This is a genomic window from Pseudomonas sp. (assembly GCF_035277045.1).
GTDB lineage: Bacteria > Pseudomonadota > Gammaproteobacteria > Pseudomonadales > Pseudomonadaceae > Aquipseudomonas.
Window position 1 is genome coordinate 113,597 of the sequence record NZ_DATELE010000275.1, and the last position, 56,453, is coordinate 170,049.

Annotated in this window: 51 protein-coding genes, 1 tRNA gene and 1 pseudogene (2 of these 53 running past the window's edge); 27 read left to right on the forward strand and 26 right to left on the reverse strand. The window is 65.5% G+C overall.

The features are described from left to right. Positions 1-8, reverse strand: the 5' end (the start) of a protein-coding gene (locus VJS90_RS15785) for a sensor histidine kinase (protein ID WP_324122581.1). 1,378 nt of this gene lie to the left of the window's left edge; 8 of the gene's 1,386 nt are visible here — the first part of the coding sequence; it begins with the start codon at positions 6-8; the stop codon falls past the left edge of the window. Further along, a complete protein-coding gene (locus tag VJS90_RS15790) occupies positions 1-672 on the reverse strand; it encodes a response regulator (protein ID WP_324122582.1) in 672 nt (223 codons plus the stop codon). The genes VJS90_RS15785 and VJS90_RS15790 overlap by 8 nt, the downstream gene beginning before the upstream one ends. Before the next feature lie 200 nt (positions 673-872). Between VJS90_RS15790 and VJS90_RS15795 the strand changes: the two genes are divergently transcribed. The 5 genes and pseudogenes from VJS90_RS15795 (at position 873) to VJS90_RS15815 (ending at position 6,391) form a co-directional block, all read left to right on the forward strand. Continuing rightward, positions 873-2,162, forward strand: coding sequence for an OprD family porin (locus VJS90_RS15795; RefSeq protein ID WP_324122583.1), 1,290 nt, complete (start codon positions 873-875; stop codon positions 2,160-2,162). Positions 2,163-2,191: 29 nt separating this feature from the next. After that, positions 2,192-3,172, forward strand: a complete 981-nt coding sequence (locus VJS90_RS15800) for a tripartite tricarboxylate transporter substrate binding protein (RefSeq protein ID WP_324122584.1) — start codon at positions 2,192-2,194, stop codon at positions 3,170-3,172. A gap of 208 nt (positions 3,173-3,380) precedes the next feature. Further along, positions 3,381-3,839, forward strand: coding sequence for a tripartite tricarboxylate transporter TctB family protein (locus tag VJS90_RS15805; protein WP_324122585.1), 459 nt, complete (start codon positions 3,381-3,383; stop codon positions 3,837-3,839). Positions 3,840-3,842: 3 nt separating this feature from the next. Continuing rightward, positions 3,843-5,357 (forward strand): tripartite tricarboxylate transporter permease, encoded by a 1,515-nt coding sequence (locus tag VJS90_RS15810; protein ID WP_324122586.1) that lies wholly within the window; start codon positions 3,843-3,845, stop codon positions 5,355-5,357. Further along, positions 5,350-6,391, forward strand: a pseudogene (locus VJS90_RS15815) (AbrB family transcriptional regulator). Before VJS90_RS15810 ends, VJS90_RS15815 begins: the two are co-directional and overlap by 8 nt. 39 nt (positions 6,392-6,430) lie before the next feature. On the opposite strand, the gene ung reads toward VJS90_RS15815, so the two are convergent. Then, positions 6,431-7,126: a uracil-DNA glycosylase gene (gene ung, locus VJS90_RS15820; protein ID WP_324122587.1), complete on the reverse strand. Its 696-nt coding sequence runs from the start codon at positions 7,124-7,126 to the stop codon at positions 6,431-6,433. Between the two features lie 128 nt (positions 7,127-7,254). On the opposite strand from ung, the gene VJS90_RS15825 reads away from it, so the two are divergent. Further along, the gene (locus VJS90_RS15825) at positions 7,255-8,361 is read left to right on the forward strand and encodes an enoyl-CoA hydratase/isomerase family protein (RefSeq protein WP_324122588.1); all 1,107 of its coding nucleotides are present in this window, start codon (positions 7,255-7,257) and stop codon (positions 8,359-8,361) included. A 2-nt stretch (positions 8,362-8,363) separates the two neighbouring features. On the opposite strand, the gene VJS90_RS15830 is transcribed toward VJS90_RS15825, so the two are convergent. Beyond that, positions 8,364-8,819 (reverse strand): hypothetical protein, encoded by a 456-nt coding sequence (locus VJS90_RS15830; protein ID WP_324122589.1) that lies wholly within the window; start codon positions 8,817-8,819, stop codon positions 8,364-8,366. Between the two features lie 211 nt (positions 8,820-9,030). Between VJS90_RS15830 and VJS90_RS15835 the strand changes: the two genes are divergently transcribed. The 5 genes from VJS90_RS15835 to VJS90_RS15855 all read left to right on the forward strand — a co-directional run bounded on the left by VJS90_RS15835 (position 9,031) and on the right by VJS90_RS15855 (position 12,890). Then, complete coding sequence (locus tag VJS90_RS15835; protein ID WP_324122590.1) at positions 9,031-10,521, forward strand: sensor domain-containing diguanylate cyclase; 1,491 nt, start codon at positions 9,031-9,033, stop codon at positions 10,519-10,521. After that, the gene (locus VJS90_RS15840; protein WP_324122591.1) at positions 10,514-10,735 is read left to right on the forward strand and encodes a cysteine-rich CWC family protein; all 222 of its coding nucleotides are present in this window, start codon (positions 10,514-10,516) and stop codon (positions 10,733-10,735) included. Before VJS90_RS15835 ends, VJS90_RS15840 begins: the two co-directional genes overlap by 8 nt. 31 nt (positions 10,736-10,766) lie before the next feature. Then, a complete protein-coding gene (locus VJS90_RS15845) occupies positions 10,767-11,459 on the forward strand; it encodes a pseudouridine synthase (protein WP_324122592.1) in 693 nt (230 codons plus the stop codon). 356 nt (positions 11,460-11,815) lie between these two features. Continuing rightward, on the forward strand, positions 11,816-12,700 hold the full coding sequence (locus VJS90_RS15850; RefSeq protein WP_324122593.1) for an alpha/beta hydrolase: 885 nt from the start codon (positions 11,816-11,818) through the stop codon (positions 12,698-12,700). 116 nt (positions 12,701-12,816) lie between these two features. Then, positions 12,817-12,890: transfer RNA gene (locus VJS90_RS15855), tRNA-Gly, on the forward strand. Positions 12,891-13,258: 368 nt separating this feature from the next. Here VJS90_RS15855 and VJS90_RS15860 read toward each other — a convergent pair. The 5 genes from VJS90_RS15860 to VJS90_RS15880 form a co-directional block, all read right to left on the reverse strand. Next, entirely contained in the window at positions 13,259-14,797 is a 1,539-nt protein-coding gene (locus VJS90_RS15860; RefSeq protein ID WP_324122594.1) for an alpha/beta hydrolase-fold protein, read from the reverse strand. A gap of 71 nt (positions 14,798-14,868) precedes the next feature. Then, a complete protein-coding gene (locus VJS90_RS15865) occupies positions 14,869-17,277 on the reverse strand; it encodes a TonB-dependent receptor (RefSeq protein ID WP_324122595.1) in 2,409 nt (802 codons plus the stop codon). Positions 17,278-17,398: 121 nt separating this feature from the next. Continuing rightward, entirely contained in the window at positions 17,399-18,361 is a 963-nt protein-coding gene (locus VJS90_RS15870) for a FecR family protein (RefSeq protein ID WP_324122596.1), read from the reverse strand. Next, complete coding sequence (locus VJS90_RS15875; RefSeq protein ID WP_324122597.1) at positions 18,354-18,890, reverse strand: RNA polymerase sigma factor; 537 nt, start codon at positions 18,888-18,890, stop codon at positions 18,354-18,356. Before VJS90_RS15875 ends, VJS90_RS15870 begins: the two co-directional genes overlap by 8 nt. Before the next feature lie 74 nt (positions 18,891-18,964). Next, positions 18,965-20,005, reverse strand: coding sequence for a glycerophosphodiester phosphodiesterase (locus VJS90_RS15880; protein WP_324122633.1), 1,041 nt, complete (start codon positions 20,003-20,005; stop codon positions 18,965-18,967). A 117-nt stretch (positions 20,006-20,122) separates the two neighbouring features. Here VJS90_RS15880 and VJS90_RS15885 point away from each other — a divergent pair, with 117 nt between their 5' ends. Further along, positions 20,123-21,145 (forward strand): DUF4917 family protein, encoded by a 1,023-nt coding sequence (locus tag VJS90_RS15885; protein ID WP_324122598.1) that lies wholly within the window; start codon positions 20,123-20,125, stop codon positions 21,143-21,145. A 76-nt stretch (positions 21,146-21,221) separates the two neighbouring features. Here the strand turns inward: VJS90_RS15885 and VJS90_RS15890 are convergent, their stop codons facing one another. The 4 genes from VJS90_RS15890 to VJS90_RS15905 all read right to left on the reverse strand — a co-directional run bounded on the left by VJS90_RS15890 (position 21,222) and on the right by VJS90_RS15905 (position 24,534). Then, positions 21,222-22,439 carry an SAM-dependent methyltransferase gene (locus tag VJS90_RS15890; protein WP_324122599.1) on the reverse strand — a complete coding sequence of 406 codons (1,218 nt, stop codon included), beginning with the start codon at positions 22,437-22,439 and terminating at the stop codon, positions 21,222-21,224. Positions 22,440-22,540: 101 nt separating this feature from the next. Further along, complete coding sequence (locus VJS90_RS15895) at positions 22,541-23,158, reverse strand: TPM domain-containing protein (protein ID WP_324122600.1); 618 nt, start codon at positions 23,156-23,158, stop codon at positions 22,541-22,543. A 27-nt stretch (positions 23,159-23,185) separates the two neighbouring features. Next, positions 23,186-23,932 (reverse strand): TPM domain-containing protein, encoded by a 747-nt coding sequence (locus tag VJS90_RS15900; RefSeq protein ID WP_324122601.1) that lies wholly within the window; start codon positions 23,930-23,932, stop codon positions 23,186-23,188. Next, positions 23,932-24,534: a LemA family protein gene (locus VJS90_RS15905; protein WP_324122602.1), complete on the reverse strand. Its 603-nt coding sequence runs from the start codon at positions 24,532-24,534 to the stop codon at positions 23,932-23,934. Before VJS90_RS15905 ends, VJS90_RS15900 begins: the two co-directional genes overlap by 1 nt. 127 nt (positions 24,535-24,661) lie before the next feature. Here VJS90_RS15905 and bglX point away from each other — a divergent pair, with 127 nt between their 5' ends. From bglX to VJS90_RS15935, 6 genes are all read left to right on the forward strand, one after another. Continuing rightward, entirely contained in the window at positions 24,662-26,953 is a 2,292-nt protein-coding gene (gene bglX / locus VJS90_RS15910) for a beta-glucosidase BglX (protein WP_324122603.1), read from the forward strand. 57 nt (positions 26,954-27,010) lie between these two features. After that, the gene (locus VJS90_RS15915; protein WP_324122604.1) at positions 27,011-28,768 is read left to right on the forward strand and encodes an ATP-binding protein; all 1,758 of its coding nucleotides are present in this window, start codon (positions 27,011-27,013) and stop codon (positions 28,766-28,768) included. Further along, on the forward strand, positions 28,762-30,093 hold the full coding sequence (locus VJS90_RS15920; RefSeq protein ID WP_324122605.1) for a sigma-54 dependent transcriptional regulator: 1,332 nt from the start codon (positions 28,762-28,764) through the stop codon (positions 30,091-30,093). Before VJS90_RS15915 ends, VJS90_RS15920 begins: the two co-directional genes overlap by 7 nt. Before the next feature lie 305 nt (positions 30,094-30,398). Continuing rightward, entirely contained in the window at positions 30,399-31,718 is a 1,320-nt protein-coding gene (locus VJS90_RS15925; protein WP_324122606.1) for an MFS transporter, read from the forward strand. Positions 31,719-31,970: 252 nt separating this feature from the next. Beyond that, positions 31,971-32,219, forward strand: a complete 249-nt coding sequence (locus tag VJS90_RS15930) for a heme utilization protein (protein WP_324122607.1) — start codon at positions 31,971-31,973, stop codon at positions 32,217-32,219. Between the two features lie 114 nt (positions 32,220-32,333). Beyond that, entirely contained in the window at positions 32,334-32,945 is a 612-nt protein-coding gene (locus VJS90_RS15935; protein ID WP_324122634.1) for a flavin reductase family protein, read from the forward strand. On the opposite strand, the gene VJS90_RS15940 is transcribed toward VJS90_RS15935, so the two are convergent. Together VJS90_RS15940 and VJS90_RS15945 are read right to left on the reverse strand one after the other, a co-directional pair. After that, positions 32,946-33,176: a hypothetical protein gene (locus VJS90_RS15940; protein ID WP_324122608.1), complete on the reverse strand. Its 231-nt coding sequence runs from the start codon at positions 33,174-33,176 to the stop codon at positions 32,946-32,948. A 33-nt stretch (positions 33,177-33,209) separates the two neighbouring features. Continuing rightward, positions 33,210-33,509 (reverse strand): antibiotic biosynthesis monooxygenase family protein, encoded by a 300-nt coding sequence (locus tag VJS90_RS15945; protein WP_324122609.1) that lies wholly within the window; start codon positions 33,507-33,509, stop codon positions 33,210-33,212. Positions 33,510-33,707: 198 nt separating this feature from the next. On the opposite strand from VJS90_RS15945, the gene VJS90_RS15950 reads away from it, so the two are divergent. After that, positions 33,708-34,640 carry an AraC family transcriptional regulator gene (locus VJS90_RS15950; protein ID WP_324122610.1) on the forward strand — a complete coding sequence of 311 codons (933 nt, stop codon included), beginning with the start codon at positions 33,708-33,710 and terminating at the stop codon, positions 34,638-34,640. A 5-nt stretch (positions 34,641-34,645) separates the two neighbouring features. Here VJS90_RS15950 and VJS90_RS15955 read toward each other — a convergent pair whose 3' ends face one another. Then, positions 34,646-36,283, reverse strand: coding sequence for a 5-guanidino-2-oxopentanoate decarboxylase (locus VJS90_RS15955; protein ID WP_324122611.1), 1,638 nt, complete (start codon positions 36,281-36,283; stop codon positions 34,646-34,648). A gap of 111 nt (positions 36,284-36,394) precedes the next feature. Between VJS90_RS15955 and VJS90_RS15960 the strand changes: the two genes are divergently transcribed. Together VJS90_RS15960 and VJS90_RS15965 are read left to right on the forward strand one after the other, a co-directional pair. Next, complete coding sequence (locus tag VJS90_RS15960) at positions 36,395-37,273, forward strand: LysR substrate-binding domain-containing protein (RefSeq protein WP_324122612.1); 879 nt, start codon at positions 36,395-36,397, stop codon at positions 37,271-37,273. A 92-nt stretch (positions 37,274-37,365) separates the two neighbouring features. After that, positions 37,366-37,512, forward strand: a complete 147-nt coding sequence (locus tag VJS90_RS15965) for a hypothetical protein (RefSeq protein WP_324122613.1) — start codon at positions 37,366-37,368, stop codon at positions 37,510-37,512. An 18-nt stretch (positions 37,513-37,530) separates the two neighbouring features. Here VJS90_RS15965 and VJS90_RS15970 read toward each other — a convergent pair whose 3' ends face one another. Then, positions 37,531-38,400: an oxaloacetate decarboxylase gene (locus VJS90_RS15970; RefSeq protein ID WP_324122614.1), complete on the reverse strand. Its 870-nt coding sequence runs from the start codon at positions 38,398-38,400 to the stop codon at positions 37,531-37,533. Positions 38,401-38,742: 342 nt separating this feature from the next. On the opposite strand from VJS90_RS15970, the gene VJS90_RS15975 reads away from it, so the two are divergent. Further along, positions 38,743-40,197 (forward strand): MDR family MFS transporter, encoded by a 1,455-nt coding sequence (locus tag VJS90_RS15975; RefSeq protein WP_324122615.1) that lies wholly within the window; start codon positions 38,743-38,745, stop codon positions 40,195-40,197. Between the two features lie 38 nt (positions 40,198-40,235). Here VJS90_RS15975 and VJS90_RS15980 read toward each other — a convergent pair whose 3' ends face one another. Next, complete coding sequence (locus tag VJS90_RS15980; protein WP_324122616.1) at positions 40,236-40,868, reverse strand: TetR family transcriptional regulator; 633 nt, start codon at positions 40,866-40,868, stop codon at positions 40,236-40,238. A 256-nt stretch (positions 40,869-41,124) separates the two neighbouring features. Between VJS90_RS15980 and VJS90_RS15985 the strand changes: the two genes are divergently transcribed. The 5 genes from VJS90_RS15985 to VJS90_RS16005 all read left to right on the forward strand — a co-directional run bounded on the left by VJS90_RS15985 (position 41,125) and on the right by VJS90_RS16005 (position 48,530). Further along, the gene (locus VJS90_RS15985; protein WP_324122617.1) at positions 41,125-42,282 is read left to right on the forward strand and encodes an efflux RND transporter periplasmic adaptor subunit; all 1,158 of its coding nucleotides are present in this window, start codon (positions 41,125-41,127) and stop codon (positions 42,280-42,282) included. A gap of 3 nt (positions 42,283-42,285) precedes the next feature. Further along, positions 42,286-45,438, forward strand: a complete 3,153-nt coding sequence (ttgB, locus tag VJS90_RS15990; RefSeq protein WP_324122618.1) for a multidrug efflux RND transporter permease subunit TtgB — start codon at positions 42,286-42,288, stop codon at positions 45,436-45,438. Then, positions 45,435-46,889: an AdeC/AdeK/OprM family multidrug efflux complex outer membrane factor gene (locus VJS90_RS15995; protein ID WP_324122619.1), complete on the forward strand. Its 1,455-nt coding sequence runs from the start codon at positions 45,435-45,437 to the stop codon at positions 46,887-46,889. The genes ttgB and VJS90_RS15995 overlap by 4 nt, the downstream gene beginning before the upstream one ends. Before the next feature lie 145 nt (positions 46,890-47,034). Next, positions 47,035-47,985 (forward strand): LysR family transcriptional regulator, encoded by a 951-nt coding sequence (locus VJS90_RS16000; protein ID WP_324122620.1) that lies wholly within the window; start codon positions 47,035-47,037, stop codon positions 47,983-47,985. A gap of 20 nt (positions 47,986-48,005) precedes the next feature. Further along, positions 48,006-48,530 carry a DUF962 domain-containing protein gene (locus VJS90_RS16005; RefSeq protein ID WP_324122621.1) on the forward strand — a complete coding sequence of 175 codons (525 nt, stop codon included), beginning with the start codon at positions 48,006-48,008 and terminating at the stop codon, positions 48,528-48,530. Positions 48,531-48,663: 133 nt separating this feature from the next. Here the strand turns inward: VJS90_RS16005 and pcaC are convergent, their stop codons facing one another. From pcaC to VJS90_RS16045, 8 genes are all read right to left on the reverse strand, one after another. Beyond that, on the reverse strand, positions 48,664-49,056 hold the full coding sequence (gene pcaC / locus VJS90_RS16010; RefSeq protein WP_324122622.1) for a 4-carboxymuconolactone decarboxylase: 393 nt from the start codon (positions 49,054-49,056) through the stop codon (positions 48,664-48,666). Positions 49,057-49,066: 10 nt separating this feature from the next. Then, positions 49,067-49,858, reverse strand: a complete 792-nt coding sequence (pcaD, locus tag VJS90_RS16015; protein WP_324122623.1) for a 3-oxoadipate enol-lactonase — start codon at positions 49,856-49,858, stop codon at positions 49,067-49,069. Positions 49,859-49,868: 10 nt separating this feature from the next. Beyond that, a complete protein-coding gene (locus VJS90_RS16020) occupies positions 49,869-51,233 on the reverse strand; it encodes a 3-carboxy-cis,cis-muconate cycloisomerase (RefSeq protein ID WP_324122624.1) in 1,365 nt (454 codons plus the stop codon). Positions 51,234-51,242: 9 nt separating this feature from the next. Further along, entirely contained in the window at positions 51,243-52,532 is a 1,290-nt protein-coding gene (locus VJS90_RS16025) for an MFS family transporter (RefSeq protein WP_324122625.1), read from the reverse strand. Between the two features lie 249 nt (positions 52,533-52,781). Beyond that, on the reverse strand, positions 52,782-53,987 hold the full coding sequence (gene pcaF, locus VJS90_RS16030) for a 3-oxoadipyl-CoA thiolase (protein WP_324122626.1): 1,206 nt from the start codon (positions 53,985-53,987) through the stop codon (positions 52,782-52,784). Next, complete coding sequence (locus tag VJS90_RS16035; protein WP_324122627.1) at positions 53,984-54,763, reverse strand: CoA-transferase subunit beta; 780 nt, start codon at positions 54,761-54,763, stop codon at positions 53,984-53,986. Before VJS90_RS16035 ends, pcaF begins: the two co-directional genes overlap by 4 nt. Then, positions 54,760-55,620: a CoA transferase subunit A gene (locus VJS90_RS16040; RefSeq protein WP_324122628.1), complete on the reverse strand. Its 861-nt coding sequence runs from the start codon at positions 55,618-55,620 to the stop codon at positions 54,760-54,762. Before VJS90_RS16040 ends, VJS90_RS16035 begins: the two co-directional genes overlap by 4 nt. Positions 55,621-55,763: 143 nt before the next feature. After that, positions 55,764-56,453 carry the 3' portion of an MFS transporter gene (locus VJS90_RS16045; protein WP_324122629.1) on the reverse strand. Its footprint extends 657 nt past the window's final position, so the window shows 690 of its 1,347 coding nt (coding positions 658-1,347); the start codon falls outside the window, past its right edge — the gene reads right to left on this strand; it ends in the stop codon at positions 55,764-55,766.

The following is a 56,453-nucleotide window of genomic DNA, read 5'->3' on the forward strand; positions in this document are numbered from 1 at the left end:
TCACGCATCGCGGTGCTCGAGCAGGTAGCCGAGCCCTCGGAAGGTGACGATCGCCACCTGCTGCCCATCGAGCTTCTTGCGCAGGCGGTGGATATAGATCTCGATGGCGTCGGGACTGGCCTCTTCGTCCAGGCCGAATACCTGCGCCGCCAGCTGTTCCTTGCTCATTACCCGGCCGGGCCGGGCGATCAGCGCTTCGAGCACGCTCTGCTCGCGCGAGGTGAGGTTCAGCAGCTCCTCGCCGAGGCTGAAACGCCGGGTATCGAGGTCGTAGACCAGCGGGCCGCAACGCTGCTGGCGTTCGCCGCCCAGCACGCTGCGGCGCAGCAGGGCCTTGACCCGTGCCTCGAGCTCGGTCAGCTCGAAGGGTTTGGCCAGGTAGTCATCGGCGCCCAGGTTCAGGCCATGCACGCGGTCCTTGACGTCGCTGCGCGCGGTCAGCATCAGCACCGGCAGCCTCTTGCCGCGGGCCCGCAGGCGGGCGAGCACTTCAAAGCCATCCATGCGCGGCAGGCCCACGTCGAGCACCGCCACCGCATATTCCTCGCTGGCCAAGGCCAGGTCGGCGGCCACGCCGTCGTGCAGCACGTCCACGGTCAGGCCGGTGCTTTTCAAGGCCTGGGCAACGCTTTCGGCCAGTTGCAGGTGGTCTTCGACCAGCAGCACACGCATCGATTTCTCCCGCTCGGGTCAGGGTCTGTGGCGCGGAGTGTACCCCCGTGGGGCGAGCTGTGAAGCCCTTTGCAACAATCCTTTCACATTGAAAGGTTAGCGAAAGGTTCGTTACCTAGCATTTCGATACGGCCCCATATTGGCCGCATAAGCACCACAAAGGTGCAGACCCATAAAAACAATAACGGAGTCACCCGACGATGCTGTCACCGCAGCCGCAGGCGTTCGCGCCTATCCGACGCTCGCCCACCCGCCCCACTGCCATCGCCAGCGCAGTCGCCCTCGCCGGCGTCGCCCCGCTGAGCCAGGCCGCCTTCATCGAAGACAGCACGGCCACCTTCGAAACCCGCAACATGTACTTCAACCGCGACTTCCGCGACGGCACCAGCAGCCAGCAGTCCAAGCGCGACGAGTGGGCGCAGGGTTTCATGCTGAACCTGGAGTCCGGCTTCACCGACGGCACCGTGGGCTTTGGCCTCGACGCCCTGGGCATGCTCGGCGTCAAGCTCGACTCGAGCCCCGACCGCACGGGCACCGGCCTGCTGCCGACCCACGATGACGGCCGCGCCGCCGACGAGTATTCCAAGCTCGGCCTGACCGGCAAGGTGAAGATTTCCCAGACCGAACTCAAGCTCGGCACCCTGATACCGGAGCTGCCCACCCTGCAGCCCAACGATGGGCGGATCCTGCCGCAGACCTTCGAGGGCGGCCTGCTGACCTCCCGCGAAATCCGCAACCTGACCTTCACCGGCGGACGCCTGGAGAAAGCCAAGGACCGCGACAACACCAACAAGGAAGACATCGCGCTCAACAACAAGAACAGCCGCTTCCTGGGCACCGTGGCCGGCGAGCACTACGACCTGGCAGGCGTGGACTACAAGTTCACGGACAAGATCACTGGCAGCTACCACTTCGCCCAGCTCGACGAAGTCTACCGTCAGCACTTCGTCGGCCTTCTCGCCAGCCAGCCATGGGGCCCAGGCACCTTTGGCGCCGACCTGCGCCTGTCGGTCAGCGACGACCAGGGCCAGGCCCGCGGCGGCAAGATCGACAACACCGCGGCCAACGGCATGTTCAGCTACGCCCTGGGCGGCCACAAGCTGAGCGCCGCCTACCAGCACCTGTCGGGCGACAGCGCCTTTCCCTACATCGATGGCTCCGACCCTTACCTGGTCAACTTCGTGCAGATCAACGACTTCGCCGGCGCCGACGAGCGCTCGTGGCAAGCGCGTTACGACTACAACTTCGCCGCCCTGGGCATCCCCGGCCTGACCTTCATGACCCGCTACCTCAGCGGCGACAACGTCAGCCTGGCCAATGGCGGCGAAGGCAAGGAGTGGGAACGCAACACCGAGTTCAAGTACGTGGTACAAAGCGGCGCCCTGAAAAACGTCGCCGTCCGCCTGCGCAACGCCACCTTCCGCTCGAACTTTGCCCGCGACGCCGACGAAGTGCGGCTGCTGGTGAGCTACAGCGTGGCCCTCTGGTAACCAATAACAACAATGCACGGAGATAGACCATGACGTTTTCACTGCGCCGCCTCGTCCTCGCCACTGGCTGCCTGCTGCTGGCCGGTAATGCCCTCGCCGCCGAACCCAAGCGCCCGGAATGCATCGCCCCCGCCTCCCCCGGCGGCGGCTTCGACCTGACCTGCAAGCTGGTGCAGAGCGCGCTGGTCAACGAAAAGATCCTCAGCAAGCCCATGCGCGTCACCTACATGCCCGGCGGTGTCGGCGCGGTGGCCTACAACGCCGTGGTCGCCCAGCGCCCGGGCGATGCCGGCACCCTCGTGGCCTGGTCGAGCGGTTCGCTGCTGAACCTTGCCCAGGGCAAGTTCGGCCGCTTCGATGAAAACGCCGTGCGCTGGCTGGCCGCGGTCGGCACCAGCTATGGCGCCATCGCGGTGAAGAAGGACTCGCCGTACCAGAACCTGGCCGACCTGGTCGCCGCCCTGAAGAAAGACCCGAGCAAAGTGGTGATCGGCTCCGGCGGCACCGTCGGCAGCCAGGACTGGATGCAGACCGCGCTGATCGCCAAGGCCGCCGGCATCAACCCGCGTGACCTGCGCTACGTGGCGCTTGAAGGCGGCGGCGAGATCGCCACCGCGCTGCTGGGTGGGCACATCCAGGTGGGCAGTACCGACATTTCCGACTCCATGCCACACATCCAGAGCGGTGACATGCGCATTCTCGCGGTGTTTTCCGAGAACCGCCTGGACGAGGCCGGGATGAAAGACATCCCCACCGCCAAGGAGCAGGGCTTCGACATCGTCTGGCCGGTGGTGCGCGGTTTCTACCTGGGGCCGAAGGTCAGCGACGAGGACTACGCCTGGTGGAAAGCCTCGTTCGACAAGCTGCTGACCTCCGAGGAGTTCGCCAAGCTGCGTGATCAGCGCGAGCTGTTCCCCTTCGCCATGACCGGCGAGGAGCTCGACGGCTACGTGAAGAAGCAGGTTGCGGACTACAAGACCCTGGCCAAGGAATTCGGGCTGATTCAGTAAGACTGCCTGGAATCGCCGATCTTATCTGGTCTTTCGAGGATAACGCTGTACCTGTGGGAGCTGGCTTGCCAGCGAATCAATGGCGCGGACACCGCATTCGTGACGGCAGTCCGCAGTGGCCCTTTCGCTGGCAAGCCAGCTCCCACAGTTCCAGCGCCACTTCGAAGAGCAGTGTTCAAGAAGCCCGTGTCATCCCGAGGATTCCACCATGATCCTGCAACGCATCTTCGCCCTGATCCTGCTGGCCGTCTGCGCGGCCCTGGCAGTCATGGCGTGGCCTTACCAGGCCGCCTTTTCCTACGAACCCGTGGGTCCCCGCGCCTACCCGCTGCTGATGCTTGGCCTGATGGGCCTGGCCCTGTTGTACCTGGCGTTTCGCCCGACCCCCATCGTGCACAAGGACGACGAGCCTGAGCTCGACCGCGAAACCCTGACCAAGATCGGCCTCTGCGTGGCCCTGCTGCTGGTGTTCGCCGCGACCTTCGAACCGCTGGGCTTCATCCTCAGCAGCATCCTGGTGGGCATACCCATGGCACGGCTGTACGGGGGTCGCTGGCTGCACAGCGCGATCATCGTGGTCGCCATGAGCCTGTTCCTCTACTGGCTGTTCGACCGCGTGATGGATGTGCCCCTGCCCCTCGGCCTGCTTGACGTTCTGGAGAACTGACACATGGATACCTTGAGCTACCTGGGCCAGGGCTTCGGCGTCGCCCTTACCCCTTACAACCTGGTCACCGCCCTGAGCGGCACGCTGATCGGCACCGTGGTCGGCCTGCTGCCGGGCCTGGGACCGATCAACGGCGTGGCGCTGCTGATCCCGATCGCCTTTGCCCTGGGCCTGCCGCCGGAATCGGCGCTGATCCTGCTGGCCGCGGTCTACCTGGGCTGCGAGTACGGCGGGCGGATCAGCTCGATCCTGCTCAACATCCCGGGCGAAGCCTCCACCGTAATGACCACCCTGGATGGCTACCCGATGGCCCGCCAAGGCCTGGCGGGCGTCGCCCTGTCGCTGTCGGCCTGGAGCTCGTTCATCGGTGCGTTCATCGCCACCTGCGGCATGGTGCTGTTCGCGCCGCTGCTGGCGAAATGGGCGATCGCCTTTGGCCCGGCCGAGTACTTCGTGCTGATGGTCTTCGCGATCATCTGCCTGGGCGGCATGGCTGGCGACAAACCGTTGAAGACGTTCATCGCCGCCTTGATCGGGCTGTTCCTGTCGGCGGTCGGCATCGATGCCAACAGCGGCGTCTATCGCTTTACCGGTGACAGTGTGCACCTGGCCGACGGTATCCAGTTCGTCGTGCTGGTGCTGGGCCTGTTCTCGATCAGCGAGATCCTGCTGCTGCTGGAAAAAACCCACCACGGTCATCAAGCGGTCAAGGCCACCGGGCGGATGCTGTTCAACGTCAAGGAAGCGGCCTCGGTGTTCGCGGTCAACATCCGCTGTGGCCTGCTCGGCTTCATCATGGGCGTGCTGCCCGGCGCGGGCGCGACGCTGGCCAGTGCCGTGGCCTACATGACCGAGAAACGCATCGCGGGCACCTCGGGCACCTTCGGCAAAGGCGACAAGCGTGGCCTGGCCGCGCCGGAAACCGCCATCGGCGCCTCGTGCTGTGGCGCCCTGGTGCCCATGCTGACCCTTGGCGTGCCAGGTTCAGGCACCACCGCGGTGATGATCGGCGCGCTGACCCTGTACAACATCACCCCAGGGCCGATGCTGTTCGAACAGCAGCCCGACATCGTCTGGGGCCTGATCGCCTCGCTGTTCATCGCCAACATCATGCTGGTGATCCTGAACATCCCGATGATCCGCATCTTCACCCGCATCCTGGCCGTGCCGAACTGGGCGCTGGTGCCGGTGATCGCCATCATCACCGGGATCGGCGTGTACGCCGTGCATGCCACCACCTTCGACCTGTTCCTGATGGTCGGCATCGGCATCATGGGCTACATCCTGCGCAAGCTGGACTTCCCGCTGTCGCCGATCCTGCTGGGGTTCATCCTCGGTGGCCTGATGGAGCAGAACCTGCGCCGCGCGCTGTCGATCTCCAACGGCGAGCTGGGCATCCTCTGGGCGAGCCCGATCAGCATGGGCGTCTGGGTGCTGACCCTGTGCATGCTGACCCTGCCGCTGCTGCGCATCTGGCGTCGCCGCGCCCAGCAACGCCGTGCCCTGGCCGATGTCTGAGCGCACGCCCCCGTTGTACTGGGCCACGGGACTGGTCGGCCTGGCGGGCGGTTACCTCGCCAGCCTGGTCGGCTGGCCCCTTCCCTGGATGGTCGGCTCGTTGCTGGCGATCATTCTGGTGCGCTGCCTGACACCCTGGCAGCTCAGCGAAATCCCCGGTGGCCGCAAATGCGGCCAGTGGGTCATCGGCATCGGCATCGGCCTGCACTTCACCCCCTCGGTGATCGAGCAGGTCGGCAGCCAACTTCGGCCTCATCTTCTTTGGCGCGCTGCTGACCAGCGTGTCCAGCGTGTTCGGGGTATGGCTGCTGCGGCGCACGGGCGAGGACCGCGCCACCGCGTTTTTCTCCAGCATGCCGGGTGGCTCGGGCGAGATGGTCAACCTGGGCGCGCGCAATGGCGCGGTGCTTGCGCAGGTGGCCGCCGCCCAGAGCCTGCGGGTGCTGGCGGTGGTGCTGTGCGTGCCGGCGATCTTCAAGTTCCTGCTGGGTGATGGCGTTTCACTGAGCCATGCCGGCAGCGTCAGCTGGGGCTGGCTGGCACTGATCGCGCCGCTGGCCGTGCTCTGCGCATTGCTTTGGCAACGCCTGCGGCAACCCAACCCCTGGCTGTTCGGGCCGTTGCTGGTGGCGGCTGGCATCAGCCTGGCGGGCAACCTGCAGATCGCTCTGCCCGATGGCGCCAGCCAGATCGGCCAATGGCTGATCGGTAGCGGGCTGGCTTGTCATTTCAACCGCGCGTTCTTTCGCCGGGCGCCGTCGTTCCTGGGGCGCACCCTCGTCGCCACAGCCTTGAGCATGCTGATCGCGGCCAGCTCGGCCTGGGTGCTGAGCAGCCTGACCGGCCTGGACCTGCGCTCGCTGACGCTGGGCATGATGCCGGGCGGGATCGCCGAGATGAGCCTTACTGCACAAACCCTGGAATTGTCGGTGCCGCTGGTGACCGCGATGCAGGTGATGCGGCTACTGTTCGTGCTGTTCCTGGCCGAACCGCTATTCAGGTACTGGAACCGCCCCGCGGTCGCCTCTGACTGATCTGCCCCTCAGAGCGCGCGGGGTTGCCGGCGATGGCACTCAGGCCGACTCTGGCAATTCCCAGTGGACCGGCGCCAGCCCGCGCTGCTCGAGAAAGCGATTGGTCTGGCTGAAGTGGCCACACCCGAGGAACCCGCGGTACGCCGACAGCGGCGAAGGATGCACCGACTTGAGGATCAGGTGCTTGGTCCCGTCGATCAGCTTCTGCTTGCTCTGCGCATGCGAGCCCCACAGCAGGAACACCACGTTCGAACACCGCTCGCTGACCACCTGGATGATCCGGTCGGTGAAGAACTGCCAGCCCTTGTTGGCATGCGACGCGGCATTGGCGCGCTCGACGGTCATGGTGGTGTTGAGCAGCAGCACGCCCTGGTCCGCCCAGCTTTGCAAACAGCCGTGGCGGGCGATGGGAATGTTCAGATCGCGCTGCATCTCCTTGTAGATATTGACCAGCGAGGGCGGCGTGGCGATGCCCGGCTGCACCGAGAAGCACAGGCCGTGTGCCTGGCCAGGCCCGTGGTAGGGGTCCTGGCCGAGGATGACCACCTTGACCTTGTCCAGCGGAGTGGAGTTGAGCGCGTTGAAGATCAGCGGCCCGGGCGGGTAGATTTCCTTGCCGGCGGCATGTTCCTGGCGCAGGAAGTCACGCAGTTGCTGCATGTAGGGCTGCTCGAATTCCGCGCGCAGGGCGGTCTTCCAGCTTGGTTCGAGTTTGATGCGATCGTCGTCAGTCATGGGGCCGTCCGTAAACAATGGGCGCGACACTAGGAAAGCTGCCAGAGGTTGTCAATCGATCCGACCGACGACCGGCATGATCGGCATGGCAGGCCATACTTGTGCCGATAACGTCAGTGAGGTTGTCCATGTCTATTGATTGCGAAGTACTGACAGGCGTCGACGGTGCGCGAATCGCCATCGCCACGCTGAATGCACCCAAGACGCTCAACGCCTTGACCCTGCCGATGATCGAAGTGCTCGACGAGCAGCTGCAGGCGTGGGCGAGCGATCCAGGCATTGTCTGCGTGCTGCTGCGCGGCGCTGGCCCCAAGGCGTTCTGCGCCGGCGGCGATGTGCGGGGCCTGGCCCAGGCCTGCCTGGAGCACCGCGGCAGCGTGCCGCCACTGGCGGCCAGTTTCTTCGCCGCCGAATACCGCCTCGACCATCGCCTGCACACCTACCCCAAACCGCTGCTGTGCTGGGCCCACGGCCATGTGCTGGGCGGCGGCATGGGCCTGCTGCAAGGGTCGGGCGTGCGCATCGTCACGCCCTCCAGCCGCCTGGCCATGCCCGAGATCAGCATCGGCCTGTATCCGGACGTCGGCGCCAGCTGGTTCCTCTCGCGCCTGCCGGGCAAGCTGGGCCTGTTCCTTGCGCTCACCGGCTCGCCCATCAACGCCCGGGACGCCCTCGACCTTGGGCTGGCTGACCGGTTTCTGGGCGAGCAGCAGCAGGAAGCGCTGGTCGAGGAACTGCTGCAGCTGAACTGGCAGGAACAGACCCGCCTGCAGCTCAACAGCTTGCTCAAGGCCGAGCAGCACCGGGCCTTCGCCGAACTGCCGCAGGCGCAATGGCTGCCACGCCGGGCGTTGATCGACGAGCTGCTGGATGTCGCGGACCCGGTTGCCGCCTGGCGCGCCCTGTGCGACCTGAGCCAGCATGCCGATCCGCTGCTGGCCGAAGCAGGTGTGCGCCTGCACGAGGGGTGCCCGCTGACCGGCCGGCTGATCTGGGAACAGCTGGACCGCGCCCGCCACCTTTCACTTGCGCAGGTGCTGCAGATGGAATACGCAATGAGCCTGAACTGCTGCCGGCATCCCGAATTCAGCGAGGGTGTGCGAGCGCGCCTGCTGGACAAGGACAACCAGCCGCGCTGGCATTGGCCGGACATCGCCCAGGTGCCCGAGGCGGTGGTCGAGGCGCATTTCAGCAAAGTGTGGGAAGGCCGCCATCCGCTGGCGGACCTTGCCTGAGATCAACGCTGCCAGTTGCGCCCGTCACGCTGGCCGTCGTGCTGGCCGCCACGCATGCCGCGGCCATCATGCTGGCGGCGATCGTCCTGGTAGCGGCGGTCATTGCGGTAGTCGTGGCGCTGGCGGTCACGGTTGTAGTCGTACCGCTGACGATCGGAATTGTAGTGATGATCATGACGCGGATTGCCCTGCCACTGACCCTGCACCCCAGGCGGTGGGTAAGGCCTGTAGTGCGGCACCGGCGCGGGCCGGTAGTAACGGGCTGGCGGGCTGTAGTAATAGCGTGGCTGGGGCGCGACGTAATAGCCACGGTTGTAGTAGCCCGGGCGGTAGTAACGCTGTGAGTCGTAACGATCAGCGGTGTAGTACTCGGTGCGGTAGTAGCTGCTTCCTCCATAGGGGACACAGGCAGTGGTGAGCAAGCCCAGCAGTGCGATCACAAGTATTCGGTGGTACATGGCGGCCTCCCGGACCGCTTGCGTTACTGACCAGCGGCGCTGGCAGGCGTCGATCAGCAAGCGTTCATCGACATGGGTAAGACACTGAACCGGGCGTGCAGTGCGATTCATGCAACAAATTGAAACAAGGATATGCATCCTGGAAAAACCTGGGGTCTTTTCCCTGCCATGTCACTAGAATGGCGACACTGGCAAACATCACGGGAAGATCATGCCGTCACGTTCCGCCCTGTTTTCGCAACGTTCGTTGATCCTGACCTTGCTGATCCTGCTGGCCTGCGGGTTTCTGGCGACCTCCCTGCTGAGCTACTTCGCTTCACGCGGGGCGATCCGCGACGGCATCGTCAACACCGAACTGCCGCTTACCTCCGACACGGTCTACTCCGAGATCCAGAAGGACCTGGTCAGGCCCGTGCTCATCTCCTCGATGATGGCCCAGGACACCTTCGTGCGCGACTGGGCGCTGGGCGGCGAGCAGGATCCGGAGCGCATCACCCGCTACCTCGACGAGGTGATGGGCAAGCAGTCGACCTTCACCACCTTCTTCGTTTCCGACCGCACCCGCATCTATTACCAGGCCAAGGGTGTGCTCAAGCGGGTGGAGCTCAACGAGCCCAGGGACACCTGGTACTTTCGCCTCAAGGCGATGAGCGCGCCCTACGAGATCAACGTCGACATCGACATGGCCAACCAGGACACGCTGACCGTGTTCATCAACCACCGCGTGCTCGACTACCAGGACCGCTTCATCGGCGCGGCCGGGGTGGGGCTGAGCGTGCAGACGGTGGTGCGCCTGATCGATACCTACCAGCAGCGCTACCAGCGCTCGGTGTTCTTCGTCGATCCGCAGGGCAAGGTACTGCTGACGGGCAGTGGCGGTGGCCCCCACGGCCTGCGCGTCGGCCAGCGCCTGGCAGACAGGCCGGAGCTTTCGGACCTGCTGGCGCAGATGCCAACGCCCAGCGGCGGCAGCCATGAATACCAGGACAGCGAAGGCCACAGTCATTTCCTCAACGTGCGCCTGGTTCCCGAGCTGAACTGGTACCTGATGGTCGACAAGCGCGAAAACGGCGCGCTGGACCGCATTCGCCAGTCGTTGTACCTGAACCTTGCGATCTGCGCGATGATCACGCTGGTGGTGCTTTCCTTGCTCAATGCGATGGTCAAGCGCCACCAGGACAACACCGAGGCGATCGCCAGCCTCGACAGCCTCACCGGGCTGCCGAACCGGCGCAGTTTCGACCTGCTGGCCGGCCAGGCGCTGCAGAATGCCGCGCGCGACCACGCGCCGCTGGTCGCCTTGCTGTTCGACCTGGACCACTTCAAGGCGCTCAATGACAACCATGGTCACCTGGCCGGCGACGAAGTGCTGCGCCAGTTCGCCCAGGTGCTGCAGGGCAGCCTGCGCCAGTCGGATATTCTCTGCCGCTGGGGCGGCGAAGAGTTTCTGGTGCTGCTGCGAAATGTCGATGGGCCCCAGGCACTGGCGGTGGCCGAGAAGATTCGCGAGCGGTGTGAACAGCTGGCGTTCAATTTCGCCAGCAAGCCCCTGCGCCTGACCACCAGCATCGGCCTGAGCAGCCTGCAGCCCGACGATACGCTGGACAACCTGATCGCCCGGGCCGACCATGCCCTCTACCGTGCCAAACAGGGCGGACGCAACCGCGTCTGCACAGACATGCCCCTCGCCGACCATGAATAACCCCACGCTTTGCCCCGCCTGTGGCGCCAGCAACCAGTGCGGCCTGGCCGATCCGCGCAGCGCCACGCAGCCCTGCTGGTGCTTTGGCGTGAGCATTGATCCGGCGGTGCTCGACGCCCTGCCGATCGAGTTGCGGGACAAAGCATGCCTGTGCCCACGCTGCGCATCGGTCGATGAGCAACTGCAGGCAGCGAAAAACCGGCCGAACCTGTAGACTGCCCGCCCCGCCTGCCTACCCTGTCGCCATGCGCCTCGACCGTTTTCTTGGCAATCTGCCCTGCTTCAACCGCCAGCAGACCCGCCTGCTCCTGGTGCAACGGCGCGTGCGCGTCGATGGCCAGGTGGTGAGCGACCCGCGCCTGGAGGTTCGGGCGTTCAGCCGTATCGAAGTCGATGAACAGGTGCTGCAGGCCGGCCACCCGGCGCGTTACCTCATGCTGCACAAGCCTGCGGGCTGCGTGAGCGCCACCCATGATCCCCAGCACCCCACCGTGCTCGACCTGCTGCCGGCCGGGCTGCGCGACGACCTGCACATCGCCGGACGCCTGGACTACAACACCACCGGGCTGATGCTGCTGACCAATGACGGGCAGTGGTCCCGTCGCCTGACCCAGCCGCGCACCAAGCTGCCCAAGGTCTACCATGTCGAGACCGAGGACGAGATCGGCGCGCACTACATCGACACGTTCCGCGAAGGGCTCTATTTCGCCTTCGAAGACCTCACCACCCTCCCCGCCGAGCTGACCTTGCTTGGACCGCGCCAGGCACGCCTGTCGATCGTCGAAGGACGTTATCACCAGGTCAAGCGCATGTTCGGGCACTTTGACAACAAGGTGACCCGGCTGCACCGCGAGCGCATGGGTCCGCTGGTGCTGGATCCGGCACTGACGCCCGGCGCCTATCGATTCCTGAGCCCCGACGAAGTCGCCCTGATCTGACGCCCGGGCGGTCCCTCGTCTGCTGGTATACCGCCTGACAACCGCCCAGCGGTTTTTTATTCCATATCGCCCGAACGGCACTTGCGGATTCCCGACCCTGCTGCTTGAATCCAACTCGTCAGTCTGCATGTGACTCGTCAGTCACAACCGCAGTCCAAGACGCCTTTTGCCGGCCATCCGGTGCCTGAAGGCACTGGAGCACGGCAAATCGCCCGCACCATAACAATACTTGTCGACACGCAGTCAGGATCGACGCTGGGCCCCGGTTTTTACTTCAAGGCGTATGCCTACCTGTCATGAAAATCGTGCACCGTGGGTGACACGAATACCCTTTTTTTGCGCCAGGAGTCGACGACATGAGGCCAGAAATTGCAGTACTTGATCTACAAGGTCAGTATCGGGTTTATACGGAGTTCTACCGCGCGCAAGGCGCCGACAAGACCATCATCATGGTCAACGGCTCGCTTGCCACCACCGCATCGTTCGCTCAGACGATGCGCAGCCTCTATCCCCAGTTCAACGTCGTGCTCTACGACCAGCCCTACGCCGGCCAGTCCAAGCCGCACAACCGCCACGAACGCCTGCTGACCAAGGAGACCGAGGCGCACGTCCTGCTGGAACTGATCGATCACTTCTCCGCCGACCATGTGATGTCGTTCTCATGGGGCGGCGCCTGCACCATGCTTGCGCTGGCGCACAAGCCACGGCAGGTGAAGAAGGCGATCGTCAGCTCGTTCTCGCCCGTGGTCAACGAGTCGATGCGCGACTACCTGGAGCGCGGTTCCCGGTACCTGAGCGCCTGCGATCGCTACCAGGTCGGCAACCTGGTCAACGACACCATCGGCAAGCACCTGCCCTCGTTGTACAAGCGCTTCAACTACCGGCATGTCAGCAGCCTGGACAGCCACGAGTACGCGCAGATGCATTTCCACATCAGCGAAGTTCTCAGCCATGAACTGACCCGTGCGCTCAGGAGCGCCGACACCATCGACATCCCTGTGTTGTTCGTCAACGGCGACCGAGACGAGTACACCACTGTCGAAGATGCCCGGCAGTTCAAGAACCAGGTGCGCAACAGCCACTTCAGCGAGATCAGCGGTGCCGGCCATTTCCTTGACCTGGAACACAAGGCCGCCAGCGAAGCCACGCGCAACGTGCTGTTGGGTTTCCTCAAGCCGACTGCCCGTGAAAACCGCCAGCGCAGTCATTACGTACAGGGTCATCATGCATTGGCCATCTGAGCGTTCCGACGGCCTGTAGCGCGATCGCAACTATCGCCTGCAGGCCGTCACGCGGCTTTTTTGCCACACCGGTCTTCTAATCGCCTGCGTGTTCTGGTACAAAGTCGAGCTGCAAAGCGGGTGTCGTATAATGGCATTACTCCAGCTTCCCAAGCTGATAACGAGGGTTCGATTCCCTTCACCCGCTCCACACAATTTCAGTACATGACGTCCCCGTGACGGCGTGGTCAGCAAAAAGGAGCCAATGGCTCCTTTTTTCGTTTCTATTGAAAGCACTTTTCACGGGCTGTGCAGAAGCCGGGTGTGATGGGCAGCACCAGAGCTCCAATGCCCGGCGCTGTAGGAGCTGGCTCGTCCTGCGATGGGCCGCGCGGAGCGGCCCCGCGATATCAGACCCGCCCTGGTTCATACTGACACACCGCAGTGCCTGACCTAGGGGCCGCTCCGCGCGGCCCATCGCAGGACAAGCCAGCTCCTACAGGGCCCATCGCAGGCGGTCCAGCGTCCCGGCGAGCCAGCGCTCGGCGCGCCCGAGCACGGGCTTACTCAGCGGGGGGACTAGCCCTTTGGCACACACGCCTGCGGGACCGCGGCCGTCCCCTTTCCGATCAGGCTGATCAAGCCGCAGGGCAAGCTTGCGCGCCATTGCAGGTAATCATGCCCGGCGGGGTATTCCACTTGCTCGACCGCGTACCCCTTGGCCAGCAGCACATCGCGCAGGTGCCGGTTGGTGTCGAGGATCTTCGGTCCTTCGAACGTTCCTGAATGCAGGTAGAAGCGCAGCGGCTGGCGTGGTGCCTTGACGTATTCGCGGGTGAGCCAGCCGGGCTCGGCACCTTCGGGTGACCACCAGTACGAGCCGGACAGGCTGAGCACGTTGCCGAACAGCTCTGGATGGGTGAGCCCGAGGTAGGCCGATGCCAGGCCGCCGTAGCTGGAGCCGGCCACGACTGTATCGCCGGCGCTGGCATGCAGGCCTTGCTGGCGGGCCCAGGGCATCAGCTCCTCGGCCATGAAGCGCGCAAACAGGGGATTGGGCGGCAGCTCTTGCTGGCGGCTGAGGTCGGTGGGGTTGGCGATGATCAGCGCGGCGGTGGGCGGGATCAGGCCGTCGGCGACGAGGTTGTCGAGAAGGGTCGGGGTCGGTACCTGGCGGGTATAGGCGTGGGCGTCGAACAGGACCAGCAGGTGCTGGCCGCTTGCACCGTCATGCCAGCCGGCCGGGCGATACAGGTAGACGTCGCGTTCGTTACCCAGCAGCTTGCTGCCCAGGCGCTGACGCTCCAGAGTGCCACGGGCAACGTTCGCACGCTCGGCGACCCAGGGTTGCGGCGCTGCGTCTGGCAGCTCCAGGCGCGAGCGAGACAGCCAGGGATCGCCGCTGCCGTCGGCAAAGGTGGCCGGGTTCAGCGGGTCGCGCTGGGTGGTGGCAAGAATCGTCCGGCGATCATCGGAGGCCGGCACGTCCGGGGCCATCTGGTAGCTCAGACGGGCGCCTGAGGGCACTTCGAAGCTGCGGTACCAGACGTCGCTGTCGCCCAGCCGCTGCAACGGATCATGGTTGCCCGACGGGGCGCCGAACACGCGCACATTGTCACGTGCGCCGCGCCAGAGGAAGGTCACCAGGCGCTGGTCGGGCTTGCCCGGGATCACCTCGACCAGGGGCGTGCCCTGGCTGGCGCGGGCTTTCCAGAACGCCTCGGTGCTCTTGCCCGCGGCAAGGTCATCGACCAGCTGGCGCATGACTGGGCTGGCTGGCGCGGGCCGCGAACGGCGTTGCGAGCTCGCGGCCTGGACCAGGTTGAGGCTGAGACTGAAGCGCTCTTGCGCACGGGACTGCAGAGGCTCGGCACGCAGGCGGTACTCGCCCTCGCGCTCGGCCACGAACATGAAGTCGCGGACCTGGTCCATGCCGTCGATCAACAGCCGCAGCGGCTGGCCGCGCGCGTCGAGCAGACGCAGGCTGATATCGCCTTCGATGCGGCCGCGGACGAAGTCCCCGGCCTTGAGCGACAGTTGCCAGACGGATTGCTCAGGCTGTGCGGCCTGACCCTCTACCGTTTGCCCCACCTGCAGGTGTGCGATGCCAGCAGCCATTGCCCCACCGCTGCAGGCAGCCGCCATCAGCAAGGCACATCCCAGTCGTGTCAATTGATGCATTGTGGACCTCAGAAATCGATGCTGGCGGAAAGTTTGACGGTGCGCGGCTCGCTGACGGTGGCGTAACCATCGTTGAACACGCCCGCCCAGTACGAGCGGTTTTCGACGTTTTCCAGGCTGGCGCGCAGCATCACGTCCTTGCTCAACACCTTGGTGCTGTAGCGAGCGCCGAGGTCATAACGGGTCCACTGGGGAATCTTCAGCTGGTTGGCGGCGTCCAGGTACTGCGAGCTGCTGTGGATACCCAGCGCGGTCAGGGTCAGGCCTTCGACCCATGGGGTGTCCCACTCGGCGCCGAGGTTGGCCGACCAGGCCGGCACGCCGCGAGCCGTGTTGCCGTCGTAGGTGCCGCCCGCGGTCTTGGTCAGTTCGGCGCGGGTGTAGGTCACGCCGCCCAGCAGACGCACACTCGGGGTGATCGAGCCGAACATGTTCCACTCCACGCCACGGTTACGTTGCTCGCCGTCGTCGGTGTAGCGGTTGCTGGCGCTGTCGAACATCATGCTCGGCTTCTCGATCTGGAACACCGCCAAGGTATGGGTGAAGTCGCCCAGGTCCCACTTCACCCCCGCCTCCATCTGCTTGGCCTTGTACGGCGCGAACTGCTCGCCATAGTTGTCGGCGGACACATCGCTGACCATGCCGCCCTGGGTCAGGCCCTCGATGTAGTTGGCATACAGCGACACCGGCGCATCCCACGGTTTGAGCACCAGGCCCAGGGCCGGGGTCAGCGCGCGTTCGTCATAGGACGGATTGCTCAGCTTCTGCCGCACACGCTGGGAACGCACACCCAGGGTCAGCAGCACACGTTCATCGATGAACCCCAGGGTGTCGGCCACCGCGAAGCTGGACAGCGTGTTGTCGCCGGTCTTGTCGCTGGAGCCATGGGCGGAGGCAATGGTCGGCTGGATCGGGTGGTAGATGTTGGTGATGTACTTGGCGCCCGTCACGGTGGGCGCGCGACCGATGTCCTGGTGCAGCAGCGTGGTGCTGAGTACCAGCTGGTGGCTCACCGGGCCGGTCATGAAGTTGCCGCGCACGCCGGCCTCGGTGGAGAGACTGTGGGTGTAGCCGGCCTGGTTGTAGGTCTCGCCGCTGGCGTCGCCGCTGTCGTTGGTGACTTTCACCCGGGTGCCATTGAGAAAGCCCGTGTAGCGGGTGCGGGCGCCGCCGACGCTGGCGTAGGCTGTCCAGTTGTCATTGAGGTCGTATTCGCCCCGCACCAGCACCGCCTTGCTGATCTGCTTGGCAGAGATGCCTTCGAGGATGTTGGTATCGGGCTTGGGCGCCTTGAGCACATGCTTCAGGTCGCTGAAGCCGGCCATCATCGGGCTGCCGTTGTCCAGTTTCTCGTGGGTCTCGTAGGCGTCAAGTTCCAGTTTCCAGCCATCACCTTGGTAGTCCATGCCCAAGGACGCCAGGGTACGGTCCTTGGACTGGTCGTCGACGCCGGTGTCGCCACTGCCGTAGACGCCGTTGAAGCGGATGCCGAAACGTTGCTCATCGCCGAGGCGACGGCTCAGGTCGATGTGCTCGGCGAAATAACCATCGGACACATAGCTGGTGGTCAGGCGGGTCAGCGGTGTTGCGCCCGCGCGCTTGGGCACCAGATTGATCACCCCGCCGACGCCGCCGTTGGGCGCCATGCCGCTGAGCAGCGCGCCGGGGCCCTTGAGCACTTCGACCCGCTCGAGAAATTCGGTCGGCACGTGGCCATCCGGTGCCAGGCCGTACAGGCCATTGATCGCAAGCTCGGTTGAGTCCAGGGCATAGCCACGGATCATGAAGTTTTCGTAGGCATGGCCTTCGCCGGTGCTGAAGCGGATCGACGGGTCATTTCGCAGCACCGCGCCGACCGTGCCGCTCTGCTGGTTCTCCATGTTCTGCGCGGTGTAAGCGGCGACATTGAACGGTGTGTCCATGATGTCGCGATTACCCAGCATGCCGATCCGCGCACCGCGTGCGACCTGGCCCCCGCTATAGGCTTCAGGCAAGTCATTGCCCTGGCCCGTGGCATTGATCGTCGTCGCCCCCAGGTTCAGCGCGCCCTCTTCTGCGGTGCTGCGCAGGATGATCACGCCGTTTTCCTCCAGCGCCACCAGGTCGCTGCCAGCCAGCAGTTGCTGCAACGCCTGCAAGACCGTGTAGCGTCCCTGCAAGGCCGCTGCGCTGCGCCCTGCCAGCACGCGGCTGTCGGCGGCGATGGCCACGCCGGACTCATGGGCCAGCTGGTGCACCGTGGCTTCCAGTGACTGGCTGGGCAGGTTCAGGGAAAGCGGCTGGCTGTCGGCCAGCGCGGCGCTGGCCGACAGCAGCGCGCCGGTACCCAGGGCACAGGCCAGTACCAGGCGACGCAGCGTCCCGGGAAACGAAGCGGACACGGTCGATGGATGAGCCTGGGCGGAGAAAAGCGGCATGATCTGTCCTTGCAGAAGTGGGATTCACTGCTGATGACGGGACAGGGGCGGTTTACCCCTCAAAAAAAGTTCGGAACGAGATGCATGTCTCGTGCGCTTGGGTCTGCAGCGTCTCACCGCCTCACCGCCCCATCACCATCACCCTCCCCCCCTCATCCACCACCCGCACCGGCAGCACCCGCGCCAGGCTCTCGATCAGCACTTGCGGCTCGGCACTCGGGAAACTGCCCGTCAGGTGCAGCCTGGCCGCCGACGCATCGACCGACAGCGGTTTGGCCACATAGGCATTGAGCTCGGCGATCACCTCGGCCAGCGGCGTGTCGGTGAACGACCACCAGGCGCGCTGCCAGTGACGCAGGTCAGGCCCGAGTTCGCTGCCAGCCTGCCAGGCGCCAAGACGACCCTGGTCATCAAGACCGACGCGCTGCCCGGCGCGCAACACCACCTCGCGGCCCTGCAGGTCGCGCACCTGCACCCGTCCGCGCGCCACCGCCACCTGCACGCCAACGCCGCGGTCGCTGACGGTGAACGCCGTGCCCAGCACCTGCACCACGCCCAGCCGGGTGCTGACCAGGAACGGCCGCAGCCTTTCGTGGGCAACGTCGAAATAGGCATTGCCATGCAGCAGCAGCACCTGCCGCTGGCCATGGCTGTAGCGCACCCGCAGGTTGCTCTCGGCCGCCACCAGCAGCTCGCTGCCATCGGGCAGGGCAAACCTGCGCGGGGCCTCGGCGTGGGCCGTCTGCAACGCGTGCTCGAAGGGCATGGTGCGCTTGAACATCCAGCCCAGCCAGCCACCAGCGGCCAGCACCACGGCCAGCGCGCCACCCTGGCGCAGCAGGCGCCGGCGGCTCGGATCGCACGGCTCGGGCTGCACCACGCCACGCAACTGCGGGGCCAGGCGATGCACCAGCTGCCATCGATGTTCGGCCTCCAGCCAGGCCCGCTCGTGCTCGTCGCTCTTGCCGCGCCAGCGCTGCACCTGGGCGCCGACCTGCCGGGCACGCTCCAGATCGTCACCGTGCAAGCCCGCCAGGTACGCCAGCGCCTGTTGCACTTTGCGCGGGGATACGGGATCAGTCATGCCGAACGGCCAGGCTCAGCTCCGAGAGGTCGAACACCGCCCGGGCGATGTGCAGCTCCACCGACTTCGCCGACAACCCGAGGGCCGCGCACACCTCCCGGTGGCTCTGGCCATGCAGGCGCACACGGACGAACACCTCGCGCCGCAAGCGCGGCATGCGCTCGATGCGCTCGATCAGTTGCTGCAACTGCTCGCGGGCGATCATCACGTCTTCAACGCTGGGGCTCAGCGCCTCGGCACGGGTCAGCCAATCCTGCAGCGCCGCCAGCTCCGTGCTGCGACGCCGGTACTGGTCGATGCACAGGTTGCGCGCGGCCTGGAACAGCAACGCCCTGGCGTTGAGCACCGGGGCGTTCAGGGCATGGGCATAGGCCTGCGCAAAGCTGGACTGGGCGATGTCGGCCGCATCATCCGGATTGCGCAGGCGCCCGCACAGGTAGCGGCGAAGATCGGTGTAGTGGACCAGCAGGTCGTGAACGACCGCCTGGAAAGCCGGCGCGCCGGCCCAGGGGGAGGATAGAGAGGTCATTGCGTGCGCAGATGAGGATCACTAATAGGAATTCCTATCATTCTCACACAGGTCTTCCCGGCGGTGCCAGTACCTTAATAGCCATGACCGCGCAGCAGCTGGGCTTCGCTGTGCGCGGCCGGCCGGCCGTAATGGCGCAGCAAGGCACCGGCGCGGTTGGTGAAGATGCCATCGACACCGGCGGCCGTGGCCTTGGTGAAGTCCTCTGGCGCGTCGAGGGTGTAGACGTGCACCAGCAGGTCCCGCTCATGGCTGAGCTGGTTCATCCACGGCTGGATCAGGTCGGCGTAGCTTTGCTCGCCCCCGCCGCTGCGCGCCGCGGAAGGCCCGGTGCCGATCGCTCCGCCTTGCACGGCGGCGTCCAGCCAGCGGTTGAATTCGGCGTGGTCCCGAGGTTGCTGGCGCGCGTAGAAGGCAGCCTTGTCGAGCTCACCGGACTCGGCGAAGGACTGGCCCGAAGCCGGCTCGATGGCCCCCTTGCCAACCCATAACAGGAGGATCTTCGGCACCTGCGGCATGCTCTTGTGGAGCAGGCCAAGGCTGTTGCGGTCGAACGTCTGCAGCACCACCTTGCCTGGCCTGTCGAGCCAGCCCCGTGCGTCAAGCCGGGCCTGAAGCTGGGCTTCGATGCCGGGAAACTGATCGGGCACCTTGGTCTCGATGTACAGGCCAGGATCGCGTTCGGGATTGCCCTCGGCGATGTCGATCACCTCGTCCAGGGTAAGGATCCGCAGTTTCTCGAACGACGCCCGCGCACGCGCCGGGTACGCCTGGTTGAACCAGCTGCCCGCATCCAGCGCCTTGAGTTCGGCCAGGGTGAAGGCGCTGACGGGGCTGTCGCGCCGCTCGGGATAGCGCTCGGCGACATCGCTGGTACGCGCCAGCGTGTCATCGTGGACGGCGACCAGCACACCGTCGCGGGTACGTTGCAGGTCCAGCTCGAGGTAGTCGGCACCCAGGTCGCGTGCCAGCAGGTACGCGGGCAGAGTGGACTCCGGCGCGTCATGGGAGGCGCCGCGGTGGGCAATCACCGCCGGGTCCGGGATACCCAGGCGCAACGCCCGCGACCTGACCTCCTCGGCGCTGACCGATGACGCCACCAGCAACGTGCCCATGGCCCAGTGGATGATGCTGTTCATTGCGTGCTCCCTCGTTGTCCTGCCTGCCAGCCTCGCACATTCTCCATGACATGCTAAAGTCGCGGCGTTTGCCCGCACACCGACGGATGCCCCATGCCCCACGCCCCTCTTGATGCCCACCTGCCCACCTGGGCGCAGCTCAACGACCGCCATCCCTGCCGTGCCTTGCTGCTGGGCAACGGCGCGAGTCGCGCGGTGTGGAAGCCGTTCGGCTACTTCTCGCTGTTCGAGCAGGCCCAGCAGGTACGCTCGCGGGCCTTGGGCAAGAGCGACCAGGCACTGTTCAAGGCCCTGGCCACGGAGCTGTTCGAGCCGGTGCTGAGCATGCTCAACACCACGGTACGCACCAACGCGGCGCTGGCGATCAGCTCGACCGCCCCTCTCAATCGCTATTACGCGATCAAGGAAGCGCTGATCCATGCCATGCGCAGCCTGCACGTGCCCTTTGCGCTAGTGCCGACGCCGACACTACAGGCCTTGAGCAACGAACTGCGCACCTACGAGCGCGTGTTCACCAGCAACTACGACCTGCTCTGCCCCTGGGCGGTCGAGCAAGCCCCGCATGGCTTCGCGCGGCTGTTCGACGACGAAGGCTTTTTCGACATACGTGCCACCCGCGACCCAGGCACACGCCTGCACTATCTGCATGGCGGCCTGCACCTGCTCAAGCAGGCCGACGGCACCACTCGCCAGCGCAGCGCCGAGGGCAGCGAATTGCTCGATGGCTTTGCCGTGAACACACCGGGCGAGGTGCCGTTGTTCATCAATGAAAGCACCAGCAACGACAAGCTGCGCGCCATCCGCAACTCCGACTACCTCTCCTGGTGCCTGGGCGAACTCGCCCGCGAGCGTGACGGCCTGTGCGTGCTCGGGCAGCACCTGGGCGGCGCCGACCAGCATCTGGCTCAGGCCATTCGCCAGGCGCGGCCGGCGCATCTCTCGATTGCCATTCGCCCATTGGGCGAGGCGTCGGTCATCAGCCAGAAGCAGCGGTATCTGGAGGTGTTCGCTGAAGCGCCCGAGCTGGCGCTGCATTTCTTCGATGCCAGCACGCACCCGCTGGGCGCGCCCGGCCGCGAAATCGCGGTGCCAGCCGGTCACGGCAAGCGGCACTGAAGCTCAGTCATGAAGCCGGCGCCCTACCTCTGTGCCGGCCCATCGCGGGACAAGCCGGCTCCCACAGGGAACAAGGTCAGGCCGCGATCAACCCATCCGCGCGCAGCAACGTTTCCAGACAATGCTCCTTCACCCCGTAGAACGCCTTCAACTGCTCGATCTTTTCAAGCAAGACCCCGGCATCGGCTGGCGACTTGCGCTTGACCGCCAGGATCATCTTGTTCTTGTTGGTGTGCTCCAGCGAGATGAATTCGAAGACCTTGGTCTCGTACCCGCACGCTTCCAGGTACAGCGCGCGCAGGCTGTCGGTGAGCATCTCGGCCTGCTGGCCCAGGTGCAGGCCGTATTGCAGCATGGGCTGCAGCAGGCCAGGGCTGTGCAACTGGGGGCGGATCTGTTTGTGGCAGCACGGCGAGCACATGATGATCGAGGCGCCGCAGCGGATGCCGGTGTGGATGGCGTAGTCGGTCGCCACGTCGCAGGCATGCAGGGCGATCATCACGTCGATGGCCTCGGGCACCACGCTGCGCACGTCGCCACACTCGAACACCAGGCCAGGCTGCTCAAGGCGAGCCGCGGCGGCGTTGCACAGCTCGACCATGTCCTGGCGCAACTCGACGCCGGTGACCTGAGCCTGGCGCGCCAGGCGATCGGTCAGGTAGTCGTGCATGGCGAAGGTCAGATAGCCCTTGCCTGAACCAAAATCGGCGACCCGCAGCGCCTGGTCGCCGGCAAGCGGCGCACTGGCCAGGGCGTGATCGAACACCTCGATGAACTTGTTGATCTGCTTCCACTTGCGCGACATGGACGGGATCAACGCGCCCTGCCTGTCGGTCACCCCCAGGTCGCGCAGGAACGGGCGGGACAGCTCCAGGTAGCGCTTCTTCTCGCGGTCGTGCTCGGCCGGCGCCGCGGCGCGGGGCGCCTGCGCGCCATGACGCTGGAGCATCGGCTTGCCCTTCTTGCTGAAGTTCAGCTGCACTTCCTCGTCCTGGTTGAACAGGTGGGCATTGCGGAAACTCGCGGGCAGCAGCTCATCGACAAGCGCGCGGGCCTGCTCCAGCGGCAGGTTGCGGGTGATGTCGCGGGTCTGGTGGCGGTAGACCAGCGACAGGCACGCCTGACCCTTGACCACCAGCGGCTTGGCGATGATGCGCTGCAGGGTATCGTCGGCACCGACATGGCGGGCCAGCACCAGCTTGACCAGGGTGTTGCCCTGCAGGCTGGCATCGAGCATGTCGAGAAACTGGGCACGCGCATCCGGCGCGGTTGAAGCGGAGGGTGTGACGGACATCGGGTGTGGGTGCCTCAAGGTGCGGAGGGCGCGCGGGGCGCAGTGCCGGGCAGTTTACGTCGATGGCCGGCCTGCGCACAGGTTTTCTCGATGGGCGTGGCTCAGTCGAGGATCACCAGCCGGTTCGGCAGCTCGTTGCGCGGGTGGGTCAGCGGCACATGGACGCTGAGCACCTCGCCGCAGGCTTCGACACAGGTGATGAAGCCCTGCAGCGTCTCGCCCTGGCGCACCTGCTCGGTGAACCGCGCGACGATGCCGGCCCACACCTGGTTGTCGAGGCGCTGGGCTATACCGTCATCGACCAGTATCTCCACGTAGCGCTCGGCCTCGCTGACGAAGATCAGCATCCCGGTGGCGCCCTCGGTGTGGTGCAGGTTCTGCTCGAGAAACTGCCGCCGCGCCAGGTTGGACGCTCGCCAGTGCCGCACCGTCCGCGGGATCAGCCGGGTGGTCAGGCCCGGCAGGCGAAACACCAGGCACAGGACGATGAAGGTCAGCCACTGGGTCATCAGCAGCTGGTTGATGCTCAGCCAGCCAGACACGAAGTGCAGTAGCCCGGGCACCACCAGCGCCAGGAGGCTGGCCCACAGCAAGGGGATATAGGCATAGTCGTCGGCGCGCCGGGCCAGCACCGTGACCAGCTCGGCATCGGTGTGCTGCTCGACGCGGGCAATCGCCTCGGCGACCTGGCGCTGTTCGTATTCCTTGAGCAAAGTCATGCCATCGGTATCTCGTTGAAGGTTGTTCTACCAGCCACCGGATGACCCGCCGCCGCCGAAGCTGCCGCCGCCACCCCCGAAGCCGCCACCGCCGCCCCCGCCACCGAAACCGCCGAAGCCACCGCCCAGGGCGCCACCCAGCGCGGCGCCCAGTCCGCCGCCACGCCCGCCACGCCCGCGGCCGCCGCCCGAACCCATGCCCGACATGATCAGCACCACGAACACCAGCATCACCAACAGCGCGAACATGGCCGGGCTGCGGCTGCCTTCAGGCTCAGGGCTTTCCTGCAACGGTTCGCCGCCGAGCACATGAAGCATGGCGCTGACACCGGCGACGATACCGTCGCTGTACGCTTCACGGCGAAATGACGGAGTGATCACGCTGTTGATGATCACCGCTGCCTGGGCATCGGTCAGACGATCCTCCAGCCCGTAGCCGACCTCGATCCGCAACCGCCGCTCGCTTGGCACGACAATCAGCAGCGCGCCGTTGTCCTTGCCCTTCTGGCCAATGCCCCAATGACGCCCGAGCTGGTAGCCGTAGTCCTCGATGGGCAGGCCTTGCAGGCCGGGCAACGTCACGACCACCACCTGCTCACCCGTGGCCTGCTCGTGCGCGGCGAGCATCTGCTCGAGCTGCCGGACGCTGGCCGGGTCGATCAGCTGGGCGTTGTCCACCACCCGCCCGGTCAGCGCCGGAAACGCCGGCGCGGCCTGTGCCAGGCCGCTGGCCAGCAGCAGCGCCAGCCAGCAGGAGGCGATCAGCGCGCGCATCAGAATTTCACTTCAGGCGCTTTGTCGGCATTCTCGCTGGTGGCCTCGAAACTTTCGCGCACGTTCAGGTCGCTGTACATCACCTTGTGCCAGATACTGCCGGGGAAGGTGCGGATCTCGGTGTTGTATTTCTGCACGGCGGCGATGAAGTCGCGGCGCGCCACGGCGATGCGGTTCTCGGTGCCTTCGAGCTGCGATTGCAGTGCCAGGAAGTTCTGGTTCGACTTGAGGTCCGGGTAGCGCTCGGACACCACCATCAGGCGGCTCAACGCCCCGCTCAACTGGCCTTGCGCCTGCTGGAACTGTTGCAGCTTCTGCGGATCGTCCAGGGTGCTGGCATCGACCTGGATCGACGTCGCCCTGGCCCGGGCCTCGATGACCGCCGTGAGGGTCTCCTGCTCCTGGCGGGCGTAGCCCTTGACCGTCTCGACGAGGTTGGGAATCAGGTCGGCGCGGCGCTGGTACTGGTTCTGCACCTGGCCCCAGGCGGCCTTGACCTGCTCATCGTATTGCGGAATGTTGTTGATCCCGCAGCCAGCCAGCACGCTGGCGATCGCCAGCAGCAACCATACCCGTACCGACCTTGCCTGAATGACCTGCATGTTCTGCGTGCTCCTTGTCCTGATCGAAAGCGCCATATGAGGCATACTTCGCCGTAATTTCAATCGCCTGCCCTGTTTGAGCCTGCGTACCACCGTGGATACGACCGGGGCCCAGAGAAAAGAATCCATGAACAAACTGTGTTTGCTGGGCCTGGTCATCGGTCTGGCCAGTCAGACGGCCATGGCCGCCCCCTCCGCCCCGCCACTGCAGGACAAACAGGCCTTCATCGATCATCTGCTCACCGAGATGACCACCGACGAGAAGATCGGCCAGTTGCGCCTGATCAGCATAGGCCCGGAAATGCCCCGCGAGATGATCCGCAAGGAAATCGCCGCGGGCCGCATCGGCGGCACGTTCAACTCGATCACCCGCGACGAGAACCGGCCCATGCAGGACGCGGCCCAGCGCAGCCGCCTGAAGATCCCGATGTTCTTCGCCTACGACGTGATCCACGGGCACCGTACCATTTTTCCGATCAGCCTGGGCCTGGCCTCGAGCTGGGACATGGATGCCATCGCCCGGGTAGGCCGCACCTCGGCCATCGAAGCCGCCGCCGACAGTATCGACATGACGTTCGCGCCGATGGTCGACATCGCCCGCGACCCGCGCTGGGGCCGCACCAGCGAAGGCTTTGGCGAGGACACCTACCTCACCTCGCGCATCTCCAAGGTCATGGTCGAGTCGTTCCAGGGCACGCGCCCGGCCAATGCCGACAGCATCATGGCCATCGTCAAGCATTTCGCCCTGTACGGCGCGGTGGAAGGCGGACGCGACTACAACACGGTCGATATGAGCGCGCCAAAGATGTACAACGACTACCTGCCGCCCTACCGCGCGGGTATCGACGCCGGCGCCGGCGGTGTGATGGTGGCGCTGAACTCGATCAACGGGGTGCCGGCCACCTCCAACACCTGGCTGATGCATGACCTGCTGCGCAAGGACTGGGGCTTCAAGGGCGTGACCATCAGCGACCACGGCGCCATCCAGGAGCTGATCCGCCACGGCGTCGCACGTGATGGCCGCGAGGCCGCGAAGCTGGCGATCAAGGCCGGCATCGACATGAGCATGAACGACTCGCTGTACGGCGAAGAGCTGCCCGGCCTGCTCAAGTCCGGCGAGGTCAGCCAGGCCGAGCTGGACAATGCCGTGCGCGAGGTGCTCGGCGCCAAGTACGACATGGGCCTGTTCGAAGACCCGTACCGGCGCATCGGCAAGGCCGAGGACGACCCCAAGGACACCTACGCCGAACAACGCCTGCACCGCGACGCCGCTCGCGACGTGGCGCGCCGCAGCCTGGTGCTGCTCGAGAACCGCAACCAGGCCCTGCCGCTGCGCAAGAACGCCACCGTCGCCCTGGTCGGCCCGCTGGCCGATGCGCCGATCGACATGATGGGCAGTTGGGCCGCCGCCGGCCGGCCGCAGCACTCGGTCACCGTTCGCGAAGGCCTGCGCCGCGCCATCGGCGAGCAAGGCAAGCTGGTCTACGCCAAGGGCGCCAACGTCACCCACGACAAGGCGATCGTCGACTACCTCAACTTCCTCAACTTCGACGCCCCCGAAATCATCGATGATCCACGCCCCGCCGCGGTGATGATCGACGAGGCGGTCAAGGCGGCGAAGCAATCCGACGTGGTGGTGGCCGTGGTCGGCGAATCGCGCGGCATGTCCCACGAGTCGTCGAGCCGTACCACCCTCGAGATTCCCGCCAGCCAGCGCGAGCTGATCAAGGCCCTCAAGGCCACCGGCAAGCCGCTGGTGCTGGTGCTGATGAACGGCCGTCCGTTGTCGCTGGCCTGGGAACGCGAGCAGGCCGATGCCATCCTGGAAACCTGGTTCAGCGGTACCGAAGGAGGCAATGCGATCGCCGATGTGCTGTTCGGCGACTACAACCCGTCAGGCAAGCTGGCGATCACCTTCCCACGCTCGGTCGGGCAGATCCCGATGTACTACAACCACCTGAGCATCGGTCGCCCGTTCACCCCAGGCAAGCCAGGCAACTACACCTCGCAGTACTTCGAGGAGCCCAACGGCCCGCTGTATCCCTTCGGCTATGGCCTGAGCTACAGCGATTTCAGCCTGGAAGACCTGACGCTGTCCCGGACAGCGCTCAAGCAGGGCGAGAAGCTGCAGGCGCAGGTGACGGTGAAAAACACCGGCAAGCGTGACGGCGAGACCGTGGTGCAGCTGTACCTGCAGGACGTGACCGCGTCGGCCAGCCGTCCGGTCAAGGAGCTCAAGGGCTTCCAGAAGCTGATGCTCAAGGCCGGCGAGGCCCGGAAAGTCAGCTTCACGATCAGCGAGGACGACCTCAAGTTCTATAACGGCCAGCTGCGATGGGCCGCCGAGCCTGGCCAGTTCAAGGTGCAGGTGGGGCTGGATTCGCAGTCGGTGCAGCAGCAGAGCTTCGAGTTGTTGTAGGTTCCATGACCGCCGCGCCCAGCGGCGGTCATCCGGCCCACTGCCAGGACCCGTGCCATGTCATTTTCCATCCGCGCCCTGCGCCTGGGGCTGATCATCCTGGCAATCGTGATGGGCACGGTGCTCAGTGCCAGCTGGGCCATGCACCAGGCCAGGCGCGAGTCGATGGTCACCGACGCCCAGCGAGCCAGCCAGCAACTGGGGCTGTATGCCAACTCGCTGCACACCCTGATCGAACGCTATCGCGCCCTGCCCGCCGTGCTGGCGCTCGACCCCGAACTGATCAAGGCACTCGGCGGCCCGATCGATGCGCGGGTGCAGGACGCGCTCAACCGCAAGCTTGAGCGCATCAATGCCGCGGCCAATTCCTCGACCCTCGAACTCCTCGACCGCACCGGCTTGGCCGTGGCGGCCAGCAACTGGCGCCTGCCGACCACCTACGTGGGTTCCAACTACGGGTTCCGTCCCTACTTCAAGCAGACACGAACCCAAGGCAGCGGCCGCTTCTACGCTGTGGGCGTGACCAGCGGAGTGCCGGGCTACTTCCTGTCGAGCGCGGTCAACGATGCCAATGGGCGCTTCCTTGGCGCCATGGTGGTCAAGCTGGAGTTTCCCGAGCTTGAGCGCGAGTGGCGCCAGGGCAGCGACGTGCTGCTGGTCAGCGACGCCCGCGGCATCATCTTCATCGCCAACCAGGACGGCTGGCGCTACCGCGAGCTGCAACCGCTGACCGACGCCGACCGCGACGAGCTGGCCGCCACCCGCCAGTACGACAAGCAACCGCTGGTAGCGCTGCAACACCAGGTTCTCAACCAGTTCGATGGCAACAGTCGCCTGAGCCGCGTGCAAGGCCCCGAAGGCGCTACTGAGTACCTTTGGGAAAGCGTGGCGCTCGAGACCGATGGCTGGACACTGCACCTGCTGCGCAAGCCGCAGGTCAGCGAGGATGGGCGCAATGCCGCGCTGACCGCGGCGGCAATTTGGCTGAGCCTGGTCTTCGCGCTGCTGTTCATCAGCCAGCGCCTGCGCCTGGCACGGTTGCGCCAGCGCAGCCGCGACGAGCTGGAGCGTCTGGTCGAGGCCCGCACCCGCGAGCTGCGCACGGCCCAGGAAGGCCTGGTGCAATCGGCCAAGCTGGCGGCGCTGGGGCAGATGTCCGCAGCCCTCGCCCACGAGATCAACCAGCCCCTGACCACCCAGCGCATGCAACTGGCGACCTTGGGCCTGCTGCTCGACAGCGGCCGCGTGGCCGAAGCGCGCCAGGCCCTGGAGCCGCTCGAACAGATGCTCACGCGCATGGCCGCGCTCACCGGGCACCTCAAGACCTTCGCGCGCAAGAGCCCCGTCGGGCTGCGTGAACGCCTCGACCTGGCCAGCGTGGTGGACCAGGCGCTGCACCTGCTGGACACACGCTTGCGTGACGAGGGCGTGGAAGTCGCCCTCTACCTGGCGCGCCCGGCGTGGGTGCGGGGCGACGCGATCCGTCTTGAACAAGTGCTGATCAACCTGCTGCACAACGCCCTCGACGCCATGGCCGACAAACGCTACAAACGCCTTGAAATCCGTATCGAGGCCGAACCCGGGCACTGGCGGCTGAGCGTGCTGGACAGCGGCGGCGGCATCCGCGAGGCTGATCTCGCGAAGGTCTTCGACCCCTTCTTCACCACCAAGCCGGTGGGCGAAGGCCTGGGGCTTGGCCTGGCGATTTCCTACGGCATCGTTCACGAGGCCGGGGGCGTGCTGCAGGCCGAGAACCTGCCTGGCGGCGCGCGCCTGAGCCTTGCCCTGCCCCGCGACCTGGAGCCTGCATGTTGAACTCAGTGATCGTCGTCGATGACGAAGCCAGCATCCGCACGGCCGTGGAGCAGTGGCTGAGCCTGTCCGGTTTCAGCGTGCAGCTGTTCAGCCGTGCCGAGGAATGCCTGGCGCAACTGCCGGCGCATTTCCCCGGGATCATCATCAGCGACGTGCGCATGCCGGGCATGGATGGCTTGCAACTGCTCGAACGGCTGCAGGCCAGCGATGCGGACCTGCCGGTGATCCTGCTGACCGGCCACGGCGACGTGCCCATGGCCGTCGAGGCCATGCGCAACGGCGCCTATGATTTTCTGGAGAAACCCTTCAGCCCGCAGAGTCTGCTCGGCAGCCTGCGGCGCGCCCTGGAAAAGCGCCAGCTGGTGCTCGAGAACCGTCGCCTGCACGAGCAGGCCGACTTCAAGGCGCGACTGGAGGGCACCCTGCTGGGCATGTCGCAAGGCCTGGTCCAGCTGCGCCGGCAGGTGCTGGAACTGGCCGGCCTGCCGGTCAACGTGCTGATTCGCGGAGAAACCGGCAGCGGCAAGGAGCGCGTGGCGCGTTGCCTGCACGACTACGGGCCGCGCGCCGGCAAGCCTTTTGTCGCGCTCAACTGCGCGGCGATCCCCGAAGCGCTGTTCGAGGCCGAGCTGTTCGGGCACGAGAGCGGCGCCTTCACCGGCGCTCAGGGCAAGCGCATCGGCAAGCTGGAATACGCCAATGGCGGCACGGTGTTCCTGGACGAGATCGAGAGCATGCCGCTGGCCCAGCAGGCCAAGCTGCTGCGGGTGATCCAGGAGCACAAGCTCGAGCGGCTGGGCGCCAACCAGAGCATCGCTGTCGACTTGCGCATCGTGGCGGCAACCAAGCCTGACCTGCTCGAAGAGGCCCGCGCGGGACGTTTTCGCGAAGACCTGGCCTATCGGCTGAACGTCGCTGAACTGAGGCTGGCGCCCTTGCGCGAGCGGCGCGAGGACATTCCCCTGTTGTTCGAGCATTTTGCCCGCGACGCCGCCGAACGCCTCGGCAGGACCGCGCCGCCGCTGGGTGGCGCTCAACTGGCGCGCCTGCTGGGGCATGACTGGCCCGGGAACGTGCGCGAGCTGGCGAATGCGGCGGAGCGTCATGCGCTGGGGCTGGATTCGCCCGGCGTGGACGACGTCGCCGGTCAGTCCCTGGCCGAGCAGATGGAAGCGTTCGAGGCGCAATGCCTGCGCGCGGCGTTGCGCCAGCACAAGGGCGAGATCAAGGCGGTGATGGAAACGCTGCAGGTTCCGCGGCGCACGCTGAATGAAAAGATGCAGCGGCATGGGCTGATGCGGGAGGATTTCCTGGGCAGGGAATAGGCGGATTCTTGCTTATGGCTTGGGTTGGATGAGCGGAAAGTCGCCTAGGGACGGTGTTTTGGGGTGAGTTTGGGGCCGCGTTGCGGCCCATCGCGGGACAAGCCCGCTCCCACAGGGAGGGGGGCGGAATTGTTGTTGGGATGGGCTTGCATGCCTTGATTCACAAGGCCTGTCGCTCACCCACCGGGGGAGCGGGCTGGTCCCGCGATGGGCCGCAACGCAGCCCTGGCACCCACCCTGGCACACCTCCTGCAATCCCCCCTTCTCAAGCTCCACCTACAAAAACAACGAGAAGGTTACCTCTGATGGATAACGCCACCTCCCTGCCAACCGGGGCGGCCATTGCGCCTGCCGCCGAAAAAACCACGTCCAGCCGCCTCAAGTCGATCTTCAGCGGCTCCATCGGCAACATGGTCGAGTGGTACGACTGGTACGTCTACGCCGCATTCTCCCTGTACTTCGCCAAGGCATTCTTTCCCGCGGGCGACACCACCGCGCAACTGCTGAACACCGCCGCGATCTTCGCCGTGGGCTTCCTCATGCGCCCCATCGGGGGCTGGCTGATGGGCCTTTACGCCGACCGCAAGGGCCGCAAGGCGGCCTTGATGGCCTCGGTACTGCTGATGTGCGCAGGCTCCCTGGTGATCGCCCTGACACCCGGCTACGAAACCATCGGCGTCGCCGCCCCGATCCTGCTGGTGCTCGCCCGCCTGCTGCAGGGCCTGTCGGTCGGCGGTGAATACGGCACCTCGGCTACCTACCTGAGCGAGATGGCCAGCAAGGAACGCCGCGGCTTCTTCTCCAGCTTCCAGTACGTGACGCTGATCTCCGGCCAGCTCATCGCCCTGGCGGTGCTGATCATCCTGCAGCAGACCCTGACCACAGAACAGCTGTACTCGTGGGGCTGGCGCGTGCCGTTCGTGATCGGTGCCCTCTGCGCCGTAGTGGCGCTGTACCTGCGCCGCGGCATGGAAGAGACCGCGTCCTTCACCAAGAAGGAGAAGGCCAAGGAAAGCCTCATGCGCACCTTGCTGCGCCATCCCAAGGAGCTGATGACCGTGGTCGGCCTGACCATGGGCGGCACCCTGGCCTTCTACACCTACACCACCTACATGCAGAAGTACCTGGTCAACACCGTCGGCATGAGCATCAGCGACTCGACCACCATCTCGGCGGCCACGCTGTTCCTGTTCATGTGCCTGCAACCGGTGATCGGCGCGCTGTCCGACAAGATCGGCCGACGCCCGATCCTGATCGCCTTCGGCGTACTGGGAACCCTGTGCACCGTGCCGATCCTGACCACCCTGCACACCATCCAGAGCTGGTGGGGTGCGTTCTTCCTGATCATGGCCGCGCTGATCATCGTCAGCGGCTATACCTCGATCAATGCCGTGGTCAAGGCCGAACTGTTCCCCACCGAAATCCGCGCCCTGGGCGTCGGCCTGCCGTACGCGCTGACCGTGTCGATCTTCGGTGGCACCGCCGAGTACGTGGCGCTGTGGTTCAAGAGCGCGGGCATGGAGACCGGCTACTACTGGTACGTCACCGCCTGCATCGCCTGCTCGCTGCTGGTGTACGTGACCATGAAGGACACCCGCAAGCATTCGCGGATCACCACTGACTGATCGTCTTATCGCGGTATCAGAAAAGAGGCGAACATCTGTACATGTTCGCCTCTTTTTTTGCGCGCAAAAACACCATCTCCCACATTCGGCTCACGCAATGAGCCGAATAGCGCTTCTATTCGGCTCACTGAAACACAAAACATCTAACTATTAGATCATTATAGGTCATTATTTACGCTTTTTCATCGACTATATCGGCGTAGGATTAAATTCATAGAAAGCAACAACCCCATTCCTACGGAGCATCCCACTATGAAAAACAAACTGATCCTCACCCTTGCCCTATCTGTCCTGGCAACTGGCGCTTTCGCTGAAGACGGCTTCGACCGCACCAAGGCGCACACCGTCCACGCCATGCAGACCCAATCGGCCACCTTCGCCGAAGACGGGTTCGACCGCACCAACGGCGCACGCTTTGCCGAGGACGGCTTCGATCGCACCCACGGTGCTCGCTTCGCCGAGGAGGGCTTCGACCGCACCAACGGCCACCGCGTCACCTGATCCCGATGTCGGCGCCCAGCCCGGCTTTGCCGGGCTTGACTGTTCCAACCCATGCCAAGCCTTGGCACACTGGTCGCCTCGTTCATCCAGAGGATGGCCACACGGCCTGCGTCGATGTACTACTACGAACCCGCAAAAGGCCACGGCCTGCCCCACGACCCTTTCAACGCCATCGTCGGCCCACGTCCAATCGGCTGGATCTCTTCGCACGACCGTGAAGGCCGGCTGAACCTTGCGCCGTACAGCTTCTTCAACGCCTTCAACTACATCCCGCCGATCATCGGGTTCTGCAGCGTCGGCCGCAAAGACAGCCTGACCAACATCGAGCAGACCGGTGAGTTCGTCTGGAACCTGGCCACGCGCCCCTTGGCCGAGCAGATGAACCAGAGCTGCGCGGCGGTGGCGGCCGATGTCGATGAGTTCGAGCTGAGCGGGCTGACGGCTGCGCCGTCGCGGGTGATCGGCGTGCCGCGGGTGGGCGAGAGCCCGGTGTCGTTCGAGTGCAAGGTCACCCAGATCGTGCAGCTGCAACGGGCTGACCAGCAATTGGTGCCCAGCTGGCTGATCCTCGGGGAAGTGGTGGCGGTGCATATCGCCGAGCACCTGCTCAAGGACGGTATCTACGATACCGCGGCGGCCGAACCCATCCTGCGCGGCGGCGGCCCGGCCGACTATTTCGAGCTGGGCAACCTGTTCAAGATGGCCCGGCCCCAGGTCAACGGCTGATCACCAGAGCAGCTCGCCGTCTTCGCTGACATCGCGCAACCGTGCGAGCTCGGCGCAGGCGGCATCATCGGCCGCCATCGCGGTCTTGAACACCTGCCCCTCGAGCACCTTGTGGAACTGCGGCGCACCGCCGGCGTGCAGGTGCTTCACCGCGATCGCGGCGCTGTAGCCGCCCTCGCCCGGGACCATCGCCGAAACTGCTTCGAAACGTTGAAACTCTCTACGTGCCATGCCTGACCACCCGTGTTGAACAAGGCGGGTAGTCTAACCCGCGCCGAAGGTGTGCAGGTCAAGGCTGGCCACCACTTGGGCCTGCACCAGCTCGCCGAACAGGTCGAGGGTCGGCGAAGCGAAATAACCGCTCATGGCCTGTTGATCGCACCAGCTGCCCGTGAGCAGCCACAGGTCAGCGTCGGCCTGCGAGCGCTGCACGTTGAAACTCAGGCAACCAGGCGTTTGCAGCGACGGCACCAGCAAGTCGCGCAGGCGTGCGCCCAACTCCGCCGAACGACCATTGCTGGCACGGATGAAGGCAAGGTGGGTGACCGGCTGGGACTGGGCCATGGGAATCTCCTTGAACGCGCGGATGAAAATGCCAGGCGACCAAGATTAGGGGCCCACTCGCTTTCCCGGTTAGGCCATTACTGCCTGTCGATTGCCTGATCCTGTCGCGCGGCAGGATCAGGCAATCGAGGTGCAGCATCCGACTAGCGCCCTTTCTTGCACAAACCTATGCTGCAGCCCTCAGCAGAGGAAACCCACATGACCGCCCCCACGCCCGCCACGCCGCCACTGGAACCGACCCTTGAAGCCCAGCGCCACGAACTGGCCGGGCTGATCCGCCGTCATGCCGGCGAGCCACAGGGCAGCGTGTCGGCGATCGACGACTTGTACCTGGTCAGCTATCGCGAAAACATTCGTTCGATGCCGACGCTGGCGCAGCCGGCCCTGTGCGTCCTGGCCCATGGCAGCAAGACGCTGTTCCTGGGCGATGAGGCCTACGCCTACGACCCGCTGCACTACATGGTGGTTTCGGTGACCTTGCCGATCAGCGGCGCACTTCTCGAGGCGAGCCCGGAGAACCCGAGCCTTGGCCTGCGCCTGGACATCGACCCGGCGCAGATCAGCCAGCTGATCGCCGAGGCCGGACCGATGGCGGTCCCCAACCTGCCGTCGGGCCGCGGCCTGTATGTCGAAAGAACCGACCCGCAGTTGCTCGATGCCCTGCTGCGGCTGATCCGTCTGCTCGATTCGCCGCGCGATATCCCCATGCTCGCGCCGCTGATTCGCCGCGAGATCTTCTACCGTCTGCTGCGCGGTCCGCAGGGCTATCGGCTGTACGAAATCGCCTTGGCCAACAGCCAGACCCATCGCGTGTGCCAGGCGATTGCCTGGCTCAACCAGCATTACCAGCAGCCGCTGCGCATCGAAGAACTGGCCCGCGAGGTCAACCTCAGCACCTCGACCCTGCACCATCGCTTCAAGGCCGTCACGGCCATGAGCCCGCTGCAATACCAGAAGCAGCTGCGCCTGCAGGAGGCGCGCCGCCTGATGCTCAACGAGGGGCTCGAGGCGGCCGTCGCGGGTTATCGGGTCGGCTACGAAAGCCCGTCGCAGTTCAGCCGCGAATACAGCCGCCTGTACGGGGCTCCGCCGATCCGCGACCTGGCACGCCTGCGCGCCAGCGGCGGCTGATCGCCTCAGGCCGTCACGGCCTGCTGCCACTGCGCCTGGTCGATCTCGATCAGCGTCGGGCCGCTGCGCTCGATCGCCTCCCGCAAGGCCTGGCGCAGTTGCGCCACATCACCCGCCGCGCACGCCGCAGCGCCCAGGGCCCGGGCCACGCCGATGAAGTCGGGGGTATGGATATCGACGCCGATCGGCTCGATGGCGCGGTTGACCATGTACTTCTTTATCTCCTCGTAGCCCTGGTTATTCCACAGCAGCACGATGAGCGGAACCCGAGCTTCCACCGCGCTGGCCAGCTCCGGCAGGGTGAACTGCAGACCGCCGTCGCCGATCAGGCAGACAGCAGGCGCCCGCCCGGCGGGAGCTTCGGCACTCCCGAGCCAGGCCCCGATGGCGGCCGGCAAGGCGTAGCCGAGGGTGCCGTAGCCGGTGGAGGAGTTGAACCAGCGTCGCGGGGCGTGCAGGTCCAGCGTCAGGTTGCCGCTGTACACCGGCTGGGTCGAGTCGCCAACCAGCACCGCACTGGGCAAGGTCTCCAGGACCGTGGTGAGCAGGCGGGTCTGGCTGCGGGTGGGCAGGTCCCACTCGGCGGCCAGCGCAGTGCGCAGCTGCAGGGCGCGGCTGGCGCCCCAGGCACTGTCACGCGGGGGCTGGGGTTGAGACTGCAAAGCGGCCAGCAGCGCCTGGGCGGCGACGTCCGCATCGGCTACCAGGGCGAGCTCGGGCAGGTAGTTGCGCACGGTCTGGTCCGGGTCGATATCGATGCGCAGCAGGCTCCCCGGAATCTCGAAGCCACCCTTGAAGGTCACGTCGTAGTCGGTCTCGGCAAGCTCGGTGCCGATCGCCAGGACCACGTCGGCCTCCGCCACCAAGGCCCGGGTGGCCGGCAGGGACTGGGTCGAGCCGATCTGCAGCGGATGGTCCGCGGCCAGCAGGCCCTTGGCATTGATGGTCAGCGCCACCGGTGCCTGCAGGTGTTCGGCCAGCTGGCGCAGGGCATCCCCCGCCGCCAGCGCACCGCCTCCGGCAAGGATCAGCGGGCGACGGGCAGTGGCCAGGCGCGCGGCCATCTGCGCCACCGCCAGCGGCGAAGCTCCGGCCCGCGAGGTGCGCACTGGCCGGCTCGCCAGCAGGTGATCGGCAGGCTCCACCAGCACATCCAGCGGGATCTCGATATGCACCGGGCGCGGCCGGCCGCCGTCGAACACGGCGAACGCCCGCGCCAGCACCTGGGGCAGGTCATCGACGCTCATCAGCGTGTGGGAAAACGCCGCCACACCCGCGATCAGGCCAGACTGATGCGGCAGCTCGTGCAGCTTGCCGCGCCCGCCGCCCAGTTGACCGCGTGTCTGCACGCTGGAGATCACCAGCATCGGGATCGAATCGGCGTAGGCCTGGCCCATGGCCGTGGTGATGTTGGTCATCCCCGGACCGGTGATGATAAAGCACACACCGGGCTTGCCCCGAGTGCGTGCATAGCCATCGGCCATGAAGCCTGCGCCCTGCTCATGGCGCGGCGTGACATGACGGATCATGGAGCCCGCGAGCCCTCGGTAGAGCTCGACCGTATGCACGCCGGGAATGCCGAAGACATGGTCGACGCCATAGCCTTCAAGGAGTTTGACCAATGCTTCGCCACAGGTTGCCATGCCTTGTACCCTTGTTCTTGTAGGACCAGGCACTATTGGACCGCTGGCCAGCTACCGGCACAATGCAAAAGAACACATACTAGCCATGTCTTCAGATCATGGCTTGAGTCGATGAAACGGCTACCTCCCCTTCCCGCGCTGCACACCTTCCTGGTCACGGCTCAGTGCTGCAACTTCACCCACGCCGCCCAGCAGCTGCATATCACCCAGGGCGCGGTGAGCCGACAGATCGCGGGGCTCGAGCAGCACCTGGGCTATGCACTGTTCCAGCGCCAAGCCCGAGGCTTGAGCCTGACACGCGAAGGCCAGGACTGGCTGCCGCGGGTGCGCCAGATATTCGTCCTGATCGACGAAGGCGTGCAGCAGGTGGGCGAGCGTGGCAGCACGTTGCAGCTCAAGGCGCCGACCTGCGTGATGCGCTGGCTGCTGCCGCGCCTGATGGAGTGGCAGGCGCTGCGTCCCGACGTGCCGGTGGAACTGACCACCACGGTGCAGCATGGCGTCGACTTCAGGCGCGAAAACTTTGCGGCGGCGGTGGTCTACGGCAGCGTTCCGAACCACGGGCTGCAGGTGCGCAAGCTGTTCGACGAGCAGCTGACTCCGGTCTGCGCGCCCTCGTTGCTGGCAGGACCGCTGCCCTTGGTGGAGATGCAGGACTTGTCCCGGCACTTGCTGCTGCATCCCTCGCGCGATGAGCATGACTGGCAATCATGGCTCAGGGCGGCGGGTGTCGAGCTCGCCGCGCCGGGGCGGCGCCAGCATTTCGAGACCCTGGACATGGCCATGGCGATGGCGTCCCAAGGCACAGGCGTGGCGATCGGGGACTGGTCGCTGATCGGGGATGACCTGCGCGGTGGGCGGTTGTGCATGCCGTTCGGGCTGAAGGTGAGGACCGGCAAGGCCTACTACCTGGTGTGCCCGCCGGGGGCAATGGCGCCAGGCCTGGTGGAGCTGCTCGACTGGCTCGAAACAAGCGCTGCCACTGGTTAAGTCCCACAGGATCCAGCATCAGTGGCAGAGCGCAGCCACCGGTGGACTATGCTGTGCAAAGCACCTGCGTGCTATGGCCGGAGGTAAGCATCATGGGCATCAAATCCAGGAAATGCGCCGTCGTCTGTGCCCTCGCCGCGGTTGTCGGGCTTTACGCCTCGGCGGCCTGGCGGGTGGAAGTGCTGCGAAACCAGCCCGCAGCCCACCAGCACACCAGCACCCTGAGCGCCGTCAAATGAAGCGACGGCGCACGCCGGTCATTCCTCGACGCTCATGAACTCCTTGGCCCAGCGAATGTAATCCTCAGGCTGGGTGTAGGTGTGCGACAGCTCCGTGGCGTTCATGCCGGCGGACTTGTCCTGCAGCTGGCGCTGCTCGCGCAGGCTGTCATAGGTGGCCTTGATCGCGGCGAAGTAGGCGCCATGCCCATCGACCGCGATGCGCACGCCAAGGCGCGCCAGGCGCGCGTCATCGTGCAGGTTGGGGTTGCCGTAGGTGACCAGCATCAGTGGCACCGTCAGGTGTTGGGCAATCTGCTCCAGCTGCTCGAAATCCTTGACCCCTACCATGCAGATCCCATCGGCGCCCGCGCGCTGGTAGCTCTGGGCGCGAACGATGATCTCTTCGGTGGTGAGCACGCCGGCATTGGTCCGGGCAATGATCGACAGCGCCGAGTCGACGCGCGCCTCGAGCGCCGCGCGGATCTTGCCGACGCCCTCCTCGACCGGGATCAGGTCGGTGGACTTGCGGCCGAACTGCGCTGGCAGCAGGGTATCCTCGATGGTCAGCGCGGCCACGCCGGCACGCTCCAGTTCAATCACGGTACGCATGACATTCAGGGCATTGCCGTAGCCATGGTCGGCGTCGGCGATCACCGGCAATTGCGCGACGCGGCCGATGCGCGTGGCCTGCTCGACGAATTCGCTCAAGGTGATCAGTGCGAAGTCCGGCGCGGCGAGCACCTGCAACGAGGCGACCGATCCGCCGAGAATGCCGACCTCAAAGCCGAGGTCCGCCGCGATGCGCGCGGACATGGGGTCGAATACCGAGGCGGTGTGATAGCACGAACCTGAAGCCAGAAGTTCGCGAAAGGCGATACGCAAATCGTGGTGGGAAGCCTTGGGCATGATCACTCCGCAATAATCTTGAAATTTGAACTGGCTGACTACCGACCCCTGAATCGGGTCTACCTGACCGTGTTCTAACCGTCGACGTTGAGCGGTCATGCTGGACATGCAGGCAGAGGAATAAAAGGTGTGGGAAACAGCGACAAAAAACCCCGCGGCGAAATATCGCACCATGCTGGTGCAACGCCCGGAATTCAGCCTCTGTGGCCCATTCACGATATCACGCGGCCATGCAGCCCAGGATGAAAGCGCTAATGCCGATCCGGCATAGGGGATGCAGGATTTACATAGGAAGCTATTGAAAGTCGCTACACTAGCGTCTTTATGTTTCAAGGAATGACCGTGAACGCCGCATTGCCTCCCGCCCTCCTGCGCAGCGTGCTTGTCGCCCTGATGCTGGCGATCTTTCTAGGCGCCCTGGACCAGACCATCGTCGCCGTGTCGATGCCCGCGATCTCCGCGCAGTTCAACAACGTCGGCCTGCTGGCCTGGGTAATCTCCGGCTACATGGTCGCCATGACCGTCGCGGTGCCGATCTACGGCAAGCTGGGCGACCTGTATGGCCGGCGCCGCATGATCCTGACCGGCACGGCCTTGTTCACCCTGGCCTCGCTGTTCTGCGCGATGGCCCAGAGCATGGAGCAGCTGGTACTGGCTCGGGTGCTGCAGGGCATCGGCGCGGGCGGCATGGTGTCGGTCAGCCAGGCGATCATCGGCGACCTGGTACCGCCACGTGAACGCGGCCGCTACCAGGGCTATTTCAGCAGCATGTACGCGCTGGCCAGCGTGGCCGGCCCCGTGCTCGGCGGCTGGCTGACCGAGTACCTGTCCTGGCGCTGGGTATTCTGGATCAACCTGCCACTGGGCCTGTGCGCCTGGTGGGTGGCCAGGCAGGCCTTGGACGGCCTGCCGGTGGCGCGGCGCCAGGCGCAGGTCGACTATCTTGGCGCGGTGCTGTTGATACTGGGCCTGGGCAGCCTGTTGCTGGGCATCACTCTGGTCGGCCAGGGCAGTCACTGGCAATCCGCGCCGGTGCTCACGCTGCTGGTCTGCGCAGCGCTCGGACTGCTGGTGTTCGTGCTGCACGAGCGGCGTACGGCCGAGCCACTGCTGCCTCTGCACCTGTTCGGCAACCGGGCGGCGGTGCTGTGCTGGTGCGCGATCTTCTTCACCAGCTTCCAGGCCATTTCGCTGACCATGCTGATGCCCCTGCGCTACCAGGGCATCACTGGCGCGGGAGCCGATGCCGCGGCGCTGCACCTGCTGCCCCTGGCCATGGGCCTGCCGATCGGTGCCTACACCGGTGGCCGGCTGACGTCGCTGACCGGCCGCTACAAGCCGCAGATCCTTGGGGGCGCGCTGTTGATGCCGCTGGCCATCCTCGGCATGGCACTGACGCCACCCCAGGCCGGACTGCTCAGTGGGGTGTTCATGCTACTGACCGGAATCGCCGGCGGCCTGCAGTTCCCCACCTCGCTGGTGGGCACGCAAAGCGCGGTGGAGCCACGGGATATCGGCGTGGCGACCAGCACCACCAACCTGTTCCGTTCACTGGGCGGGGCGATGGGCGTGGCCTGCATGTCCAGCCTGCTGCTGGCGATGCTGCAGCACGGTGGCCTGGAGCTGGGCGCGAATCCGCTGCTGGGGAGCCTGCAGGCCGGCGAGCCGGACGCGGCGACCCAGGCGCGGCTCATGGAGACTTTCCGCCATCTGCTGCTGGCCAGCGCCGGGGTATCGCTGCTAGGCCTGTGCGCCGCCGCGAGCATGCCTGACCGACAACTGCGCGGTCACTCATAGCGAATGGGAAACACTTCCTCACAATCCTTCACAACTTGTCATTTGCGCAAGGCAGGGCTCAAGCGCAGCATGTCGAGCCCTGCGTCGGCCCACTTGTCGGCGTCGCGCAGCAGGTCGAAGCTGTCCGGCAGCATCAGCCAGCGGCCCAGCAAGCCGTCGATGTAGGCATACAGCGTCACCGCGGCGCGGTCGACGTCGAGTCCGGCGGGCAACTGGCCACGGCGCACGGCGTTGCTCAACGACAACGAGATGCCCTGGTGGCACTCCAGTGTCGAGCTCTGGCGCTGCTGGCGGATTTCACACATGTCATCGGTGAACTCGCACTTGTGATGCAGGATCTCATTTATTCGCCGGGTACGCGGATCGAGCACCATCTGGTGCATAAGGTGTACCAGCAACTGGCGCATGCAGCCCAACGGGTCGAGTTCGTCCTCGCTTTCGCTGGCGCGCGCCAGCGGAGCGAGGCTCTCCTGCAGCGTGTCGAGCAGGGCCTGGACCAGCTCGGCCTTGTTGTTGAAATGCCAGTAGATCGCCCCGCGGGTGACGCCCGCCAGTTCAGCGATGTCCGCCAGGGTGGTGCGCGCCACTCCACGCTTGTAGAAGGCTTTTTCAGCTGCCTCGATGATCTGGCAGCGGGTTTCCTGGGCTTCTTCTTTGGTTCGACGGACCATGGCAGTACAACCTCATCAAAGCCCACGCGCTCTGGCGCGCGGCAAACTGGGCGGGGTCACCTCTTCAAGGGCGTCTCCCGGGAGCTCAATCGGATCGAAGGCAGTAGCCGAGTACCGCCATCCGGTATTTACAAACAACCATGAATGTAAGTATATTCGTTAGTAAGCTATTTATCCACCGGACAGCTTTTTTTTCTGACAAGACTCTTCCCTTACTCTTGAGCCCCACCTAGCTCTTTGCGACCCGAGGATCCTCATGCAATTCAAGCCAGCCGTTACCGCTCTGGTTTCCGCCGTCGCCCTGGCAACACTGCTCAGTGGCTGTAATAAAGAAGAAGCCGCTGCCCCAGCAGCGCAGGCTCCTCAGGTCGGCGTGGTCACCCTGCAACCGCAAGCCTTCTCCCTGACCTCCGAACTGCCGGGTCGCACCAGCGCTTACCGCGTCGCCGAAGTCCGGCCGCAGGTCAACGGGATCATTCTCAAGCGCCTGTTCAAGGAAGGCAGCGAGGTCAAAGCGGGCCAGCAGCTCTACCAGATCGACCCGGCTGTCTACGAGGCGAGCCTGGCCAACGCCCAGGCCAACCTGCAGGCCACCCGCTCGCTGGCCGATCGCTACAAGCAGCTGATCGACGAGCAAGCCGTGAGCCGCCAGGAGTACGACGACGCCAACGCCAAGCGCCTGCAGGCGGATGCCTCGCTCAAGAGCGCGCAGATCGACCTGCGCTACACCAAGGTGATGGCACCGATCAGCGGGCGCATCGGCCGCTCCTCGGTCACCGAAGGCGCCTTGGTCAGCAACGGCCAGAGCACTGCCATGGCCACCATCCAGCAACTCGATCCGATCTACGTCGACGTCACCCAGTCCTCGGCCGAGCTGCTCAAGTTGCGCCGCGACCTGGAAGGCGGCCAGTTGCAGAAGGCGGGCGACAACGCGGCCAAGGTCCAGTTGATGCTCGAAGACGGCAGCGCCTACGGCCAGGAAGGCCGCCTGGAATTCTCCGAGGTCTCGGTTGACGAAACCACCGGCTCGGTGACCCTGCGGGCCGTGTTCCCCAACCCCGACCACACACTGCTGCCAGGCATGTTCGTCCACGCCCGCCTGCAGGCCGGGGTCAATGCCAACGCGATCCTTGCCCCGCAGCAAGGCGTGACCCGCGACCTCAAGGGCACGCCGACCGCGATGGTGGTCAACCAGGAGAACAAGGTCGAGCTGCGTCAGCTCAAGGCCTCGCGCACCCTGGGCAGCGACTGGCTGATCGAGGACGGCCTCAATCCAGGCGACCGCCTGATCACCGAAGGCCTGCAATACGTTCGTCCAGGAGTCGAGGTCAAGGTCAGCGAGGCGACCAACGTCAAGAAGCCGGGCAATCCAACCCAGGCCCAAGCGGCTAACGCAGGCGCCCAAGGGGAGTAAGACATGTCGAAGTTCTTTATCGATCGCCCGATCTTTGCGTGGGTGATCGCACTGGTGATCATGCTGGTCGGCGCCTTGTCGATCCTCAAGCTGCCGATCAACCAGTACCCCAGCATCGCGCCACCGGCCATCGCCATCGCCGTGACCTACCCGGGCGCCTCGGCGCAGACCGTGCAGGACACCGTGGTGCAGGTGATCGAGCAGCAGCTCAACGGTATCGACAACCTGCGCTACGTGCAGTCGGAGAGCAACTCCGACGGCAGCATGACCATCACCGCGACCTTCGAGCAGGGCACCAACCCTGACACGGCGCAGGTGCAGGTGCAGAACAAGCTCAACCTGGCCACCCCGCTGCTGCCGCAAGAAGTGCAGCAGCAGGGTATCCGGGTCACCAAGGCGGTGAAGAACTTCCTGATGGTGATCGGTCTGGTGTCCGAAGACGGCAGCATGACCAAGGACGATTTGGCCAACTACATCGTCTCGAACATGCAGGACCCGGTCTCGCGGACCGCGGGCGTGGGTGACTTCCAGGTCTTCGGTGCCCAGTACGCCATGCGTATCTGGCTCGATCCGGCCAAGCTCAACAAGTTCCAGCTGACCCCAGTCGACGTGCGCACCGCGGTCACCGCGCAGAACGTGCAGGTGTCTTCCGGCCAGCTCGGCGGCCTGCCTGCCCTGCCCGGCAACCAGCTCAACGCCACCATCATCGGCAAGACCCGCCTGCAGACCGCCGAGCAGTTCGAGAAGATCCTGCTCAAGGTCAACCAGGATGGCTCGCAGGTCCGCCTGGGCGATGTCGCCAAGGTCGGCCTGGGCGGCGAGAACTACGCGGTCAGCGCGCAGTTCAACGGCAAGCCGGCCTCGGGCCTGGCGGTCAAGCTGGCCACCGGCGCCAATGCCCTGGACACCGCCAAGGCGCTGCGCCAGACCATCGCTGATCTCGAGCCGTTCTTCCCGCCTGGGATGAAAGCCGTGTTCCCGTACGACACCACGCCGGTGGTGACCGAGTCGATCAGCGGGGTGATCCACACCCTGATCGAGGCGATCGTGCTGGTGTTCCTGGTGATGTACCTGTTCCTGCAGAACTTCCGCGCCACCGTCATCACCACCATGACCGTGCCGGTGGTACTGCTGGGCACCTTCGGCATCCTCGCCGCGGCAGGTTTCAGCATCAACACCCTGACCATGTTCGCCATGGTGCTCGCCATCGGCTTGCTGGTGGACGACGCCATCGTCGTGGTGGAGAACGTCGAGCGGGTGATGTCCGAGGAAGGGCTACCGCCCAAGGAGGCGACCAAGCGCTCGATGGAGCAGATCCAGGGCGCGCTGGTCGGTATCGCCATGGTGCTCTCGGCGGTACTGCTGCCGATGGCCTTCTTCGGCGGCTCCACCGGCGTGATCTACCGGCAGTTCTCGATCACCATCGTCTCGGCCATGGGCCTGTCGGTGCTGGTGGCGCTGGTCTTCACCCCGGCATTGTGCGCGACCATGCTCAAGCCGCTGAAAAAGGGCCAGCACCACGAGGCCAAAGGTGGCTTCTTCGGCTGGTTCAACCGCAACTTCGACCGCAGCGTGCTCGGCTACGAGCGTAGCGTCGGCAGCATCCTGCGCAACAAGATCCCGTATCTGCTGGCCTATGTGCTGATCATCGTCGGCATGATCTGGCTGTTCATGCGCATTCCGACCGCGTTCCTGCCTGAAGAAGACCAGGGCGTGCTGTTCGCCCAGGTGCAGACCCCGGCCGGCTCCAGCGCCGAGCGCACCCAGACCGTGGTCGACCAGATGCGCGAGTACCTGCTCAAGGACGAATCCGACACCGTGTCGTCGGTGTTCACCGTGACCGGCTTCAACTTCGCCGGCCGTGGCCAGAGCTCGGGCATGGCCTTCATCATGCTCAAGCCATGGGAAGAGCGCTCGTCCGAGAACAGCGTGTTCGGCCTGGCGGAGCGCGCCCAGCAGCACTTCTTCAGCTTCCGTGACGCGATGGTGTTCGCCTTTGCCCCGCCAGCGGTACTGGAACTGGGTAACGCCTCGGGCTTCGACGTGTTCCTGCAGGACCGCGCCGGCGTCGGCCACGACAAGCTGATGGAAGCGCGCAACCAGTTCCTCGCCAAGGCCTCGCAAAGCAAGATCCTTGCGGGCGTGCGCCCGAACGGCCTGAACGATGAGCCGCAGTACCAGCTGACCGTCGACGACGAACGCGCCAGTGCCTTGGGCGTGACCATCGCCGAGATCAACAACACCCTGTCGATTGCCCTGGGTGGCAGCTACGTCAACGACTTCATCGACCGCGGCCGGGTCAAGAAGGTCTATATCCAGGGCGAAGCCAGTGCCCGGATGAGCCCTGAAGACCTGCAGAAATGGTACGTGCGCAACAGCGCTGGCGAGATGGTGCCGTTCTCCTCGTTCGCCAAGGGCGAGTGGACCTTCGGTTCACCCAAGCTCTCGCGCTATAACGGTGTCGAAGCGGTCGAAGTCCTGGGTGCCCCGGCGCCTGGCTACAGTACCGGTGAGGCCATGGCCGAAGTCGAACGCATCGCCGGCGAGCTGCCGGACGGCATCGGCTACGCCTGGACCGGCATGTCGTACGAGGAAAAACTCTCCGGCTCGCAGATGCCGGCGCTGTTTGCCCTCTCGCTGCTGTTCGTCTTCCTCTGCCTCGCAGCGCTGTACGAAAGCTGGTCGATCCCGATCGCGGTCGTGCTCGTGGTGCCGCTGGGTATCATCGGTGCGCTGATGGCGGCGAGCATGCGCGGGTTGTCCAACGACGTGTACTTCCTGGTCGGCCTGCTGACCACCATCGGCCTGGCGGCGAAGAACGCGATCCTGATCGTCGAGTTCGCCAAGGAACTGCACGAACAGGGCAAGAGCCTGTACGACGCGGCCATCGAGGCCTGCCGCATGCGTCTGCGCCCGATCATCATGACGTCGCTGGCGTTCATCCTCGGCGTGGTACCGTTGACCATCGCCACCGGTGCGGGCTCGGGCAGCCAGCACGCCATCGGTACGGGTGTGATCGGCGGCATGATCACCGCGACCGTCCTGGCCATCTTCTGGGTACCGTTGTTCTTCGTTAGCGTGTCGTCGCTGTTTGGCACCAAAGAGCCCGAACCCGATGCCACCCCTGAAACTCCACGCTATGAGGCTGGGCAATGAGTAAGTCCCTGTTAACCCTGGCGGTCACTGCCTTCATCCTGGGCGGCTGCTCGCTGATTCCCGACTACCAGACCCCGGACGCCCCGGTGGCCGCGCAGTGGCCGCAAGGCCCTGCGTACTCGCCGGCCGAGTCGGCCGAGGTTGCCGCCGCCGAGCAAGGCTGGCGCCAGTTCTTCAACGACCCGGCGCTGCAGCAGCTGATCCAGACCTCCCTGCTCAACAACCGCGACCTGCGTGTCGCGGCGCTGAACATCGATGCCTACCGGGCGCAGTACCGCATCCAGCGGGCCGACCTGTTCCCGGCGGTCTCGGCCACGGGCAGCGGCAGCCGCCAGCGGGTGCCAGCGGACATGTCGACCCTCGGCCAGTCGGGCATCACCAGCCAGTACTCGGCCACCCTGGGCGTCAGTGCCTATGAGCTGGACCTGTTCGGCCGGGTGCGCAGCCTGAGCCAGCAGGCGCTGGAGATCTACCTGTCGAGCGAGGAAGCACGCCGCTCCACGCAGATCAGCCTGGTGGCGAGCGTCGCCAACGCCTACTACAGCTGGCAGGCCGACCAGGCCCTGCTCAAGCTGACCCAGGACACCCTCAAGACCTACGAGCAGAGCTACGCGCTGACCAGCCGCAGCAACGAGGTGGGGGTCGCCTCGGCGCTCGACCTGAGCCAGGCGCGTACCGCCGTCGAAGGCGCGCGCGTCAAGCTGGCACAGTACCAGCGCCTGGTGGCCCAGGATCTCAACAGCCTGACCGTGCTGATCGGTACCGGCGTGCCGGCCAATCTGCCGGCACCGCTCGAACTGGACGCCGACCAGCTTGCCAGGATCCCGGCCGGCCTGCCGTCGGACCTGCTGCAGCGTCGTCCGGACATCCTCGAAGCCGAGCATCAGCTCAAGGCCGCCAACGCCAACATCGGCGCCGCGCGTGCCGCGTTCTTCCCGAGCATCAGCCTGACCGCCAATGCCGGGACCCTGAGCTCGGACATGGACGGGTTGTTCAAGGGCGGTTCGGGCACCTGGCTGTTCCAGCCGCAGATCAACCTGCCGATCTTCAACGCCGGCAGCCTGCGCGCCAGCCTGGACTACTCGAAGATCCAGAAGGACATCAACGTCGCGCAGTACGAAAAGACCATCCAGACCGCCTTCCAGGAAGTCTCCGATGGGCTGGCCGCGCGCAAGACCTTCGAGGAGCAGCTCCAGGCCCAGCAGGACCTGGTCGCCGCCAACCAGGACTACTACCGCCTGGCCGAGCGCCGTTATCGCATCGGCATCGACAGCAACCTGACCTTCCTGGATGCTCAGCGCAACCTGTTCAGCGCCCAGCAGGCATTGATCAGCGACCGCCTGTCGCAGCTCACCAGCGAGGTCAACCTGTACAAGGCCCTGGGTGGCGGCTGGTATGAGCGCACCGGTGAAGCCCAGCAGCAGGCAGCGGTGGAAACGCCGAAAGGCTGATCCGTTCCCTGGAACATGAAAGCCCACCCTTCGCGGTGGGCTTTTTCATGCATATGCGAAATATCTCTATCAATCAAAAATAAACTTCTTTGACGATATATGTAACAAAAGCTAAAAACGGTACCCCACCCCGCAGAGCCTCGACATGGACCTTCGTCAATTGCGCTATTTCATTGCCCTGACCGAGTACCGCAGTTTCGTGCGGGCCGCCGACGCCATGGGCATCACCCAACCCGCCTTCAGCCGTGCCATCCAGGGCCTGGAACAGGAGTTCGGCTGCGTGCTGGTGGACCGCGCCAGCAAGTCGCTGCAACCCACTCCCGAGGGGCAGATGGTGCTGCAGCACGCGCGCCGGCTGGTGCAGGGCGCCGCTCAACTGAGCAATGAGGTGCTGCAGATGACCAAGCTCGACGCGGGCGAGCTGCACTTCGGCTGCGGCCCTGCCCTGGCCGTGCAACTGGTGCCGGACGCGCTGGGGCAGTTCATCGAGCGACATCCGGGCATCCGCACCCGCCTGCAGGTCGATAACGCTGAGACCCTGGGCCAGGCCCTGCGCCGCGAGCAGATCGAGTTTTTTGTCGACGACATCCGCCCGTTCGAGGCCGACCCCTATTTCGATACGGCGCCACTCAACCCTCGCCCTGGCCTGTTCTTCTGCCGCGCGGGCCATCCACTGCTGGGCAAGGACAGCCTGTCGACCAATGACCTGTTCGCCTATCCGCTGGTCAGCGCCCTGCTCACCCCTGGCGTGCGCAAGCGCCTGGCCAACCTGAGCGGGCGCGGCGACTTCACCCCGCACCTGCAGACCGAGCACCTGTCCATCCTGCGCAGCGTGGTGCTGGCCAGCAACGCCATCGGCACGGCCAGCGAAGAGGCGCTGGCGGCGGACCTCGCCGCGGGCCGACTAGTGCGCCTGCACTGGCGCAACCTGCCGCCTGGGCTTGAGGTGTTGAGCGTGCGCTGCGGGGTGGTCAGCCGCAGCGGCTACCGGCTCTCGCCTGCCGCGCGGGCGATGATCGAGACGCTGGTCGGCCTGGATGCGCAGCATGAACCGCGCCGGGCGAGCACGACCATGGCCAGGGGCTATGCTCACTGAGCGCCCCTGGAGGAACGACAATGAAAAGCCTCGTCGAGCACCTGAGCCAGTACGCGGCCTATCACCGCGACCCCCGCAACATCGCCACGCACTTCGTCGGGATACCGCTGATCGTGCTGGCGGTGGCGATCCTGCTGTCGCGGCCGGGGTGGGATGCAGGCGGGGCGTGGGTGTCTCCGGCATTGGTGGTGGCGGGTTGGGCGGCGTGGTTCTACCTGCGCCTGGATACACGCTTCGGCTTGGTGATGGGCCTGCTGCTGGGCTTGTGTCTGTGGGCAGGCCAAGTGCTGGCCGAGCAGGATACGGGTGTGTGGCTGGGCGCTGGCGTGGGCGCGTTCGTGGCCGGCTGGGTGATCCAGTTTGTCGGGCATTACTACGAAGGGCGCAAGCCGGCGTTTGTCGATGACATCAGTGGGCTGATCATCGGGCCACTGTTCGTCGTGGCCGAGCTCGGGTTCCTGATGGGGTTGTGTCCGGCACTGAAGCGGGCTATCGAAATGAATGCAGGACCGGTGAGGGCCAGGCGCAATAATGCCGCGCTGTGACCCCCACTGTGGGAGCGGTGAGCCGGGCCGGGGACCGAGTACCTCGGTAGAAGACAGTTGCTCTTACAGGTCTAGCGCCGTAACTGGGTTCAGCACCGAACCTGTGGCAGCCAGGCTGGCGAGTCGGATCTGCCTACCCCCGCGACTCGACCCCCAGCTCATCCCACACCGATTCCGCCAGATGGAACGTCGCATTGGCGGCCGGTATCCCGCAGTAGATCGCGCTCTGCATCAGCACTTCCTTGATCTCTTCGCGGGTCACGCCGTTGCTGGCCGCGGCCCGCAGGTGCAGCTTGAGCTCGTCATTGCGGTTCATGCCGATCAGCATGGCGATGGTGATCAGGCTGCGGGTGTGACGAGGCAGGCCGGGACGGGTCCAGATATCGCCCCAGGCATGCCGGGTGATCATCTCCTGGAACTCGCCGTTGAAGTCGTTGAGCTTCTCCAGGCTACGGTCCACATGGGCATCGCCAAGCACCGCGCGGCGCACCTGCATGCCCGCGTCATAACGTTGTTTCTCATCCATGGCGTGCTCCTCAGCGGGCCAGCAGAAAATCGATGACGCGGCGGCTGAACGGCTCGCCTACCTCGACGTTGGACAGGTGCGCAGCCTGGAACTCGGCATACTCGGCACCAGCCACCTGCTCCTGGATGAACAGGCCACCCGAAGGTGGGGTGACGGCATCGGCGCTGCCGGAAATCACCAGCAGCGGGACCTTGATCTCGCCCAGCCGGTCCCTGAAGTCCGCATCGCGCACCGCGCCGCAGTTGGCCGCATAGCCCTGGGGCGAGGTGGCGGCAAGCATGTCGGTGATGCGCGTGACCTGCGCCGGCTGAATCGAGGCGAACGCCGGGGTGAACCAGCGCTCGATGGACGCATCGCGCAGGCCGCGCATGGCTGCAGCGCCGTCTTGCAGGACCATCTCGATACGCGGATTCCAGGTGTCGGGGGAGCCGATCTTCGCCGCGGTATTGCACACCACCAGGCGCTTGAGCCGCTCGCCAGCATGGATACCTAGCCACTGGCCGATCAGGCCGCCCATCGACAGCCCGCAGAAATGCGCCTGCTCGATGTTCAGCGCATCCAGCAGCGCCAGCACATCGCCGCCCAGCTGCTCGATGCTGTAAGGGCCTTCGGTCACCAGCGAGCCGCCGTGGCCGCGGGTGTCGTAGCGCAGCACGCGAAAATGCGCGGACCAGGCCGCAACCTGGGCGTCCCACATGTGCAGGTCGGTGCCGAGCGAGTTGGACAGCACCAGCACCGGGGCATGCTCCGGGCCGTCGAGTTGGTAGTTCAGTACGCCATCAGCCAGTTGCAAATGTGCCACAGCGGTCTCCTCAGGCAGTGAATCGTTGATGTTCGGCCACGGCGCGCGCTACCCAGACGCGCGCCTGACCGAGGTAATGGGAGGGGTCGAGCAGTCGGTCAAGCTCATCAGGCGACAGCTCCGCGCTCACCTGTGGCTCGGCGCCGAGCACTTCGCGCAGGTGGCGTTGACCAGCGACAGCGCGCTGGCAGCATTGCTCCAGCAGGTGATGCGCGCGATCGCGGCCCAGGCGCTGGGCAAGCACGATGCTCACCGCCTCGGCCAGCACCAGGCCCTGGGTCAGGTCGAGGTTGCGGCGCATGCGCTCGGCATCCACCTCCAGGCCGTCGGCGATGATCTGCGACTGACGCAGGGCACCCGACACCAGGCAGCAGATTTCCGGCAGGGTTTCCCATTCGGCGTGCCACAGGCCCAGGCTGCGCTCGTGTTCCTGGGGCATCGCCGCGAACAACGTGGCCAGCAGGCCAGGCACCCGCGTCGCGGCACTGATCAGCACGGCAGCGCCCACCGGGTTGCGCTTGTGCGGCATGGTCGATGAGCCGCCCTTGCCGGGGGCCGCGGGCTCGTACAGTTCACCGGCCTCGGTCTGCATCAGCAGGCTGAGGTCGCGCCCCAGCTTGCCCAGCGTGCCGGCGACCAGGCCCAGCACCGAGGCGAATTCCACCAGGCGATCGCGCTGGGTGTGCCAGGGCTGCTCGGGCAGGCTCAGCCGCAAGTGCGCGGCGAGCGCCTCGGCCACCGGCAACGCCTTGCTGCCGAGCGCGGCCAGCGTGCCGGAGGCCCCGCCGAACTGCAGGCACAGCAGGCGCGGACGGAGCTCCTGCAGCCGCTGGCGATGCCGCGTGAGCGCACCGAGGGTGCCAGCGAGCTTCATCCCCAGGGTCACCGGGGTGGCGTGCTGCAGCCAGGTGCGGCCCACCAGCGGCGTGTCGGCATGCTGCAGCGCCTGACGCGCCAGGCTCTCAGCCAGGCGCGCCAGGTCGGTTTCGATCAGGTCCAGCGCGGCGCGCAGCTGCAGCACCAGGCCGGTGTCCATGGCGTCCTGGCTGGTGGCCCCCAAATGCACGTAACGCTCGGCTTCCGGCACCCCGCTGGCCACGACCTTGCCCAGCGCCTTGACCAGCGGTATCGCCGAATTGCCCGCCAGCGCGATGGACTGGGCCAACGCCCGGGCGTCATAGCGCTCGGCCTTGCAACCGGCCTCGATCGCCGCCACCGCGGTGTGCGGCACCAGCCCGGCCTCGGCTTCGGCATGGGCCAGGGCAGCCTCGAAATCGAGCATGCCCTGCAGGCGGCCATGGTCGCTGAACACCTCGCGCATGGCCGGGGCCGTGAAATAGGCATCGAACAGCTGGTTGTCGGTGCGTTGCGTCATTGCAGGTCCTTAGTGGTCGTGGTGCAGGTACGCCGCCTGTTTAGGCAGGCGCAGGCTGAACAGGAAGGCGATCGCCATCATGGCCGTCACGTACCAGTAGAAGGTGTTCTCCATGCCCATGGTTTTCAAGCCCAGGGCGACGTATTCGGCCGAGCCACCGAACATCGCGTTGGCGACCGCGTAGGCCAGCCCCACGCCAAGGGCGCGTACCTGCGGCGGGAACATCTCGGCCTTCACCAGGCCGCTGATGGAGGTGTAGAAGCTGACGATGCACAGCGCCAGGGTAATCAGCACGAAGGCCATGAACGGGCTGCTGACAGTCTTCAGCGCCATCAGCAGCGGCACGGTGAACAGCGTGCCCAAGGCGCCGAACAGCAGCATCGAGTTACGCCGCCCGATACGGTCGGAGAGCATGCCGAACAGCGGCTGCATGCACATATAGACGAACAGTGCGCCGGTCATCACGAAGCTCGCGCTCTTGGTGCTCATGCCGGCGGTATTGACCAGGTATTTCTGCATGTACGTGGTGAAGGTATAGAAGATCAGCGAGCCACCCGCGGTGTAGCCGAGCACGGTGATGAAGGCGGCCGCGTGGTTGCGGAACAGGCCGCTGATGGTGCCCGCGTCCTTGTCCTGGCGCGTTTCGGCGCTGCTGGTTTCTTCCAGCGAGCGACGCAGGAACAGCGAGATCACCGCCGCCACGGCGCCGACCACGAAGGGAATGCGCCAGCCCCAGGCACGCAGCTCGTCCTCGCTCAGCAACTGTTGCAGGATCACCACCACCAGCACCGCCAGCAATTGCCCGCCGATCAGCGTGACGTACTGGAACGAGGCGAAGAAGCCACGCTGGCCACGCAGGGCCACTTCGCTCATGTAGGTGGCCGTGGTGCCGTATTCGCCACCCACCGACAGCCCCTGGAACAGCCGCGCCGCCAGCAGCAAGGCCGGCGCCCAGGCGCCGATGCTGTCGTAGGTCGGCAGGCAGGCGATGACCAGCGAGCCGGCGCACATCATCAGCACCGAGATCATCATCGAGTTCTTGCGGCCATGACGGTCGGCCACGCGGCCGAACAGCCAGCCACCGATCGGGCGCATCAGGAAACCCGCGGCGAAGACGCCAGCGGTGTTGAGCAGCTGCACGGTGGGGTCGTCGGAGGGGAAGAACGCCGGGGCGAAGTAGATGGCGCAGAAGGCGTAGACGTAGAAGTCGAACCACTCCACGAGGTTGCCCGAGGAAGCACCGACAATCGCGAAGATGCGCTTGCTGCGCTCTTCGCCGGTGTAATAGGTGGAAGTCATGGGGTGTTACTCCAGAAAGGGTACTCAGGGTCTAGACATACCCAGTTACAGTCTCGTTCCGCAAGGGTCTATGCCGAGATCGGTGGCGTCTTTTTCGCTGGCAAGCCAGCTCCCACAGGCACAGCAGTGATCATCAGGTCTGCGCTGTGTCTGGAGAATCCTTCAGGTACAACAGTGATCCTGAGACCGACGCTGTGCCTGTGGGAGCTGGCTTGCCAGCGAATGGCAGGCCACCGATCTACCTGCCCGTCAAACCCGTTCGATAGCCAACGCCAACCCCTGCCCTACCCCCACGCACATGGTCGCCAACCCCTTGCGCCCGCCACGCTTCTCCAGCTGGTGCAATGCCGTCAGCACCAAGCGCGCTCCGCTCATCCCCAGTGGGTGGCCCAACGCGATCGCACCGCCATTGGGGTTCACCTGCGGCGCGTCATCGGCCAGCCCCAGCTCGCGCAACACCGCAAGGCCCTGGCTCGCGAACGCCTCGTTCAGCTCGATCACATCAAAATCACTCACCGCCACACCCAGTCGCTCGGTCAGCTTGCGCACCGCGGGCACCGGGCCGATGCCCATCACCCGCGGCGCCACGCCGGCACTGGCCATGCCCAGCACGCGCGCGCGCGGGGTCAGGCCGTGGCGCTTCACCGCCTCGGCAGAGGCAAGAATCAGCGCCGCCGCGCCGTCATTGACGCCCGAAGCATTGCCGGCGGTGACGGTCTTGTCCGGGCCATTGACTGGCTTGAGCCGCGCCAGGGCCTCGAGGGTGGTGTCGGCACGCGGATGCTCGTCGTGCTCGACCACGGTTTCGCCCTTCTTGTGGGCGATGCGCACCGGGACGATCTCCTCGGCGAAAAAGCCCGCCGTCTGGGCCTTGGCCGCCCGCTGCTGGCTGCGCAAGGCAAACGCGTCCTGGTCGGCGCGCGACACCTGGTAGTCGTCGGCAACGTTGTCGGCGGTCTGCGGCATGGCATCGACCCCATACTGAGCCTTCATCAGCGGGTTGACGAAGCGCCAGCCGATGGTGGTGTCTTCCAGCTTCATGTTGCGCGAATAGCCGCTCTCGGCCTTGCCCATCACAAACGGCGCACGCGACATCGACTCGACACCGCCGGCGATCGCCAGCTCCATCTCGCCGCTGGCGATGGCGCGAAAAGCCGTGCCGATCGCATCCATGCCCGAGGCGCAGAGGCGATTGAGGGTCACGCCCGGCACGCTTTCAGGAAGGCCTGCCAGCAGCAAGGCCATGCGCGCGACGTTGCGGTTGTCCTCACCGGCCTGGTTGGCGCAGCCGAGAAACACCTCGTCGAGCTGATCCCACTGCACCGACGGGTTGCGCTCGATCAGTGCCTTGAGCGGCACGGCCGCCAGGTCGTCGGCGCGCACGCTGGCCAGGGCGCCGCCGAAGCGGCCGATGGGGGTACGGATGGCGTCGCAGATGAATACGTCACGCATCATGCTTCTCCTGGAGCCTGGCCGTGGGCGGCGGCGGTGCGGGCCTCGAGGTCGCGCAGCGCGGTCAGCTCGATCTCGGTCGGCTCGGCAGTGGTTTCGACCGAGTCGGCGAAACGGATCGCCCAGCCGGTGGCGGCAATGATCTGTTCACGGGTCACGCCTGGGTGGATGGCCGTGACCACGAACTCGTGGGTGCCGGCTTCCGGCTCCATGATGCACAGGTCGGTGATGATGCCGACCGGGCCTTCGCCGGGCAGGCCGAGGCGCTTGCGCGAATCGCCGCCTTCGCCATGGCCGACCGAGGTGATGAAGTCCAGCTTGTCGACAAAGGCCCGCGAGGACTGCTTGAGAATGATCAGCACCTGCTTGGCGGAGCCGGCGATCTCCGGCGCGCCCCCGGCGCCGGGCAGGCGCACCTTGGGGTTGTTGTAGTTGCCGACCACGGTGGTGTTGATATTGCCGAAGCGGTCGACCTGAGCCGCGCCCAGGAAGCCCACGTCGATGCGTCCGCCTTGCAGCCAGTAGCGGAAGATCTCGCCGGTGGGCACCACGGTGTCGGCGGTCTCGGCCAGCTCGCCGTCACCGATCGACAGAGGCAGCACGGTGGGCTTGGCGCCGATCGGGCCGGATTCGTAGATCAGCACCACGTCAGGGGACGAGGTCAGGCGGGCCAGGTTGGCGGCCTTGGACGGCAGGCCGATGCCGACGAAGCACACGGCGCCGTTGCGCAGGCGGCGGGCCGCGGCGACAGTCATCATTTCATTGGTGGAGTAGCTCATTGTGCGGCCTCCGCGGTGCTGGCCAGCCTGGCCTTGAATTCGTTGAAGTCAGAGGTGCCACGGATGTAGGTGTCGATCCAGGCAGTGAAGGATTCGCGGTCGCGCGCAATCGGATCCCAGGCCTGGTAGAAGCGGTTGTCCCGCTCGTAGTAGCCATGGGCATAGGACGGGTGCGCGCCACCGGGCACCAGGCACACCGCGCTCAAGGCCCAGCTCGGCAGCACGCAGGCGTTCATCGGCGCGTTCAGGTCATCGACGATTTCTTCGACGGTGACGATGCAGCGCCTGGCCGCCAGGGCCGCTTCCTTCTGCACGCCGAGGATGCCCCAGAGCAGCACGTTGCCCTTGCGGTCTGCCTTTTGCGCATGAATCACGGTGACGTCCGGGCGTACCGACGGCACGGCCGCCAGCACTTCGCCGGTGAACGGGCAGGTGACGCTCTTGATCAGCGGGTTGACCTTGGGCAGGTCGGAGCCGGCGTAGGCGCGCAGCACCGCGAAGGGCAGGCCCGAGGCGCCCGCGACGTAGGCATTGGCGAGGTCAGCATGGCTGTGCTCCTCGATCTCCATGGCGTGCGGCCATTGCTTTTCCACCGCGTCACGCAGACGGTGCAGCGAGCCTACGCCCGGATTGCCGCCCCAGGAGAAGATCAGCTTGCGCGCGCAACCGGCGCCGATCAGCTGGTCGTAGATCAGGTCAGGGGTCATGCGCACCAGGGTCAGGTCTTTCTTGCCCTGGCGGATGATCTCGTGGCCAGCGGCAGTCGGAATCAGGTGGGTGAAACCTTCGAGGGCGACGCTGTCGCCGTCCTGGATGAACTGCTTCACGGCGTCATGAAGCGAGAGGATTGCTGCCATTGCGGACTCCTGGTCGGGCTGAGTCGTGGTCGGTACGGACGATGCCGCGGTGTGCTCAGATTAAGGACGGTGAGGGGTGAGAAACAATCCGATAATCGACTATCTGTGCGATTATCGAACCTATCTTCGTACCCAACGCGGTATCACGTCGCATCCGCGTGACTCACCACGCCTTTGATGATCACCGCCACCGTCGCCACTGCCGCCGGCACGACCAGGGCGGTCAGTACCTGCTCGAAATCCCACCCCAGCCCCAGCAGCGTCGCGCCGAGCCAGGCGCCGAGGATCGCGCCAAAGCGGCCGATGCCGAGCATCCAGGACACCCCGGTCGCCCTGCCCTGCGTCGGGTAGAACCGCGCCGCCAGCGAGGGCATGGCCGACTGCGCGCCGTTGACGCACATGCCGGCGATCAGCACCAGGGTCGCCAACAGCGTGATATCGCCCAGGCTCTGCCCTACCGCGTAGGCAAAGATGCCTGCCAGCAGATAGAAGATCCCGATGACCTTGTGCGGGTTGAAGCGGTCCATGGCCCAGCCCACGCCCACCGCGCTCAGCACCCCGCCAAACTGGAACAGCGCGCCGATGAACGCCGCCTGCTCCATGCTCGCGCCGCTGTCGCGCATCAGCGTCGGCAACCAGCTGGTCAGCAGGTAGACGATGGCCAGGCCCATGAAGTAGGTAAGCCACAACAGCAGCGTGCCCAGCCCATAGGTGCCGGAAAAGACCGCCGCGAAGACGTTGCGTGCCGCCGCGACTTTCTGCTCGGGCACGCTGAAACTCGACGCTCTGGCCACCACCGCCGGGGCGATTGGTGACAGGGTCCTGCGGATCTT

Bases quoted from the DNA above. Each gene is read 5' to 3' on its own strand.
- VJS90_RS15790 (WP_324122582.1), bottom strand. From the start codon at position 672: ATGCGTGTGCTGCTGGTCGAAGACCACCTGCAACTGGCCGAAAGCGTT.
- VJS90_RS15795 (WP_324122583.1), top strand. From the start codon at position 873: ATGCTGTCACCGCAGCCGCAGGCGTTCGCGCCTATCCGACGCTCGCCC.
- VJS90_RS15800 (WP_324122584.1), top strand. From the start codon at position 2,192: ATGACGTTTTCACTGCGCCGCCTCGTCCTCGCCACTGGCTGCCTGCTG.
- VJS90_RS15805 (WP_324122585.1), top strand. From the start codon at position 3,381: ATGATCCTGCAACGCATCTTCGCCCTGATCCTGCTGGCCGTCTGCGCG.
- VJS90_RS15810 (WP_324122586.1), top strand. From the start codon at position 3,843: ATGGATACCTTGAGCTACCTGGGCCAGGGCTTCGGCGTCGCCCTTACC.
- ung (WP_324122587.1), bottom strand. From the start codon at position 7,126: ATGACTGACGACGATCGCATCAAACTCGAACCAAGCTGGAAGACCGCC.
- VJS90_RS15825 (WP_324122588.1), top strand. From the start codon at position 7,255: ATGTCTATTGATTGCGAAGTACTGACAGGCGTCGACGGTGCGCGAATC.
- VJS90_RS15830 (WP_324122589.1), bottom strand. From the start codon at position 8,819: ATGTACCACCGAATACTTGTGATCGCACTGCTGGGCTTGCTCACCACT.
- VJS90_RS15835 (WP_324122590.1), top strand. From the start codon at position 9,031: ATGCCGTCACGTTCCGCCCTGTTTTCGCAACGTTCGTTGATCCTGACC.
- VJS90_RS15840 (WP_324122591.1), top strand. From the start codon at position 10,514: ATGAATAACCCCACGCTTTGCCCCGCCTGTGGCGCCAGCAACCAGTGC.
- VJS90_RS15845 (WP_324122592.1), top strand. From the start codon at position 10,767: ATGCGCCTCGACCGTTTTCTTGGCAATCTGCCCTGCTTCAACCGCCAG.
- VJS90_RS15850 (WP_324122593.1), top strand. From the start codon at position 11,816: ATGAGGCCAGAAATTGCAGTACTTGATCTACAAGGTCAGTATCGGGTT.
- VJS90_RS15860 (WP_324122594.1), bottom strand. From the start codon at position 14,797: ATGGCTGCTGGCATCGCACACCTGCAGGTGGGGCAAACGGTAGAGGGT.
- VJS90_RS15865 (WP_324122595.1), bottom strand. From the start codon at position 17,277: ATGCCGCTTTTCTCCGCCCAGGCTCATCCATCGACCGTGTCCGCTTCG.
- VJS90_RS15870 (WP_324122596.1), bottom strand. From the start codon at position 18,361: ATGACTGATCCCGTATCCCCGCGCAAAGTGCAACAGGCGCTGGCGTAC.
- VJS90_RS15875 (WP_324122597.1), bottom strand. From the start codon at position 18,890: ATGACCTCTCTATCCTCCCCCTGGGCCGGCGCGCCGGCTTTCCAGGCG.
- VJS90_RS15880 (WP_324122633.1), bottom strand. From the start codon at position 20,005: ATGGGCACGTTGCTGGTGGCGTCATCGGTCAGCGCCGAGGAGGTCAGG.
- VJS90_RS15885 (WP_324122598.1), top strand. From the start codon at position 20,123: ATGCCCCACGCCCCTCTTGATGCCCACCTGCCCACCTGGGCGCAGCTC.
- VJS90_RS15890 (WP_324122599.1), bottom strand. From the start codon at position 22,439: ATGTCCGTCACACCCTCCGCTTCAACCGCGCCGGATGCGCGTGCCCAG.
- VJS90_RS15895 (WP_324122600.1), bottom strand. From the start codon at position 23,158: ATGACTTTGCTCAAGGAATACGAACAGCGCCAGGTCGCCGAGGCGATT.
- VJS90_RS15900 (WP_324122601.1), bottom strand. From the start codon at position 23,932: ATGCGCGCGCTGATCGCCTCCTGCTGGCTGGCGCTGCTGCTGGCCAGC.
- VJS90_RS15905 (WP_324122602.1), bottom strand. From the start codon at position 24,534: ATGCAGGTCATTCAGGCAAGGTCGGTACGGGTATGGTTGCTGCTGGCG.
- bglX (WP_324122603.1), top strand. From the start codon at position 24,662: ATGAACAAACTGTGTTTGCTGGGCCTGGTCATCGGTCTGGCCAGTCAG.
- VJS90_RS15915 (WP_324122604.1), top strand. From the start codon at position 27,011: ATGTCATTTTCCATCCGCGCCCTGCGCCTGGGGCTGATCATCCTGGCA.
- VJS90_RS15920 (WP_324122605.1), top strand. From the start codon at position 28,762: ATGTTGAACTCAGTGATCGTCGTCGATGACGAAGCCAGCATCCGCACG.
- VJS90_RS15925 (WP_324122606.1), top strand. From the start codon at position 30,399: ATGGATAACGCCACCTCCCTGCCAACCGGGGCGGCCATTGCGCCTGCC.
- VJS90_RS15930 (WP_324122607.1), top strand. From the start codon at position 31,971: ATGAAAAACAAACTGATCCTCACCCTTGCCCTATCTGTCCTGGCAACT.
- VJS90_RS15935 (WP_324122634.1), top strand. From the start codon at position 32,334: ATGTACTACTACGAACCCGCAAAAGGCCACGGCCTGCCCCACGACCCT.
- VJS90_RS15940 (WP_324122608.1), bottom strand. From the start codon at position 33,176: ATGGCACGTAGAGAGTTTCAACGTTTCGAAGCAGTTTCGGCGATGGTC.
- VJS90_RS15945 (WP_324122609.1), bottom strand. From the start codon at position 33,509: ATGGCCCAGTCCCAGCCGGTCACCCACCTTGCCTTCATCCGTGCCAGC.
- VJS90_RS15950 (WP_324122610.1), top strand. From the start codon at position 33,708: ATGACCGCCCCCACGCCCGCCACGCCGCCACTGGAACCGACCCTTGAA.
- VJS90_RS15955 (WP_324122611.1), bottom strand. From the start codon at position 36,283: ATGGCAACCTGTGGCGAAGCATTGGTCAAACTCCTTGAAGGCTATGGC.
- VJS90_RS15960 (WP_324122612.1), top strand. From the start codon at position 36,395: ATGAAACGGCTACCTCCCCTTCCCGCGCTGCACACCTTCCTGGTCACG.
- VJS90_RS15965 (WP_324122613.1), top strand. From the start codon at position 37,366: ATGGGCATCAAATCCAGGAAATGCGCCGTCGTCTGTGCCCTCGCCGCG.
- VJS90_RS15970 (WP_324122614.1), bottom strand. From the start codon at position 38,400: ATGCCCAAGGCTTCCCACCACGATTTGCGTATCGCCTTTCGCGAACTT.
- VJS90_RS15980 (WP_324122616.1), bottom strand. From the start codon at position 40,868: ATGGTCCGTCGAACCAAAGAAGAAGCCCAGGAAACCCGCTGCCAGATC.
- VJS90_RS15985 (WP_324122617.1), top strand. From the start codon at position 41,125: ATGCAATTCAAGCCAGCCGTTACCGCTCTGGTTTCCGCCGTCGCCCTG.
- ttgB (WP_324122618.1), top strand. From the start codon at position 42,286: ATGTCGAAGTTCTTTATCGATCGCCCGATCTTTGCGTGGGTGATCGCA.
- VJS90_RS15995 (WP_324122619.1), top strand. From the start codon at position 45,435: ATGAGTAAGTCCCTGTTAACCCTGGCGGTCACTGCCTTCATCCTGGGC.
- VJS90_RS16000 (WP_324122620.1), top strand. From the start codon at position 47,035: ATGGACCTTCGTCAATTGCGCTATTTCATTGCCCTGACCGAGTACCGC.
- VJS90_RS16005 (WP_324122621.1), top strand. From the start codon at position 48,006: ATGAAAAGCCTCGTCGAGCACCTGAGCCAGTACGCGGCCTATCACCGC.
- pcaC (WP_324122622.1), bottom strand. From the start codon at position 49,056: ATGGATGAGAAACAACGTTATGACGCGGGCATGCAGGTGCGCCGCGCG.
- VJS90_RS16020 (WP_324122624.1), bottom strand. From the start codon at position 51,233: ATGACGCAACGCACCGACAACCAGCTGTTCGATGCCTATTTCACGGCC.
- VJS90_RS16025 (WP_324122625.1), bottom strand. From the start codon at position 52,532: ATGACTTCCACCTATTACACCGGCGAAGAGCGCAGCAAGCGCATCTTC.
- pcaF (WP_324122626.1), bottom strand. From the start codon at position 53,987: ATGATGCGTGACGTATTCATCTGCGACGCCATCCGTACCCCCATCGGC.
- VJS90_RS16035 (WP_324122627.1), bottom strand. From the start codon at position 54,763: ATGAGCTACTCCACCAATGAAATGATGACTGTCGCCGCGGCCCGCCGC.
- VJS90_RS16040 (WP_324122628.1), bottom strand. From the start codon at position 55,620: ATGGCAGCAATCCTCTCGCTTCATGACGCCGTGAAGCAGTTCATCCAG.